Source organism: Paenibacillus sp. lzh-N1 (assembly GCF_002872435.1).
Classification (GTDB): Bacteria; Bacillota; Bacilli; order Paenibacillales; family Paenibacillaceae; genus Paenibacillus; species Paenibacillus polymyxa_C.
Genome location: NZ_CP025696.1, coordinates 1,243,700 through 1,301,370 on the forward strand (window position 1 = coordinate 1,243,700; position 57,671 = coordinate 1,301,370).

Sequence of the window (57,671 nt, forward strand, 5' to 3'; positions counted from 1 at the left end):
GTACCGCAGCGGGCATCTATAGTCCCTTGGCACAAGCGGAGGCGGGTAAGGTCAGCATCATGCTGGACGGATATCCATTGCCGTTCCCTGTACAGCCTGCCATGATGAACGGCACGACGATGGTTCCCTTTCGCGCTATTTCTGAGGCTCTGGGCATTACAGTGAAATGGGATCAAGCCAGCCAAAGCATCACCGCTACCAAAGCGCAAGGCAATGCAACCAAGCAGGTGGTTCTCAAAATGGGGAGCCGCAATGCCACAGTAGATGGACAAACGGTTCAACTAACAGCAGCACCGCAAACCGTACGCGGCAGCACGATGATTCCGCTGGGCTTTTTCGGGCAACAGTTTGGAGCCACAGTGAACTGGAACCAGGGAACACGGACGGTCTCTATCACATCGCCACGTGAAGCTATGTACACTGTAGGCTTCTATGCACTGTCTTCCTTTGACCAAAAATCCAAAATACCGAATTTTAATGCCGTTGCCTTCGGCTGGAGCCGAATTGATACGAACGGACAGTTCACAACGACCGGCAAAGAATATAAATGGCCTCAAGCTGCTGGAGCTGTAACTCCCGAGTCTATTCTACAGGAGGCAGATAGCCAGGGGACCTCCCCTTACCTGATGGTTTATTCTGTCGACGGTAATCATGAGCTAACCAAGATTTTGGAAAACGCGCAGCTTCAAGAACAGACCATTTCCCAAATCGTCAGCACTGCCACCGATAAGCAGTTCAAGGGCATTACGTTAGATCTTGAAGGATTAGGCTGGAGCGGCGATAAGGCCAAAGCTCGCTCCGATTACAACGCCTTTATTAAAAAGTTATCAGCCAAAGCGCATCAAGCCGGGCTCAAGCTTACCGTCGTTCTGCATCCGCTGAATAGCTCTTACACTGGCTATGATTACAAGACGCTGGGCAATCTGGCGGACGATCTGATCATCATGGCCTATGATTACGGACAAAAATCTACGTCTGAGCCACTGGATAAAGTGGATGAAGCCATAAAGCTGGCGTTGAAGGAAACCTCGCGGGACAAGCTCATTTTGGGAATTTCAATGGGTAGCGAAAAAGACAGTACCGTTAACGCCAAGATCGGTTTAGCTAAACGTTATGACCTCAAGGGAATCGCCATCTGGCGTCTGGGTATTATTGGAGAAACGGCCTGGGCGAAGATGAACGAATCGATCGAGTTTAAATAGTGTCCATTTTGTAAAAGGAATCCGTCCTTATTCCGCCCGCTAATGATTTTCATGTGTTTTCTATGAAATCATCGGTGGGCTTTTCTCATGTCTATCTTAGCAAAAATGCTTGCCTGACTTGGAAATTGTCGCCACAGGCTCGCATCCCTGTTCTCCGTAGAAGATCCCCCAGTCTCTCATAAAATCCAGCAACGGTCTTAACGTATCTCCCAACGGGGTAAGCGAGTATTCCACACGTGGTGGGTTCTCGTTATAAATTTCACGGTGCACAATGCCATCACGCTCCAATTCGCGTAGCTGCAAGGTTAGCATCCGCTGTGTAATATTAGGCAAGGTCCGTCGAATTTCATTATAGCGCCGCGGTCCTGTGGTCAAATGATATAAAATGACTCCCTTCCACTTGCCTCCAATCACCCCGACAGTTTTCGCTACCGGACATCCAAAATTAACGCTAACTGTATGTTCCATCTCCTGTGCCATGTATTCCCCTTCTTTCTACAGGATGTAGGCTAATAGCCTCAGACCTATAACAAGGAACAAATATGTGCGTACTTGTTCCCTGCAAAAACTTTCTATATGATAACTATATATTCGATATTAGCTCTCATTATAGTAGCAGAAAAACCATAGAGTACCAACTAAACCCATATCAAAAGGAGTACATTTTATGTCCAATACATCAGCTAAAAAGCAGGAAATTCTGGATGCCTTTTTATTCAGACATGCCACGAAGGAATTCGCCCCCGATCGCATCATACCTGAGGAAGATTTTCAATTTATTCTCGAAACCGGACGACTTTCCCCAAGCTCCGTAGGATTTGAACCGTGGCAGTTTGTGGTCGTGCAAAATCAGGCATTGAGAGAAAAGCTGGCGGCGGTTTCCAGTGGTGGTCAAAAGCAAATTCCTGCGGCCAGCCACGTCGTCCTGATCTTGGCACGTAAGGATGTTCGTTATGATTCTCCTTACGTGGAGTACATGTATAAAGAGGTTAAGGGGATGTCTGACGAAGACTTTGCCTCCCTATCAGGCCGCTATAAGATTTTCCAAGGTGAAAACCAACGCCTGCTGGAAAACGAACGCACGTTATTTGACTGGGCCTCCAAGCAAACCTATATTGCCTTAGGCAATATGATGACAGCGGCAGCTCAGATCGGCATCGATTCCTGCCCGATTGAAGGCTTTAACTATGATCAGGTACATGCCATTTTGGAGGAAGAAGGATTGCTTGAGAACGGGCTGCTGGATATTTCAGTCATAGCCGCCTTCGGTTATCGTGCTCATGAACCCAAGCGGGAAAAATCCAGACAACCCCTGGAGAAGGTCACACGCTGGGTCCTGTAAATATTCGTCCAATACTGTTAGTCAATCTTTAAGTTTGACACAATTTGAAGAGGCGGGCTGCGATCACTCATCTTAACGATGGCCCATCGCAGCCCGCCTCTTTATTTAAATTTTTTTCTTCTACAACTGTTTGCTTATAGCCGTAGTCAAGTTATCCTATATAATAAGATGTATCTGCCTACAAAGGAGTACAGTACACGTGGAAAGATCAGAGATATTGACAAGGATTGTTATTGTCGATGATGAAGAGTTAGCTTTGGATTATATGAAGCGTCTGCTTGGCGAGTTACAAGGCATACATATTGCAGGAGCTTTTACGAATCCATTCGTGGCTAAGGACTATATTCTACTTGATGATATAGATATAGCTTTTTTGGATGTAAGACTTCCAGGGATCAGCGGAATTGAATTAGCACATCAAATTTTGGAGCACAAACCCCATATTCAGATCGTTTTTGTTACAGCTTACGATAAGTACGCTATTCAGGCCTTCGAGCTTAACGCACTGGATTATCTGCTCAAGCCGGTCACGACAGAACGTCTTATCAAAACCATGAATCGCATTCTGAAGCGTGACGATCAAGCTACCTCCATGCCTGAGAATCAGCCTTCTGTTCTCCAGTTACAGGTTTTTCAATATGTCGTCTTCACATTACCGGATCAGCAACCCACTGTTATTCAGTGGAGGACTAAAAAGACCCAGGAGTTGTTTTTGTACTTGCTCCAGAATCATGACCAATGGGTTCGCAAATCAGCCTTGATTGAATTACTATGGCCAGAATATGAAGAAGATAAGGCCTACTCTCTTTTATATACAGCCGCTTATTACATTAGAAAAACGATAGCGCCGTATCATTCCTTTTTAGAGATTTCCAATACTAATGGCGGTTATATTTTGCACACGCAAAACGTTCTGTTAGATACAGAAAGATGGGAGTCTCTCCTGGCATCCGCTCCACAGATGAACAAGGAATCAATCCCATATTATGTAAAAATGATGGAACTTTACAAAGGGGACTATTTACAGGAATATGATTTTTGGTGGGTTGAAAGTGAACGCCAAAGGCTGCATAAAATGTGGTTATCCATATCATTAAAAATGGCAGAATGGTATAGAGGGAACTCCCAGCCTGAAGAGGCGATCTCTATTTATGAGGGCATCTGTAGTCGTCACCCCCAAGAAGAGGAAGCCTACTGGGGATTAATGAAGACCTATGCTGAGATGAATAAAAATAGCTTAGTGATCAAATGGTATGATTTATTATCATCCGTCTTATGGGAAGAGCTTCATGAGAAGCCCAATGAACAAATTACAAATTGGTTTAAAGAGTGGCAAATGGCTCATGCCTAATTTCACGACTGGGAATCATTCTCCGTACCCGTAGAGTCCCCATTAGAAGTGTCACTTACTTCGCCTCGTTCTGTATAGAGGACCTACGGGACAGAGATATTATATTTCTTGTCTTTGTACCTGGGGAACATGGAAGCTTACCGTTGTACCCTGGTTGGGAAGACTGCTAATAGATAATCCTTTACCGTATACTTGCTTCAAACGTCGATCTGTATTCCGTAATCCAATCCCGCTATCCTGTTCTTGATGAGGACTCAGCAGACGGTCCAGTTCCTCTTGACTCATGCCCACACCATCATCAATGATCGCTATTTCTGTTCCATCCTCCCGCTGCTGAATACGAATACACAATGTTCCTCCATCTATCCGATTCATGATACCATGCCTGATTGCATTTTCTGCAAGTGGCTGAATCGATAACGGTGGCAATAGCAAGTTTATCTGTTCGTCTACTTCCCATACAATATCTAGTCTATTGCCAAAGCGTTCCTTCTCTATATAAAGATAAGATTTCAGGAGAGCAAGCTCATATTCCAGTGATACGACTCTATCCAGATTTTGAGGGTTAAAGCTTGATCTTAAATATTTGCCGAATTCCTCAATAAGATTCACCATTCTGGTGTGATCCACATGACTTAAAGATGCAATGGTATTCAAGGTGTTAAACAAAAAATGAGGTTTGATTTGTGCCTGTAACCACGCAGCCTCCATCCAAAGCCTCTCCCTTGCGGACTTTTTAACATCAGTCAAGGCACGGACCCTTGATTTCAATTCCATGGAATCCACAGGCTTCATAATATAATCGTTGGCCCCTGCAAGAAATCCCGTATATAAGTCCTCCTGCTGACTACGTGCAGTCAACAGCAACACAGGCAGCTCGGAAATGCTAAAGTATTCCCTCACACGCCGAGTTAACTCATAACCCGACATTTGGGGCATCATGACATCGGCTATTATTAAATCCCATTCCCGATGATCCAGCCTATGCAAGGCATCCTGGGCACTGGTTACAGTGACAAGGTCGTAAGGCTCCGACTCCGAGGCGAGAATGCCCTCTAACACCCTTAAATTGACCGGATCATCATCTACTGCGAGTATGGCAGATCGTGCAGAGCCTGCTGCAACTTGCATCACAGCTTCGTTCTGTAGAGCTATAAAATTAGTATCTGCTTCTTCATCCATACATACCTGCTCGTTATCTCGTGATTCGTCTGGGGTAGGTGAGGGATCGAGCGGTAGTGTGAAAGAAAAGGTTGAGCCTTGACCAAGTTCAGAACTTACACTCAAAGATCCTCCATGAAGCTCCACCAATTGCTTGCTGATACTCAACCCAAGTCCAAGCCCATCCCCAATAACCGTCAAATGAGAATTTCCTTGTTCATATGGACGAAATATTCGCTTTTGCGTCTCCTCATCTATCCCAACGCCAGTGTCACGCACCTGAATACTGGCCATTTCGCCTTGGATGTGTGCGTGAACGGAAATAGTCCCCTCAGCAGTATGTTTAACAGCATTGTGAAGGAGATTGAACAGGATTTGGATTACTCGGTTTTCATCCGCTAATACATTCGGAAAATCAGCAGGGATGTTAACTACCATGTTTAAAGGTTTCCCATCTGTCATGAATTGAAGCATATCCAATACACCCGAGGCTACAGCCTTGGGCTTCAGGCTTCTTTTTTCCAGAATAATATCCTTTTCACGTAGACGTGTAACATCCAGCAAATCATTCAATAATAAGGACATACGGCGGCCGACCGTAACAAGCAATTGCATGTTTCTCCTGTTGGGTTCATCCAGGGCGCCGCCCCGGTTCTCCAGCACAGTCTGTGCTATATTGATCATCCCATGCAGTGGATTTCGCAGCTCATGAGAGGTGTTGGCTAAAAATTCATTTTTCACCTGATCAGCGCGCTGCAATCTGTCCGACAGCCTTCTCAGTTCAGCATTCGTATTAAAAAATCGTTTGAACCAATAGGATGCAAATGCCACAAAAGCCAGCACAATATCCCAAGGGTAATAGGGGAGGTCATTCGTCTTGAAAATGCCCCACAGCATGCTGGATGCGATGCTAATGGATGCTAGCAACAGAAAAATAGCCTCTTTTTGCCCTCTGAATGTTCTAAGAAAAGCAAGGGAGGGAACTGTAGCACATAGAGTAATAGCCGGTAATGCGATAAGAACCATAAGAAATGCATACAGGCTGGATGCAGGTGCAAGTAACACCAAAATCGCAAAACAACAGTGGCCTATAAAAACAATCTGAATGATTCGGGATCGAACCAACAGAGACTGCGCCAGCTTCAGTACACACATGCCTATTCCAATGTAGGAAAGGGTGGTTATCTTTAACGAAAGACCCAGATTAATGGGGAACCAGTCCAATAAAAGCTTGTCATCGTCTGTCAGGATGGATAATACCGTGCAGATTACAATTCCCGCAAAATACAGAAGCGCCTTCTTTTGTGGATTCATAAAAAATATAACGACTATATATAACCCGTGAAGCAGCAAAATAATACATACCATAATTTGCATTGCGATCGTGAAGTTGGTTCGGCTATTCACAGCATCCGCGCTTCCAAAAATGATAGGCTTCATAATTCCTCCACTAGCAGAGAAATCAAAATTGGATACTTGGATGACAATCTCAATGGCCTGCCTGTTCGCATCAAACATGGCAGAGAATGGAACAGTTGATCCTATATGCTGTTCGACCTTGCTAGAGACCTGACCACTATGACTAATTAAACGACCGTTCACAAATATGTTGGATGCCGTACTGATCTTTCCAATCCGAAGTCCGTATAGAGTGTCCTCCGACCTGTCACTCAAAATAAGCAGCCGATAGGTTCCAACGCCATATGCCTTATGATCTACAGGAGATACCGACTCACTCCATAGTCCTGGTACCTGAATGGTCTGGCGCTGCTTCTGCATAAGTAAGGATTTCAGTTCGGCAGGAGAGGATAAAGTCCCAGGATAAAACTCCCACTCCCCATTTAATGGCAGGGTCTTTATCTCCTGCAGATTCAAGCCCCTCAGATCCAGAATTCCCGCCTTGGCCCGGGGATAATCCTGATTGTGGTAATAATCAAACCACAACAAACGCAAGCCGATAATCACGATCAGGAATGACAGCGTAATTAAAAAAAAGTTCCGCTTATTCATCTACTGGTGATCCGGCACCATATATCAACGTACCGTTGCCGGGCTCTCATCTGAACCAGCAGCATTGGATGGTGACCAATCCTCATAGTTTCACAACCTTATCTACACAAATTTCATTTATCGTTCCTTAGCTCAGATTGTCCGTGCTACTCAAGCAACATACGAACCCCAGTAAGCACAATTCCAATCAGAAAACCTGTAAGCGCACCGTTAATCCGAATCCATTGTAAATCCTGCCCCAGCTTGTCCTCCATTAAAGCGATCAGTGAGGCATCATCCATTCGATTTACATTTTCTCGAACCAGATTACCAATTTGGCTATGGTTTGCTTCCACTACTCCGGTAACACCTGCTACGATCCACGAATTGATCTTGTCCAGCAGCTCCGTATTTCTCCATAAATCAGACAGCATTTGATCCAGCAAAGGTACAATGTACGCCGTTACATAACTGGCATCTTCCATGTAATCCAGCAGATTACGACGAAGCTCTTCGAGCTTATCGGATATAGCTGCATCACCTTCCCAAGAATCAATAAAGGTGTTTTTCCAGTGATTCAGCCCCTCCCTGACCGTATCTTTGGCTGCCAGATGAATCAACTGTGTGTTGAACCCATCCAGGACGGCCTGACGACGCGGATGTCCTTCGTCTCGAAGCTCCGCTACGCGGTCCAGCAAAAAGTGACGAATCATCTCGCCCATACGCTCCTCATTCAAATAGCCAAGGAAAGCGTTCAGGGCAAACTGCATAAGCCCGCTGACCTGCAAGCCGCTAACAGCCTGCATCCCCAAGGTGCCTAGCGTAACCCCGGTGTCTGACCGCAGTAGCCAGGACTCCGTCTGCTCCAGCGCATAATCCAACGCCCGTTGGTCATACTTTCGCTCGCCAGCTTGCCGGGCGAGCACCTCTAGCAATGGTCCTATATCGAATTCAGTCGCCTGTCGCTTAACCCCGGTTGCGATGGCCGGGGCCAGCTCTGCCAGCGGAATCGAACGGACAAGTTGCTTGGCAAGAACATCTATAAAAGTAACCGCTTCGGGCGTACGTATTCCTTTTTCCACACTTTTCAGCACCAGCTCTGCCAATCTAATCTCGGCAATTTTAGATGCAATACTTTCTTTATGAAGCAAATTATTCTCGACCGTGTTAACCAAGGCATCGGTCAGCTTTCCCCGATTTTTAGGGAGAAGCGCTGTGTGTGGAATCGGAATGCCCAGCGGATGACGGAATAACGCGGTTACGGCAAACCAGTCTGCCAACCCTCCTACAAGTCCGGCTTCAAAAGATCCGGCCAAAAGACGGGCCCAGCCAAATTGTTGAAAAGGTAACGTAGCAGCAAAGCCCGCTCCCATCATAACAAGTGACCAAGCTGCTGCGGTTTTTGTGTTTTTTGTTTTTCCCATCATGTAGTCCTCCAAACTAACTGTAAAATTTGTTTCATTACATCTGTAGTACCATCATATCATTGCCTGTGCAGATACCAAAGGTAACCATACTCTATTGTCAACAAATTGCATGATATTTAAAATTTGCACATTAGCTTAAATTGAGTTCGCATAACCACACTTATCCATACATTTTCGTGAACAAAATCACAACAATTAAGTTACAACTATTTTCTAACAAAATGAGCCCTTTGAATCATTTTGTCGAATTATGGTCCCATTTTTCTTGCAACCTAAAGGATAAATGCCTCAAAAAGTGGAATTGCAAGATTACGATATATTCATTGAGGAAATTAATTATTTCCAACCTCATTCTTTATTCCATCAATTTAAGGAATAAATTCCAGAATGACCTTATCCTTTTCAAATAGGTGTCTTCTGGTTAATTTTGTTATATGATGTATAACCCCAAATCGATACATGAATATACTTTAATGTGATAAAATAACCTTTGTAAATGGGAACTCCGGTTCTAAAAGGATATTCATGAAACAAACTACAATTGTCTTACTAAAATTGTTCTTTTGTAAAGGAATTGGATATGACAACAAACCAAAAAAATGCCCAGTATGTCTGGAGCGATGATCCAGTTGCAATTATATGTACACCCTCTGCTTTTGCTAAAAAATCCCTCTTTTATATACAGGAAATAGGCTATTTCAAAACAGATGCTTATGTAATGGAACGGCAAAAGCTCACCTCTTTTTTGCTCCTTTTTACTCTGTCCGGGAGAGGGGAATTACAATACCGGGGCAAGGATTATATATTGAAACCTCATGATATGCTTTTTATTAATTGCGAAGAATATGTACAGTACAAAACTTCCTGTCAGAAGACATGGGAGTTTATTAGTGTGAATCTATATGGCAATCTTATTGACCATTTCTACGAACAATTCGATAAACACAATAAGCCGGTAATTTCACTAAAGGATTCAAATACAGTACTGGACAAGCTGCGTACCTTATTACATGTACAGCCAGAACGAAGCTTATCCTCTGAACTGCTCTCATCCAGGATAATCGTTGACTTGTTAACGATTATTTTACAGCACCCCTACGCCAATCCCAATGCGAATTCAGATGGAACGGCAGAGGTGCGCAAGGTAAAGCAATATCTGGATCAATCCTATTGCGAACGGATCACGCTGGATTCGCTAGCAGAAATGTTTGGTCTAAACAAGTTCAACCTGGCTAAAAACTTTAAAAAACAGATTGGCTTTTCCCCTATTGAGTATCTTATTAATGTTCGTATCACGGCTGCTCAAAGCTGGCTTAAAACTAGTGATGTAGCTATTGTGGATATCGCACAATATGTGGGCATTCCCAACACAAGTCATTTTATCAATCTGTTCAAAGAGCACATTGGAGAAACGCCTCATTCCTATCGCAAAAAATGGGGAAACCGTATAAAATAGGTCTTATGTATAATCTGCAAGCTTTCTTTGTCGATAAATAGCGAAAATCTGAGATTTAAACTTGCCTAATAGAGTACCTAACTGATAGAATAAAAATACAAGCTATTCAGGATAAATGGCAAACTTGTCGAAAGGCAAGGACGCAAAGCTACAGGGCCTTCTGTATGATGGCAGCCAGCTACCGGTTGAAGTGGCTTTTTGTCGTGCTTTTTTTCCCGAAAACTTTATACGAAATGGCAAACCTGTCGAAAGGCAGGGACGCAAAGCTATAGGGCCTTCTATTGATGATGGCAGCCTGGCCACCGAAAGGAAGTTTTTTATGGGGAAAATGATATTTTCTACACTTCTCCTATTTTTCATGCTGTCCGCAATACTCTTAAATTCGACAATTTACGCTGCTGATAGTGTTGCATGGTTGGATCAAAACAATGTAAATCATGGGACGGTCAGTGTGCGCTACCCTGTTAAACCTAACGTTAAAACCAAGATTTTGGTTACCAAAGATGCACAAAAATACTCTTATAATCTAACACCCGGGAAATCCGAAGAAGTATTTCCTCTCCAAATGGGTAATGGGAACTATAACATCAGTATTTTGGAACAGCTTAGTGGTAATCAATATAAAGTGATAGGACAAGATACGATCGAGTTAAAGCTAAACGATAGCAAGACGGTGTATCTTAATTCCGTTCAAAATATTAACTGGAGTAGTACTAATCAAGCGATTCAAAAAGCCCGTGAGTTAACCCAAGGTGCAACAACCGATCGCGAGAAGCTGCAAAAAATCTATGACTACGTAATTAGTCATATCAAGTATGACTCCAATCAGGCCTTTGCCTTAACGACTGACTATCTGCCACAAATTGATCATACGTTAAGCTCTCAAAAAGATATTTGTTATGGTTATGCTTCACTGATGGCTGCTATGTTACGAAGTGTAGATGTACCAACCAAGCTGGTTATGGGCAAATCTTCCTACGTGGACGCTTATCATGCCTGGAATGAGGTCTACATCGATAATCAGTGGGTGGTCGTAGACACTACAGTAGATGCAGCACTGTATATGGGTAAACAGAAATTCGAAATGGTCAAAGATCCCTCCAAATACATTAAAACAAAGCAATATTAATATCAATGTTTTAAATTCATATTTATTAAAAAATGAAAAATAGAACTATATTTCTTGAAGAGCCTTGATCACATGATCAAGGCTCTTTTTCTATCCTTGTTGAGAAATTGTTGAGATGTGGCATGTATTCTAGTCCAGGAAGACAATGAGATTTCCAACCATTATCTAATTTCGAGACAAAAGGAGGAGGTTCATCCCCGAACATGAATTTTCATAAATTCTGAACAAGTAATTAATGCGGCTAACATAGCATCATATGAATGAATGATGAATATATAAATACAGTTCTCTCGACCTCGAAGGAATAACCATTAGCCGTTAAATAAGAGTATTTTAAGAATAGGAGATTTGTTTACCGTATGAGAAAAAAATGGAATACAGCAACGGTTGCGCTATTGCTCTTTTTGCAGTGTTTGTTCAGCACAACACAAGCTTATGCACAAAATCCCGACTCTACTCTGCCAGTGACCCCAGGAACCGATCCGGTTCAGAGTGTGACTAACGATGTTTATCCAATGCCCTCAGAGCCAATTAACATCCCACCTGCTGTCCCGGCTCCAGTCCCTGAACCAACTGCTGGCTCAACTTCTGAAGTTAGGGCAACTCAAGAAAGTATTTTAACCAAGCTAACCCTTACAGATTCTACTGGAAGTGTTATTGATGCAGTGTATAATCCCGATAGCCGTATTGATATTGGTTCCGCCATCCATTTAGGCTATGAATGGGAACTGCCGAACCATACGTATAAAGCTGGAGACACCTTTACCTTTCAATTACCTGAGCAATTCCAAATTTACACAGATATTACGTCTCCTTTGACGAATACAGATGGAGAAGTAGGTCATTTTACCGTAGACCGTCAAGGTAAAGTGGTTATGACATTTAATGATTACGTAGAAAGCCACTCTAATGTCAGCGGTAAGCTAGAGATCAAAACTGAATTTAGCACACAAATAGAAAAAGGCAGTACACAAGTTATTATTGCGATCCCGATCAAAGGCGGCGAGCAAACGGCTATCGTAAATATTAAGCCTGCAGCTGGCCCTACAATGGAGAAACAAGGAAAGTTTGATGGAAAAGACCAAATTCATTGGACAGTTAACGTAAATAAACACTTGGATCCTATCAAACACGCTGTAGTAACCGACCCAACTCCCCAAGGACTAGAACTAGTCAAGGACTCCATCCGGGTAAACCATTTACAAATTAATGTGAACGGAACCACCGTGCTGGGGGACACTGTTAGCTCAGATAAGTATACAGTAGAGGCTGATCCGGTTGTGCCGGGCTTCAGAATCCGTTTTAACGAGGAGAGTATTAACAGCGCCTACCGAATTCAATACTCCACAAACATAACAAGCGAGGATACTCGTTTCTCCAACACAGCCACTTTTTCAGGGGACGATGTGAGAGATACGTCCGCAACAGCTACAGTCACTGTTCAACGCGGGGATTTTTTAAGCAAAAAAGTGGAGAAATACGACCCAGTCACACAAACGATCTCATGGGCAATCAAATATAATTTTGCCAACAAAAAAATTCCCGCAGCTCAAGCCGCGTTAAGTGACCGTTTTAATAACAGCCAACAACTCATCATAAATTCACTTAAAGTGTATAAAGGGGATACACAGGATGAGCTCCCTGCATCCCAATACAGCGTCACTCCAGTTACTGACGATCATGGTACCAATGGTTTCAATCTGCTTTTCAATACGGATATTGAAGCCTCATATACCATCCGTTATCAAACAAAGGCTATAGATCGTGTAGTTAAAAATAGTAAAATAACGAACAGTGTAACTTCTGATGGGGTAACAAAAGAAACAACCACCGAACTGAAAAGTATAATTATCACCAAAGGCTATAAGGAACCGAACTATAACACCAAAACAATTCCTTGGGTCATTTCTATTAATGCGGATAAGTATACAATGGATCAAATCGTTATCGACGATGCCTTTCCGAATGGCGGTCTGGCCTTATTGCCGAACACATTGAAGATCCAAAGCGCGGACGGAAAAACAACACTAACATCACCGACAGACTACGAACTGATCCCTCTTACGCTGGATTACAAAAAAGGGTTCACTATACGTTTTCATAAAAAGATTCAAGACACGTACACCATTAACTACACAACTACCTTTAACAATGAATGGAAAATCGACAAAACCAAGCCGGACTTTTGGAATAAAGCCTCTATCACTTGGTTATACAACGGAACAACACAAACTGCTGAGGCCGAAGCTCGATTATGGCCGGACAATATGACCCAGCAAAATGGGGCGAAGTCAGGTAGTTACAATGCCAGCTCCAAGCAAATTACATGGGACATTAAGGCCAACTATAACCGCAAAACTCTGAATCATGCTGAAATTAGGGATACCTTGTTACAAGGGCAAAAACTGGTCCCAAATTCAGTTAAAGTGTACGATATGACCCTGCTCGGGTGGTGGAATGGCGTACAAAAAGGGGGCGAAGTGCCTTCGAGCCAATATACCCTGGTTTTACCTTCCGCCGCTAACAACAACGAGCTGAGCATCCAGTTTAACCAGTCCATCAACTCTCCTTACTGGGTTACTTTCCAAACAACATTGGAAGGAGAGCTTATTGATAAAGAGATTAACAATAACGCTCTGCTTATGGATGGAAAAAATGTAGATTCGGAATGGACTGCCAAAGTGACTGTGCCCCACGGTGGAGAATACGTGACAAAGTCCGGTGCTCAGAATGGAAATAAAATCGACTGGAACATCCATATCAATGAAGGGCAATCCCATGTCTCCAACGCGAAGATCGTGGATACGCCCAGCAATAATCAAATTCTGATTGAAGATTCCTTTCATCTATACTCCACCAAAGTGTCTGCCAACGGAGAAGCTGTTAGGGACACTGAGTTAGTCAAGGATCAGGATTATAAGCTAAAAATAACAACGACTGCTCAAGGTCAGCAATCCTTTGAGCTTGCCTTTGCGAAGGCTATATCATCAGGTTATATTTTGCAATATCAATCCTTTCTTCAAGCTGAAGACAAGGCAAAAGTGAGCAATAAGGTTAATTTCGAGGGCGACCGTTTGACCACCGAAATCAGGGAAACAAGTAAGGAAATTACCGTGCGCACATCCTCTGGTTCAGGATCAGGAGGAGGAGTTACGGGAAGTCTGGAGATTACCAAAGTTGATGAGGACGATCACAATAAGGTTCTATCCGGGGCACGTTTTGCACTCTATGACAAGAATCAGAAAAGAGCACCTCTTGTCCAAACTACCAATTTGGACGGGAAAATCGTATTTTCTTCATTGAGTTATGATGACTACATCCTGGAGGAGCTTACTGCTCCTGAAGGCTACAAAATAACAGCGCCAAAAACAGAAATCAAAATAGATACAACTATCAAACAAAGTTCAGGCATTAAACAAATCGTAATCACCAACAAAAAAGACACTCCTGTTGATCCGGGTCCGGGTACACCTACTGATCCAGGTACGCCTACAAACCCAGGTACGCCTACCGATCCGGGTACACCTACGAGTCCGGGCTCAGGCAAAAAACATGATAAGGACCCTGAAATAACTGAACCTCCGGCGACGCCTGTTACGCCCGTAACAACCGAAGAGCCGAAAATTATTGAGGATGAGGATGTTCCGTTGGGCGTTCCGGTTATTGAACAGCCACCTGTAGAACCAGAGGCGCAACCATCCGCTGAACCAGGGGTGCAACCTGAGACACCGGAAGCCGATCCTCACCAGGAGCCTTCTCCGCCCGTGAAGATTGAAGAAGACCCAGTACCTAAGGGTGTAATCCGCCTACCCGCAGAAAAACCAGAGAATCCAAGTGATCCGGGTCATACACCCAAGGTGGATACATTGCCAAAGACAGGAGAAAACAGTCCTGCTCCCTTCTATGTAAGTGGCATGTTCTTAATTCTTCTGGGGGCCTATCTGGGTTATAGACGAACGCATAAAAAATAAATAACATTTTATAATCAAAAATCCCCTTCTCAACTCATCATTTCAGCGAGAAGGGGAATTATTTTACATGTCCGATCTATGGATTACTGTATTAGGAGGCTTTTCAATTGCGTAAGCTGGCATACGTGAGCATCATATTAGGAATCATCATCATGTTATTTCCTACCGCTAATGAATGGTTGGAAGATCAAAAGCAAAAAGAGCTATTACAGGAAGCTGAATCATTATCAAATACAGATACATCGACACTGACTCCCGAAATGATGAAAGGCTATACAGATTTGTCCAATTGGCTGACAAATACTGCAGCAGCGGATGGGCCACAATTGTCACAAGCCACTCCCCCATCGTCGGCTTCAGAGCAAGCCCCAATCGCTACAATCCAGATTGATCGTATCGGGCTGGAACTTCCTCTACTCGAAGGTGCAACCCAACAGCATATGAGATATGCAGCCGTACATATGTCGGAAACTGCGACACTCGGCCAGGTGGGGAATGCTGCCATAGCCGCTCATCGCTCACGAACAACTGGACGTTTATTTAACCGGCTTAATGAGGTGAAAATCGGAGATCAGATTCTAATTCACACTCGGGGTGAAAAATACGTATACAAGGTCTACAACATTTCAGTCGTCACTCCTTCAAATGTCTCCGTTTTAAAAAGCATCAAGAAACAAAAGCTTCTCACACTAATTACCTGTGATCCTCTTGTAAATCCGACACATCGACTCATCGTTCATGCCAGACAACTAACCTAATGCCGCTAATAGAAGCGGAATAACCTATAAACTATATTGGTGGTGACCCTATTGAGTATATCTTTAACAGCCTTACTTCTAATCGGTCTAACTTTGGCGCTGTGGATATATACGTTAATTTTTTTGCATTCTGTGATGATGGAAAGAAATTTGCTGCGGAAACTTGCCTATCAGGACCCTGTAACGGGTCTGTTCAATCGGAATGCACTTGAGCTATTTTGGAAACGAAGCAACGGCAAGGAAGCCTTTGCTATTATGTATCTTGATCTGGATGGATTCAAAGCCATTAATGACACATATGGACATCAAATCGGTGATAAGCTGCTCAGACGGGTAAGCGATCATTTACTCCAGGTAACAAACTCCCATCAGAAAGCTTTTCGAATCGGTGGTGACGAATTTCTACTCATTATGAAGGATTATGATGCCGATCAGGTCACAGTTCTGGCAGAACTGCTGCTGCAAAAAATCAGCGTTCCTTATAACATCCAGGGAATCAATCTTCAAGTTACAGGTAGCATCGGGATTACTATGCATCCTTCTCCGAAGAAGCCCCTGCCTTCTTTACTGAAAGAGGCCGATATCGCCATGTACCAAGCGAAAGGAATGGGGAGAAACCGCTATGCTGTATACCAGAGGATCAAACAGAGGCCAAACGTCAGATCATATGGTACTGCACGAGTGATAAAGTTTGCAGCTGGTTTTCGAAAAAAAACAAAGATCCAAAGTATACAACAAATGGCAGCTCTCTAACACTAACAAAAATACCCGTAACAACAAATCAGGCGGGTAAGGTCCTGTTTATCCAGGATTATACCCGCCGATAAAACATTCCTACTCCACCTTACCCTTGGCAATCAGCTTGAAATCATCAAAGTGGAATCCTGGTGCAACAACACAGGTTACCAGCACAGGCTCATCCCCCAGCGGACGTGCCGTTTGCCATACAGTTCCTGGTACGAGTGCTTGTGGATGTTGTCCTGCCTCCACATCTGCGCCAACGATAATTACCGTTTCTTCGCCAGGTTCTTCTCCGCTTCCACCCAATTTTAACTCTATAGGGCTTCCACTATGGTACAACCACAGCTCGTCAGAATGGACCACATGCCACTCGGAGAACTCACCCGGATGCAGCAAGAAATACGTAGACGAAGCTGCAAAGCGCGGACCGGAATACACATCCGGCAGTACAGGCTTCGGAATTTGAAAATTGGCCTTCCACATCTCTTTGTACCAGCCGCCTTCTGGATGGGGCTCCATGCCCAATGCCGTGACTAGCGGTGAAATAGCTTTCGTCATTGTCTATCCTTCCTTTACCCTAAATTCCTTCTTCCCTACTGTAAAACATAGCGCTGCTTTTGTCACGTTTCTCCCTCTGCATGTCGAGGTTTCATAGTTTATGTCAAACTAAATAACATTAAATTGTGGATATATATTCGTTTTCATCATATAAATAACAAATAACTAGTATAAAAACAGCCAAAAACACCTTTCACGTAAAGTTTATTGACATAAAATCTTGTTTTTTATTGTAAGCTTATAGTATCATGAGAGAAATTTCGAAATTCTAATAGAACTGCATCTTGTCATTCCGTCTACTAAGCGATGTATTCAAGTCAAAAAAGGGGTGAGCTCTCTGATCCATTTTCGCAATGTCAACAAGCATTACGGTCACTTTCATGTACTTAAAGACATCAATCTTCAGATTAAGGAGGGCGAGGTCGTTGTCATCATCGGTCCCTCCGGCTCAGGTAAAAGCACCCTGCTTCGCTGCATCAATCGTCTGGAAACGATATCTGATGGGGAGCTAATCGTTAACGATGTCCCCGTGCATGACAAAAAAATTGATATTAACGCCTTCCGCCGCAATATCGGGATGGTGTTCCAGCATTTCAATCTGTATCCCCACAAAAAGGTGATTGAGAACATTGTACTGGCACCGATGAAGGTACTGGGCATCCCGAAAGAAGAAGCTATTCAAACTGCCCTCACCTATCTGAAGCGTGTCGGAATTGAAGAAAAGGCACAGAGCTACCCCGCCCAATTGTCCGGTGGACAGCAACAGCGGGTTGCAATTGCCCGTGGACTCGCAATGAATCCGAAAATTATGCTGTTTGACGAGCCGACTTCAGCTCTGGACCCCGAAACGATCGGAGAGGTGCTGGATGTCATGCGCTCGCTTGCCCATCAAGGCATCACGATGGTCATCGTCACTCATGAAATGGGCTTTGCCCGTGAAGTGGCTGACCGCGTGATTTTTATGGACAAAGGACAGATCTTGGAAGACAGCCAGCCTGCTGAGTTTTTTCAGAATCCGGGTGAAGAACGGGCTCGTTTGTTCCTGAGCCGTCTGATTCATCATTAAACGGACTATTATTAATGGAATAAAAATTGAAAGGGGATCATTTTGATGAGAAAAAGATTTCAGTGGAGTACTTTGGTGCTGGTTGCATTATCCTGTCTGCTCGTCTTGGCAGGTTGTGGAGGCAAACAAGAAGCAGCAACGTCGGGGAATGAGTCAGCAGCTCCCAACGGGCTGGAAGCCATCAAACAGCGTGGCAAACTGGTCGTTGGGGTGAAGTACGACACCAAGTTATTCGGACTAAAAGATCCGGCTAGCGGGAAAGTCGAGGGCTTTGATATCGACATCGCCAAGGCTGTAGCCAAGCATATTTTTGGTGATGAAACCAAGCTCGAACTCAAGGAAGTCACGTCCAAAACACGAATCACCTTACTGCAAAATGGGGACATCGACGCTATTATCGCCACGATGACCATTTCGGATGAGCGCAAAAAACAGGTCGATTTCAGCGATGTCTACTTTAATGCAGGGCAATCCCTACTCGTGAAAAAAGGAAGCCCGATCACCGGTCTGGAGTCCCTGACACCCGATACCAAGGTACTCGCTGTTAAAGGCTCTACTTCCGCAAAAAATATCCGCGAAAAAGCGCCCAAAGCAACGATTTTAGAGTTCGAAAACTATCAAGATGCCTTCAACGCCCTTAAGGCAGGTAAAGGGCAAGCGCTGACGACCGATAACTCTATTCTGCTTGGCATGCAACAGCAAGATCCGAATTATACCCTAGTAGGTGGGAACTTCACAGAGGAACCTTACGGTATTGCAGTGAAAAAGGGGCAGACCGAACTGCTGCAAGCCATTAATGATACGATCAAGGAACTGAAAAGCAATGGTGAATACGATAAGCTGCATGAGCAATGGCTTGGGGTTAAACCCGAATAATGATCTTGTGAAGGAGCCGCGATTGCGTGCTCCTTCCTTTCTTAGCTCTGGATAAGGAGGTATACCCGTAGATGCTAACTTTTGATATCAACGTACTTTTCGATCATGGCGACCGTTTCAGAGAAGGCTTGCTTCATACCGTTCAAGCTAGTGTTATTGCCTTGATCGGAAGCTTCATTCTGGGGGCAATCATTGCCATCTTCCGAATTGCGCCTTTTAAATGGCTAAACTGGATCGGTACTGTCTATGTAGAGGTCATCCGCAATATTCCATTGCTGATTGTTGTACTGTTTTTTTATCTCGGTCTTCCCACTCTGGGCATCCCCTTGGACGGCTTTGTATCTGGAACGCTTGGATTGACTGTGTACACCGCCTCTTTTATTGCAGAAGCTATACGTGCCGGCATTCAATCTGTACCCAAGGGACAATTTGAGGCGGCAAGGTCCTCCGGGTTGAATTACAACCAGACGATGATCAGCATTATTTTACCGCAAGCCATTAAAATTGTACTGCCTGCAATCGGCAATCAATTCATCAATCTGGTTAAAAACTCTTCCGTACTGGCCATTGTGGCTGGACTGGATCTCATGTATTACTCGGATCTCATTAACTCAGATACCTTTCTGCCCATCACAGTCTATGCGATCACGGCGCTGCTGTATCTTGTATTGACGGTTCCGCTCAGCTTTCTTGTGCTATATATGGAGCGACGCTTGTCCAAAACATCCTAAGGAGGGAAGCCCGTATGGATTTCGGTGGATTGTTTGCATGGCCTAATGTGCGTTTTATACTGGAGGGCTTCCTGCTCACGCTGGAGGTCGCTATTTACTCTATCATATTCAGCTTCGCTCTCGGTATTGTGTTCGGCATTCTGCGCTATACCCGTATACCTGTCCTTTCACAGGTTGCAGCCTTTATCATTGATCTGATTCGCAACCTGCCCTTATTGCTCATTATTTTCTTCATCGGCATGGTTTTACCATCCATCGGATTATCGATTTCCCTCAAGTGGGCAGCCATTACAGGGCTATCAATCTTCGAGGGGGCCATGATTGCCGAGATTGTGCGCAGCGGTCTCAATTCGGTCCATAAAGGACAGCTGGAAGCCGCACGTTCCTCCGGTCTAAGCTATTCTCAAACCTTATGGCATATCATTCTACCCCAAGCGCTTCGTCGCATGGTACCTCCTATTGTCAGCCAGTTCATTTCCCTATTCAAGGATACCTCACTGGCTGTCATTATCAGTTTGCCGGAGCTGACGCATAACATTCAGATCGTCGGTGGACAAAATCAATCTTTTGTCATTCCAGCTCTGCTGTTCGCCGCTTTCCTGTACTTTGCCGTTAATTACAGTATGTCACTGATTGCTCGCAGGCTAGAAGTTCGTACACATAAAAGCACGTAGTACTCATCAGGGTTGCCACTAGTTGGAACACTCTGTTAGTACAGCTTGTATCTGTTCAATCAATCGCTTCACTGCTTCTCCCTGGTAACGGTCAGACCGATAAATCAACTCTAGCTGACCTTGGGGCACGCCACGCAAAATAGGTACCGTGCAAAAATGTGAACGATCCAGTTCGGCCGCAAGGGACTTCGTCTGTAGGGTTACGGCAAGTCCCTCCTGCACCCAGCGCAGAATTGAAGGTATAGAATTTGTTTCCAGGACGGTTGCAAAGGGATAACCGCGATCACGGAAGCACTTCTCAATCAGCTTCCTGCCGGGATGGCACTCTGGCTGCATCGCCCAGGGTACATGCCTCAATTCGTCCAGCATAAGGGAAGAACGATTGGAAAATGCATGATTTACGGGGACAATAAGACAGTAGTTCTCTGTGCGAAGAGGAAGCTGGACAAGCCTTTCATCTGTACCCGAATGTAGGGTGATGCCAACGTCCACACGGTTATCCAGCAGCTGTTCTGTTACATCAAAGGATGGACAGATGTGCAAGCTGATTTTAGGAAATGACCGATGAAAGTGGGCAAACATCTCTTGCAACGACTCCTCTAGCTCCGGTAATGCGATACCAATCCGTAAACTGCCGCGTTGCTCGGTACGCAGCTCCTCAATAGAAGCCTTCGCTTGCTGTAAATCTTTGAGCGCATGCGCACTGTGTTGCAGCAGCAGTTTCCCGGCATCTGTCATTTTAATTTTCTTGCCTGCACGGTCAAAGAGCGTCATGCCCAGTTCCTCTTCCAGCGCCTTAATTTGCAAGCTAAGCGTGGGTTGAGAGATACCGATCTTTTCCGAAGCCTTCGTAAAATGCAGTTCCTCGCATACGGCTATGAAGTATTGAAGCTGGCGTATTTCCGTCTTCCTTCTCTCCCTTCGAGAATCCCCAGAAATGTTTGCATGAACAGGTCAAAAGAAGCGCGAGATCGGATCAATCCGGTTCGCGCTTCTTCAGGTTATTGCGCTTTTTTAGATTATTGGGCTACTTCTGCTTTTTCCGCAGTTAACGTAATATTCGCAAACGCGTCTGCATCGTACTCCTTGCCGCGGGTAATATCGTAATTGGCTACCCGATTATTTACTGCCTCCAATGAGTAACGGAATAACGTCGGTACAATCGGCGCCTCCTCGCTCATATACGCCTGCCACTGATTGTATATATCTTTACGATAATTGTCGTCAAAGGCTTTTACAGACACCCCTTCCTGCAACAGCTTATCATTCTCTTCACTGGTAAAGCGCGAGTAGTTAAAGCTGGCTCCGCGTCCATACAGCCCACTAGGGTTTACATCTGTACCTGTACTCCATGCGCCGCCAAAAATATCAATGCCCGGGTCATCCTTCTGCACACGGTCATAGAAGGAATTGAACTCCAGCAGACGACCGTCCACCAGTTCGACATGAAGCCCGACATCCTTCCAATTTTGCAAATAAAACTTAGCCAGCGATTCGGCCGTCGCATCCCCGCTCATTGCTGCATAATGGAGCACCAGTTCCTTGCCCTTAGGGTCTTCACGGTATCCATCTCCATTGGTATCCACATATCCTGCCTCGTCCAGCAGCTTTTTCGCCTTGTCTGGATCATACGCAATGCCCTTCGCATTCACATCATGGTATCCCTTGAAGGCGGGCGGGATCAGGGATGTCGCAGGAGTCCGAAGCCCATGATAGAGCTGCTTGCCAACCTGCTCATTATTCAGCGCGTAGCCAAGGGCCTGACGCAATGACTTGTTCGCCAGCTTGGCGTTCGGGTCCATGATATTTAGACTCTTGGCCTGATCGAATTTGCCCAGCTTAAAGCCTACATAGCTATAAGACAATTCCTCCTGACCGAGAAACTGTACATTTTTCGGATTACTGGCCTCATTGTAACGGGTGGTCGGATAGCTGGCCCAGTCGATTTCTCCGCTTTTCAACGCCTCAGTAATGACATTCGGATTCACAACCTTCAGATGAAGGCCATCCAACTTGGGCGCACCACGGAAATAATCTTCATTTTTGACGAATTCCACAGATTCACCTGTGACCATAGATTTAATTTTGAATGGCCCATAGCCAATCGGATTTTTACGGACAGGGTCAGATCCAGCCATATCCTTTACGGGAATGTTCCGGAATACCTTCTTCTCCAGTGGTGTGGACCAAAGTCCCGACTTTACCGAAGGATTAGGTTCCTTAAAATGAATGGTAACCTCTTTCTCATTCAGCACCTTGACGCCAGAAATGGTCTTGGCCTTGCCGGCGTGATAATCTTCCATACCTACAATGTTGGTCATAAAACTATCATAACGTGGACCTTCATAGTCTTTGTGGCCGATCACTTCATAGGAAAAAGCATAGTCCTCTGCCGTTACGGGATTACCATCTGTCCAGTTCAGCTTGGGATCAATTTTGACAGTCACCGCCTTATTGTCTGCGGAAAAGGAAATCGTCGCCGCTCCTTTATCGTCAATATTCAGATTGGAATCAATCGAAAACAGGGAAGGGTAGAAAAACTGGAAGACTTCAAAATCCGGATTTCCATCATAAAATACAGGATTCAGAATACCTTCAAAAGGGGTATCGGACACGAGTGCATAATTGATGATGCCGCCCTTAATCGGGGGGTTATCGTTCTTGACCGCCTTTGCCAGCGCAGTCGCATTCACCTGCTTGCTGTCGGCCCCTGATCCACCTGTACCGTCAGACGATTTTGCTCCATTCGAAGCGGAAGGCGAGCCGCTGCATGCAGCCAAAGAAAGCACCAAAATGGCAGATAGAACAGGCAGAATTCCTTTTTTCCAGCGTTTAACCATTGTAAACCCCTCCTTGTTGTTGTCCTTATCCTTGAGTTTCGGTTTAACCCAATCGTTGTTTGGCATCAGTGGCACGTTTGAGCGCCTGACCGATAAAGTTGATTGCCAGCATTAGCACCAATATAAGCAGTGAGGCAGGCAACCACATCCACCAGTTGTTCTGCAATACATCCGGGTCATTCGCATAACTCACCAGTGTCCCCAAGCTCGGAGTAGATTCCGGCAAGCCAAAGCCGAGATAGGAAAGCCCGGTCTCGATCCCGATATTTCCCGCAAGACTGAGCGTCAGATTAACAATCACAACAGAGCTGAGATTGGGCAGCACACCCAACCAGATGATCTTCCAATTGGGTGTGCCAAGGGTTTTGGAAGCCTGCACGTAGTCCAGTTCCCGCTCAGACAGCACCTTGGCCCGGATCAGGCGCGCTTTTCCAATCCATAAAAAGGCAGTCATAATAAAAATAAAGGAACCTATGCCGCTTTTGGGCACAATGCTGACAAATACGATAACCAGCATCAAGAATGGAAGCACCAGGATAAAATCAATGATTCGCATGATGATGTTATCAACCAGTCCTCCATAAAACCCAGCCAGTAAGCCCAGCGTCAAGCCGATGGCGGCGGATAACAAAGTAATCGTAAAGCCAATGGTAAAGGAATTGCGGGCCCCAATGACCAGCTGGCCGAATATATCCCTGCCCGCTCGGTCCGTACCCAGCCAATGCACTGAACCGGGAGCTTCGCGGATCGCACCCAAATCGACCGTCGTGACTACATCCTGATTGACAAACAGGACAGAGGCATATATAAAAATCAAGAACAGAGCCACAAATCCAACGGAAATCAAGGCCATTTTGTCACGTACGAGTTCACGACGCAGTACAGACCAGCTAGACGGTGATTTACGAATGATTTCCGGCGAGAAGACTTCCTCCACCTGCATAGACACCATAATCCCTCCTTTTCTCTAGATTTGTTCTCTATTCAATTCGAATGCGGGGATCGACCTTGCTTAGGATGACATCAGATAAAAGGGTCCCTAATAGTGCCAAGAAGCCGGAGATCATGACCAGCGCGTTCACAACTGAAAAGTCCCGTTGGGTGATGGACTGAAGAAATAGCTGTCCCAACCCCGGATAACCAAAAATAGATTCTAGGAAAACGTTGCCCGCAATCACACCCGTCAGGTCGTAGCCCAAGAAAGCAGCAATGGGTAATAAAGAGTTTTTGAAAATATGACGGGAATAGATCTTTCCTTCGGGTACCCCCTTGGAACGCGCCGTTTTCACAAAATCCTTCAGACGTGTGTCAATGACCTCATTGCGCAAATACTGAATCGTAGCCGTTGTACTGAGTAATGCGCCTGTAACCGCCGGTAGAATGAGGTGATATGACTTATTCACGTAATATGACCATGTCCCCGGCTCTACACCTACATCCACACTGCCGCTGGTTGGAAACCAGCCAAGCCTGAACCCAAACACGTACAACAACAGCAATGCGAGTATAAATAGAGGTGTCGCAAAGCTGAGATAGGTATACCCGACCACGGTTTTATCCAGCAGACTATGCTGATAACGACCGCTGAGTACTCCCAGCGGAATGGCGATCAGATACGTTAGAACCAGAATCAGAACACCCAGAAAGAACGTGTTCCCCAAACGACTGCCAATCAAATCGGTAACGCTAATTTTATGTACATAAGATTTGCCCAGATCACCATGAGCAAGCTGGACGAGCCAGTTCCCATACTGCACCCACACCGGGTCATTCAATCCCAGTCTTTGCCGCTGTTCTTCCAGTGCAGCCGGATTTAGATTGGGAGTTGAAGTGATGAGCCCTGTCAGGGCATCCCCTGGCATAGCCTTAGCTAGGAAAAATATAAGCACACTCAGTGCAAAAAGTTGAGGGATCATAACCAGCAGCCGGCGCATTGTAAATTTCCACATATTCTGTCCCCCCTTATGGTAGCGCGACTTGATGGGATGAACTTACTGACTTTAGTGCAAACGGCTTTCCACTCGCGTCTAGATGTTTGGGCAGCTCTGACTTGTAAGAGGATAAAAGCTTTTGCCTTTTTTGAGCATTTTCCAGCCGTTTCGCAGGATCGATACTGGGAATGGTGGCAATAAGCCGCTGGGTATACAAATGCTGTGGACGCTCATAAATATCTTGCTCGCTCCCCTGTTCCACTAAGCGACCTCGGTACATGATGCCGATTTGGTCGCACATATGGCGGATAATCCCCAGGTCATGACTAATGAACAAATACGTCAATTTGAACTCCCGCTGCACATCCTTCATAAAATTAAGCACCTGTGCCTGCACAGAAACGTCAAGCGCTGATACGGGCTCATCTGCAATAATCAGTTTTGGGTTTAATGTCAGCGCACGCGCAATCCCGATCCTTTGCCGCTGTCCCCCGGAAAATTCATGCGGATATTTGTAGGCCGCATCAGCGTTCAAGCCAACCTTTTCCAGCAGCATCTGTACTTTCCGCCGTTCTTCCTCATTACTCAGCCTTTCAAAGTTTCGCAGTGGTTCAGCAATGACATCCAATACGCGCTTGCGCGGGTTAAGCGAAGAATAGGGGTCCTGAAAAATCATCTGAATGTCTCTACGCAGCGGATGGCGGTTATTACGACTCAGAGCCGTAAGATCCTTGCCATTAAAAAGAATCTGTCCGCTCGTCAGCTTATTCAGGCCGATAATCGTTCTTCCTGTCGTCGTCTTTCCACAGCCGGATTCTCCTACTAGCCCGTATGTTTGGCCTGCCTCTATGCTGATCGACACGCCATCCACTGCTTTTACCTGATCAACGACACGCTGGAAAAAACCGCCGCGCACCGGATAATGAACCTTCAAATCATTTATCTCTAGTAGTGCCATGAGCAGCCTCTCCCTTTGTCTCATCTTCAAAATGAAAATGCTGGTAACATGTACAGCGGACCCAATGGCCGGGAGAAATTTCACTTAATCGGGGATGGTCTTCATGCATTCTCTGCTGAATCCAAGGAATACGCGAAGCAAAGCGACAGCTATTGCGAGGAATATCTTGCAAGGAGGGAACAATACCACCGATGACATGCAGCGGTTCTCCCTTGGTATGCGATCCCGGCATGGAGGCTAGCAAGGAACGCGTATACGGATGCTGCGGATGCCGAAATAATTCAAAAACATCTGCGCTTTCCACGATTTCTCCGGCATACATGACCACCACACGGTCGGCTACTTCGGCCACAACGCCAAGATCGTGCGTAATCAGAATAATTCCGCTTCCAGTCTCCTGTTGAAGCTGTTTGAGCAAGTCAAGAATTTGCGATTGAATGGTTACATCGAGCGCAGTAGTCGGCTCATCTGCAATAATAAGAGAGGGTCGGCAAGCTATGGCAATCGCGATCATCACACGCTGGCGCATCCCTCCTGAAAGTTCATGCGGATACTGTTCATACACACGTACGGGGTTGGGTATATCCACGCTTTCCAGTAGCTCCAGTACACGTTCCCTTTTTTGCTTCGTAGATAGGGACGTATGATAATCGAGATTTTCCTCGATCTGCTTACCAATGCACATTAACGGGTTAAGTGCTGTCAGCGGGTCCTGAAAGATCATGCCAATGCCCGCTCCGCGGATTTTATTCATTTGCCCTGAGGAGAGACGGATCAGATCCGTGCCTTTAAAAAGAACCTTTCCTTCGACACGTGTTCGCTCCATGTCATGCAGTTGTGGGATCGAAAGCGCCAACGCGCTTTTGCCACAACCGGATTCTCCGACTACAGCCAGCACTTCATTGGGATTGACCGTCAGATCCAGATGGTCGACTGCGGGGTGATATTGATCCTTGATGCGAAAAGATACGGATAATCCCTTAATCTCCAACACGGGTTTGATATTCAATGCGCGCTTCCTCCATTCTCCATGGTCTTGTCCCGCTTATTCTCACCATGTTTGATGTTTAAAACCTCTCATGAACATTACATACCGTTTTTGTCGGAATAATTTGAATACATCCTATCACCAGTATATGGATATATCAATTAAGATTATGCTATCAACATCATTTAAAAAATCAATGATCCAGCAGTAGCGCGACTTTCCTGGCACAAAATGTAATCAAATAACCAACCACAGGTTAATTTTCATCACAAAAAAGCCGTTTGATCCCCTACAGAGGATCAAACGGCTAACTAGCACCCAACCACTCACACTGAATTCTTTACGTTTATTACGAAGCCGCTCCATAAGAGCCCGACTTGAACGTTTTTGGATCGTACCATTTGTAGCCTGCTGCTGGAGCAGACCAAGGCTCGGGTTGCGGTTCTGTGGAAGCCGCAGGCTCCTCAAACGGCAGAAGCTTCGTCGGTTGATCCAGCGTTAAACCTGCCACATCGGATAATTTGGTGTAGTCCTGCTTCCACGCAAGCCATTGGACCGTTTGCACCAGGAAGGTGGCATCGTCCACTTCCTTGAAACCATCATATGTCTTTTTCGACTGTCCGTTTTCTTCACGCGCATATTTCGGTGTAGCATCTTCTACAGGGGAAGAATCACCGATAAATGCTGCCTTGCCTTGACCTACCTTGGAGATCGCAGCATAAGGCCCTTCCGCACGGCCTCCACCGTTATAGACACCTTGGTCTACAGCATTGCCCCATTTTTTCGTACCTGTAGGGATATAGGCAATTCCTTTGGCTTTGGTAGGATCAATAATAGCCAGCGTAGATCCCGCATGTATGGCAATCGAGCGTACACCCTTGGTAATGCCGAAGGATTGATCTGCGGCTACAATGTCCGTAGCATTCACGTCGCCAAGTGCATTGTAACGGAAACGAACACCAAAGTTGGTCGCCAGCCAATCGGAGCTAGTTAACCCCTGCATCGCCGGTGATGCTGCTTCTTCTGTAGTCATCCCTTTGGCCGGATTAGTATAGGCTCCACGACGGTAGCCATTCATAACCTCAGAGGAATCCCAACGGTTTTTGTTACGGTCCGCATTATAGTGGTCGGAGATGAAGAAAACACTTCCCCCGTTATTCACATATTGCAGCAGGGCAGCCTGCTCGGATGCCTTAAAGGCAACATTCGCTTCACCGATGATGAACACATCATATTGGCGCAGCTTATCATAGGTTATGGCCTGTTCTCCATAAGTAAAAGGAATGGGACGGTTCAGTTGGTCCACTGTAAAACCTACATTACGCAGTCCATTGGCAAAGTCGGAGAAGGCGCCTTCAATGACCCAATCTGCTGCCCCAGCCGTCTGTGCGTGCGTATTATCGAACAGCACCTTTTTGCCTTTGCCATCCGGCAGTGTAGTACCGGGTTGACCCGGATTTCCAGGTTCAGGTTCGCCAGGTTCACCTGGTTCCCCCGGCTCGCTTCCGTTCACCAGTTCAACAGTGCTTGGACTTTTCACTCCACCAAAATTATTGTAGGCGCCAAGTGTACCCGTCACACGGATTTTGCTGCCAATCAGCTCAGGATGGCCTGTTAGCCCAAATTGCCCTCTGTACGCTGATGTCAGCTGTACATCCAATAGATTAGACGTGCTTCGTTCATTGGCCTGGTCGGCAATCAGTACGTTAAAATCATTCGCAAACGGAGAAGAAAAATTAGCCGTTTTCGATCCGGTAGCATGTCCGACGATGTAACCTTCCACCGTCACTGTGCCTCCACTGCCTTGGCGCTGGAGTGCCTCGGCTACTGTCAGTGCTCCCTCCGCTTTGACCTGACCGAATGGAACGAAGATCCCGATCAGCAGCGATACGATCGCTGCCAGATGCAGCACCCCTTTCAAGCGTGAACCTGTGAACCGCAAGCCTTTTACCATACGTCAATATCCCTCCTATAATTTCATAAATGTAATTGTCCTCTATCAGATTAGCTATCAATCTTCTAATTCCTTCCTGATTTCATCCATAATTATGTAAATTTTATTCTTATTTATCGGAAACTCGCTTGTTTATGTAAAAATTGAACCCTGCGATTGACACCGAGCACAGCATACATTACGCTAAGAAAGATATGTAGAACGGTATACGCGAATGAAGATGACGGGAGAGTCTGTCCAGGGGCTTACACGCTGGCGGCACCGAAGGAGCAAGACGCCAACACCCGGCTGGCGGATAATCTCTCAGGTCCATGTATCGTCATCTGACGCAACTCTGGAGAGAGCGCAAGCCACCCAAGGGGTAAGGCGGTAAGGACACCGTACGAAACTCTCAGGTAACGAGGACAGAGATAAGGGAAACTTCCTTATCCTGTCCTTTTTTGCGCTCACATTGTACGTCAGCATTAGGAACCGTCATAGCCGCGCAAAAACGCGGAAATACCATATACTATGGTACTAGAACATATAGGGGGCCACACCATGCGTTTCAAAGATGTATTTTCCATTATCGGTCCGGCCATGACCGGACCTTCCAGTTCACACACTGCAGGCGCGGTGCGGCTTGCACGCGTTGCCCGTCACTGGCTCGGGACGCAGCCTGACCGTGCCCGCATGACACTGTACGGCTCCTTCGCCGACACATACAAAGGACACGGTACAGACCTGGCGCTCATCGCAGGACTGCTCAATTACGATACAGACGACCACCGAATTCCAGATGCCGAGCAATGGGCGGAGCAGGCCGGGATGATGGTGGAATTTGCCGTCAGCGGACTACCCGCCCCCCATCCGAACACCGTCCGTTTTGAGCTGTGGAAGGGTGAGGATCAGCGTACACTGCTGGGTTCCTCCATCGGCGGTGGCAGCATCCATGTCCAGCAGCTCAACGAATTCCGAGTCAACCTGACCGGAGAGCTGTCTACGTTGGTGCTTCTTCACTCGGATAAGCCCGGTACATTAGGTGCGGTGACTTCAGCGCTCGGCGCTGCTGACATTAACATTGCCTATATGCACGTGGATCGCAAAGGTCGGGATGGAGAAGCACTTACAGCTATCGAAACGGACAGTCCTCCTACAGCTGAATTAATCGCAAAACTACAATCCTTACCACATATGTACGAAATTAAAATGATTAATTTGAAAAAAGGAGCTGAATCTGATGCGATTTAGCCATCTGCATGAAATCAGCGCTATATGCGCTGAGGAATCCACCACGATTGGCCGCCTGATGATTCAAGAGCAGGTACAAGAGACGAATACAACGGAAGAAGAAATTTTCCGCCAAATGTCTGATTATTATGAAGTCATGAAAGAGGCTGTTCATCGTGGTCAGACGCAAGACACCGTATCCCGCAGTGGATTAACGGGCGGCGACGGCAAGCGCTTAGCCGAATATCTGCGGACAGGGGAAACCTGCTCCGGCGATGCCTCCGCGCTCGCCATGGCTTATGCGCTCTCCGTGTCGGAGGTTAATGCGTCCATGGGGCGCATTGTCGCCACGCCCACTGCAGGTTCATGCGGAGTCATCCCCGGTGTGTTCATTAGTGCGCAGGAGCGGTTCGGCTGGGATGATGAGCATATGGTGCACGGCTTGTTCGCAGCCGGAGCCATTGGCTACGTCATCGCCAACAATTCCTTCATTTCCGGCGCGGAGGGAGGCTGTCAGGCTGAGATTGGTTCAGCCATCGGGATGGCCGCTGGCGCTATGGTCGAGCTACGCGGTGGCACACCTGAGCAGGCCGTTCACGCCGTAGGCCTAGCGCTCAAGAACACGCTCGGTCTGATATGCGACCCCGTCGCCGGACTCGTCGAGATTCCGTGTATCGTGCGCAACGGGCTGGGAGCCGTGACCGCACTTGCCGCAGCGGATATGGCTTTGGCGGGTGTGCGCAGCGCCATTCCGTCTGACGAAGTCATTGACGTGATGCTTGAAGTCGGCAGCGCAATGCCGTCAAAGCACCGCGAGACCGCCAAAGGCGGCTTGGCCCAGACCCCCACTGGCAAGCGTTTGACCGAATCACTTACTCGCAACACATCGGTCAAAAAGCATAAGCCATAATTGGGGTAACCTCCTCTGTATTAAGAAGCGAGTACGTCCCTTAAAAATAAAAGAGCAAGCATGCCGTCCCTAGACGTATGCTTGCTCTTTTTCTTTTCAGACGGTTATAGATTACTGAACGGCTACCTGTACCTTCGTCATTTTACCAGCATATTTTACTGTAATTACAGCTTTGCCCTTACCCTGTGCTTTAATGTTACCGTCTTTGACGGTCGCAACGATAATTCTGGATGAGGACCAGACAGCCGGCTTGGAAACATCCTTCTCCGACTCATCCTTATACGTGGCTGTAGCCGTAACCTTAGCCAGCTGCCCTGCCTTCAAAGTCAAGGCGACTTCGTCCGTTTGCAGATATTTAAGCGTATCAACATCAACAGGCACGCTGATCACCTTACCGCCGAACTTCGCCTGAATGTTAGCTTTACCGTAGCTGACCGCGGTAACCTGACCCTTTTTGACGGTGGCTACCTTATAATTGGACGTTTTCCATTCAGCTTGAGTTGTAACATCCTTTTCTTTACCATCACTGGATTTAACCACAATCGCAATCGTTTTTTGATCCCCGGATTTCAGTGATAACGCAATGGCATCCGCTTCAATCTTTTGCGCTACGTCTACTTCTACCGTAAATGTAATGGTTTGCTTGCCATATGAAGCAGTGATCGTTGCCTTACCGCTAGCATTCGCTTTGATCAAACCTTCGCTAACTTCAACTACTTTTACATTGCTAGTAGTCCAAGTGGCGTCCTTGGTTACGTCTGTTTTTGTACCGCCACTCTTAACGCCTGTTACTTTCAGCTGCTTCGTTTCCTGAGCACCGAGTGCAATTACGCGCGAGTCTGTTTCCAAACGGTCTACAAGGCCCACTTGTACGTTTATCGTCAGTTTTTTGCCGTTATAGGTTGCTGTAATAACCGCTTTACCGGCCGCTTTACCCGTAATCGTTCCCTTGGACACAGAAGCAATATCTTCCGCACTTGAAGTCCATTCTGCATCCTTTGTAACATCTTCCTTACGCCCGTCCGCATAAGTAGCCGTCAGAGTCGCAGTATAGTCCTCATTAATATCTATCGTTGCCGTTTTAGAGGACAAAGATAGATCACCAGGTACGTTTACGGATACGGTAGCTGTGGCTGTTTTGCCGCCATAAGAAGCTGTGATCGTTGCCTCACCTGTTTTATAACCTGTGACTTCTCCCCCGCTGACAAAAGCGATATCTTCATTACTGGACTTCCACTCTGCTTTACTTGTGATATCTTCTTCCGTCCCTGTTACATAGGTTGCGGTCAGCTTGAGCTTTTTGGATTCCTTAGCATTCAAGCTGAGCTTGTCCTCGCTTAAATCCAGAAATCTAGAGGTTTCAACATCTGTCTTGATCGAAACCGTCTTATCTCCGTACTTAGCGGTCACTGTAGCCGACCCCGCTCCAATGGCCATAATCGTTCCTTTATTCACTGTTGCAATTTTTTCATCGCTTGATGTCCAAGCAGCTTTATCTGTGATATCTGTTACCGTACCATCCGGGTACACAGCAGATACCTGTATTTTTTTTGATTCATCCAAACGGAGAAAAATGTTGGTTTCGCTGGCTTTCAGCTTATTCGTCTGATCCACATCCACCGCAATCGTAGCGGACATCGTGCCATATTTACCTGTGATTGTCGCCTTCCCTGTGCTATAGCCGGTAATAGTGCCTTTCAGAACATCTGCCACGGCTGTATTGCTGGAGCTCCACTCGGCAGACTCTGTAACATCCTGAGTCGATCCATCCGGGAACGTGGCTGTCAATTTAACCTTCTCCGTATCTTTTAACAAAAGAGAAACCTCTGATGTACTGGCATCCAGCCGTTTAACCTGCTCTACCTGTACAGCAATCGTTACGGTCTGTTGTCCATATACAGCCTTAATATTAGCTGAACCTGCTCCCTGAGCAGTAACTAATCCGTTGACTACAGTCGCTACCTTCTGATTATCCGAAGTCCAGGTCGCATCACCTGAAACCTGAGCTGTTGTATTATCACTGTAAGTCGCTGTCAGATCAATCTGTCCTGTGCCGCTTGAACGCAGGCTCAGGCTTTGTACACTGGATGTCAGCGCCTTAACCTTTTTCGTTACATGTACCTGAACCGATTGTACCTTCTCCTTATAGGTCGCAATCACGGTCGCTTCCCCTTCAGCTTTGGCTGAAACCGTACCGTTATACACCGTAGCGATAGCTGTATTATCACTTTTCCAATCTGTGCTTACGGTTACATTGGAGGTTGTCCCATCGCTATAAACAGCCGTTGCCGTCAACGCAGCTGTATCCCCCTGTTGCAAAGTTACCTCGTTAGACGAAAGGACAATCTTGGAAAGCACCGCTTCTGCTGCAGATGCAAACCCTGCATATGATGTAAAACTTGAAATCAGGATGACCAACGCCAGTAAACCGGACCATCTATTCTTCAAAATCTAATTCCCTCCTATTTTCAAAGCTAAAAATTAAGGATTTCGCAAAATCCCTACACCTACGTTTTATGTCGTCATATGGAAAAGAATAGTTTAGACTTTAGAGAAAATTTGGTCCTTATTAACTAGAATCGGTACTTTTACAGACAGCTGTAAGCTGCTGCACGAATTCTTAAATGGTGGTACTCTTCCATATTGGGATCAAGCTGATGCATATAAACGACGGAGAACTGTTCGCTCGGATCTATAGAAACCCAGGTGCCTGCCATTCCCGTCCAGCCAAATTCTCCAATCGAGCTGTTTGCATGCCCAGCCGCTTTGTCCATTAACGTGCGTACACCCAGTCCATAGCCATAACCTGTATGGTATGAATTGGTGAAATCCGATAGTTGAGCTGTATTCAGATGATTTGTACGCATTAAATCAATGGTTTTTCTCCCTAATAAGTTCACACCGTTTACCGTGCCGCCATTTGACATCATTTGTGAAAATGTGAGGTAATCTTTGACTGTCGAATATAAACCTGCGCCTCCACCTTCATATATAGCATCTGGCTGATGATATTCATCCAGGAAACCCTCAATTTTTTCAAGTTTTCCGGAGTCTGTCCGTTGGTACATGGAAGCCATCCGCGATTCAATATCTCCACGATAACGGTAACCTGTATTGTTCATTCCAAGCGGATCAAAGATTTCATCCTTCAAAAATTGCCCTAATGATTTACCTGAAATGACTTCAATAAGACCAGCAACAAGATCATGGCCATATCCGTATAACCATCGTGTTCCTGGTTCAAATGCAAGCGGAACTTCAGAAAGCGCTTTAATTTCTGTGCGCAGGTCATATTTCCCCTGCTTCTCCTTTAATGCTGTAATGACCTTATGCATAGCTTTTCCTGTTTCTGAAAACTCAGAAGCATACGGAATTCCTGCACTCATATTGAATATATGCTTAATCAAAATAGGGTTATCCGCCTTATCAATGTAGGTGTGTCCGTTAGGAGCAGTTTTGAATACATACGAATTACGATACTCAGGTAAATATTCATACAAAGGCTCATTCAATAAAAATTGTCCGCGTTCGTATAGCATAAGTGCAGCCGCACATACAACGACCTTTGTCATAGAAAACAAGCGATACACGGTATCTTCAGTAATCGGTTTCCGAGTTTCCACATCAGCATATCCATGATACCCTTCATACAACACTTGACCATTTTGTGCAATGGCACAACCACACCCTGCCGGCCCATTCGCTAAGAATCGTTGCAATAGCTGATCTACCTTGTCAAAACGAGACATTTTCATCCCTCCTATTTTCCTTCAAAAGAAACAAGCTTCCCCTCACGCTCTAATTCCTGTTCCAACAAGCTCAACCTGATTCCTTGTAAGCGCTTATTCCCTTGCATCTATTTTAACGGTAAACTTGGTAATTACAAAGATGATTTGTCATAATCAGATAGCTTTATACCAACAACTCTGCCACCGTCTCTTTCCAGCGATTGATCACCGATTCCGGCTCCTTGAGGCGAATTGTGACACCTGTCAAGATATCCGCATATTGAGCCGAATCTTCTCTGGCTGCAAAAACATGGGCCGCAAATCGCTCACGTACATGCTTGGCTCCGGGTAAAGCAGGCAGATGTTTCAGCGACAACCGCACATAATGCGCCTTTCCCCCGGTGAACACCGCAAGCGTTGCCTTCCCAGTACGGATCATGTTGCCTGTCGTGGTCGTACCCGGCCATAGGGCCAGACGCAAATTTCCCTCGTCCAGCGCTACAACCTCGCCCACACTAATCATCGCTATGTGCGGCCACTGATCTTCTGTAACCGTCAACAGCATCATTGCTTCTTGTTGCTTGTGCTCCAACTCCTTGCCGTTCAGCAGCGTGAACAGCTCCTTACCGATCCTTGGCGTCTGCATGAAGTATAATCCCCTTTACATTTGGCCTATAACTTCAAAATACCATAATTTACGGCTACTTACGAACGACCCTATATCCGCTCTGGAATAGGAGGAACATGAGCAGCATCCGGAATATCTTGGGGGTTTACCTTGAACGCCGATTTATACTTTGCTGGATCCGTAATGCTATCCGGTTCTGAGGTTCGCCATGTGAACAGGCATACAGGGCACAACAAAACCTCCCAGGCACCTTTAACCGGCGAATGGGAAACGACTTCTGAACGATTGGACTCACAACGGGGACAAATATGCATCTGTCAGCACTCCTTTAATCTTTCTTTGTTTTTAAAAATATTTAGCGAAGCATTTGGCTCAACTTTTTCTCCCATTCCGCTACACCCAGCGGGGAATCGAGCGGCTGCGAGTAATGGCCTCTAATATCCGGTGCTACAGGTGTCGTCGCATCCAGTATCATTTTGTGCGTCATACCTGCCGGATCAGAGCCGGGGTCAAGCGGTAAAATAGACAAGCCAGGAACAATGACAGCATCATGCTTTGGATGAAGCTTGGTGGATAAAGCCCACATGACTTGCGGCAGATTGAACGGATCGACCTTCTCATCCACCACAATCACCAGCTTACAATACCCCAATCCATGCGGAGTCGTTAACGCACGTATTCCCACAGCCTTCGCAAAGCCGCCATACCGGGTTTTCGTGGAAATAATAGCGACCAGCCCATGCGTATACATGGCATTAACAGCTACGATTTCATTAGGAAAAGCATCCTTAAGCTGCTGAAACAACGGTACACTTGTATTCACACCGATCATATAATCCGTTTCCGTCCAAGGCATCCCGATGTACAGATGCTCAAAGATAGGCTGTTTGCGGTGATATACACGATTAATCTGAATGACTGGCATCGCGCGACCGCCAGAATAGTGACCTGTGAATTCACCGAATGGACCTTCATACTCACGTTCACCTGCTAACACTTCGCCTTCCAAAATGACCTCGGCTCCCCAAGGCAGATCCAGGTCTGCATCCTTCGCTTTGACCACACGATAAGGCTCACCCTGAATGGCGCCCGCCATCTCATATTCGGATTGATCGTACAGCAGCGGCGTAGAAGCAGCCGTTGTAATCACAGGCTCACATCCGAGGGCAATAGCCACCTTCAGATTTTCGCCACGCTCCTCAGCCTGACGGATATGGATCGCAATATCATGCTGTGGTACAGGCTGGATGCCCAAACGGTTCTTGCCTTTCACCTGCATCCGGTATAAGCCGACATTTTGCTTACCGTAGGTGTCCGGGTCATCCAGATCGCGTGAAATTAGAATTGCTTTATCCAAATAAAACCCTCCGTCCCCCTGATTCAAACGAAACAATGGCAAAATATCAAACAAATTAATATTCTCCGTAATCTCGACTTCATGAAAAGGAGCGGCTTCTTCCCGCTTCACGGGCACCGGAAATTGTTCATAGCGTCTGGCAAATTCAAAAAACTGCTCCTTGAGCGGCGTATTTTTGGGCATTCCCATCATGAGGGCATGATTGGGCCAGGAGCCCATCACATTCATTGCAATACGAGCATCCGTATATCCATAGATGTTGTTGAAAAAGAGAGCAGGCGTCTTATCTCCAAGATTGTTTAATGCTCTGTTAGCTGCTGCGAGGTCCGGCTCCGGCTTTACCTCATCGCTGATCGTGAGTAATTGTCCCTCCTTTTCCAAGGTGTGTAGAAAATCGCGAAAGTCTTTATAAGCCATCATTCATTCTCCTTCGTCTTTCGATTTCTCAATTCTGGTGCAGCCTGGAGTCATTCTGCTTCATCCCATCCCAGCGTTTGGCTGCGGTTGTGACAATACCGAACTGATCCAATGCGCGAAAAACAATATGATCCACTAATTCCTCAATACTTGCAGGATGATTATAAAAGGCAGGCATCGGCGGCAGGATCATCACGCCCATACGTGACAGCTCCAGCATATTTTCCAGATGGATACTGCTTAATGGTGTTTCTCTGGTCATGAGCAGCAGCTTCTTTCGCTCCTTCAGTATCACATCCGCTGATCGGGTAAGCAGGTTGTCCGCCATACCGATACGAATAGAGGCAAGAGTCTTCATACTGCAAGGAGCGACGACCATACCATCTACCCGGAAGGAGCCGCTAGAAATACGTGCGGCCTGATCCTTATACGAGTAGACTGCATCCGCCATTGCCTCCACTTCCTTCACCGTGTAGCCTGTCTCATAGGGAATGTTGGCAATAGCCCACGGGGATAGCACCAGATGGCTTTGGACTCCAGCCTCCCGTAATTGTTGCAATATACGGATACCAAAGATTGACCCTGTCGCTCCCGATATTCCTACAATGATTTTCTTCATATGTCCCCTCCTTCCACCCCATCGTTTTATGTTCACCCATGCATTACTGTCAAAAATTATACGCCCGTTCCCTGCACACGAAAAATATATATAATATATGTAATGCATACTTTAAAAGTATTCAAATCGGAGCGTTGTTTAGAAATGAGGAGGAATCCCCAATGGACTTGAAGCATCTGCATTACTTTTGCGTCATCGTGGAGGAAGGGCAAATCACCAAGGCCGCCAGAACGCTCAACATGGCCCAACCTCCACTGAGTCAACAACTCAAAAATATGGAGGACGAGCTTGGTGTAAAGCTGATTTACCGTGAAGGAAAGAAGTGGGAAGTTACCGAGGCCGGATATACACTGTATACACGCGCCAAACGATTATTGGCTGAAATGGAGGACACCTGTAGAGAAATTGGGGAGTTTGAAAACAGAGTAACCGGCACACTTGCCATAGGCACGTCATCCGCCTGTATGTCTCTGATTACTGAACAACTCAGTCACTTTCATCAGGTTTATCCAGAGGTATACGTTAAAATAGGACACGGAGACACACATCATCTGGAAGAGCTGCTGCATCAAAATAAAGTCGATCTGGCCCTGCTGCTGCTTCCGGTAGACGACAAATCGTACCATACGATTGAACTGGAGGGCGTTTCTTTTGTTGCGGTTCTTCCGTGTGAATGGGCAGATCGCCATCCCAGTGGGGAAATTACATTACAGGAAGCTGCCAGCTATGACCTCTTGTTGGGACGCCGAACAGAAGGACACGGACTATACGAAACCGTCATCCGCAAATTTCAGGAACACCATCTTATTCCGCGCGTCGTATTGGACTGTCCAGAAATATCGACCATTCTCTCGCTCGTTTCCACAGGCATGGGAATTACCATTATTCCAGACGCTGGCTTGGGACAAGAATACGGGGACAGATTTCGCACACTCTCCATTAAGGAGCCATTCCCCTTCACACAGCCTGCCGTCGTATGGCGCAAGGATCGTTATTTATCCAATGCAGCTCGCAAATTTGTTGAACTGCTACAAGCTGGAGACACGAAAAAGACTGTTCCCGAGTAGATGCTCTACCGCTCTACTCCTGAAACAGTCTGATGCTGTATGAACTTCCTTCATTTGGTCGTTGATACCAACTTATTTGGCTCCTTGATGCCGATACTCGGTCGGAGTCATTCCACATTTGCGCCGAAATACCTGTGTAAAATGTCTCATATCTTGATAGCCAATCCGCTCGGAAATATCAGCCAGCCGCAGATGAGGATCATTTAGTAGCCGCTTGGCCTCTTCCATACGCAAGGAAATGACGTAATCCTTATAACCTTGTCCCGTCTTTTGCTTGAATAACTGGCTGAAATACACCGGATTTAAAAATACGATTGAGGCCACTTTTTCCAGTGACAGCTCCTCTGTAAAGTGAGCCCGAATATACTGCAATGCTACATCAACCGTATGCATGCCCTTGCGGAGACATTCTCCTGTATCTGCTGCTGCGGCTGCAATCTCCTCTGGCGTTCGTCTTAGTCGCGCTACCTCTTCAGGTATGGATGAGAAATTGTGATGAACACCTGAACGTGTAATTTGCAGAGGCACTCTGACATAACGCTTTAAATGGGATTCAAGCAACATCTCTAACCGTGCAGCCTCTGCTTCATCCCTTAGCCTTGCAATCCCCAGCAGACTATGGCGGTCTAGACTGACGACAAAACCGCTACCTCCAGCCTCAATGAGCTCGGACAGTACATTTTCAATCATAAAATGCTCCAAATGTGTCTGCTTGTGATCAGGTTCCATGCGAACCATAAAAAGATGGAATTCTGGATAATTTTCGACGAAAGGCTGTATATCCAGCTTCCCCGTATCCAATCCGAGTGCATAACGTTGGAAAACAGCTTCACGTAAATAAACCATATTGGATTTAAGAAGCCTGCCCTCGTTTGCCTGTTGCGAGGCCACGAGCGCTTCGGCTGCTAACATTTCAATGCATTCCAGTAGCTTCTTTTTGCCGATTGGCTTTAACAGGTAGTCTTTGGCACCCAGCTTTACTGCTCTTTGCGCATATTGGAAGTCGGAATGGGCCGAAATGACAACCCACTGCAGATGAGGATGCTTTCGCTTGGAAATACGCATGAACTCCAGACCATCCATACCGGGCATCAGGATATCAGTCAATACAATATCCACAGGATGCTCCGCCAGAATGCCTGCTGCTTCCTCGGTGGAAGCAGCGAGATGAATGCCGCAGGTTGGTAGAGCTTGGCCAATAGTGCGCCGAATCCCCTGTCGAATCATATTTTCATCGTCAGCTATCAGAATATTCATGTTTCTCCTCCTTCTGTGGCAGAGGCACACTTACAGTGACTGTCGTTCCGGCCCCTGGTGTGCTGGAGATCCGTAGGCCGTACTCTTCTCCGAACATGTGCCGTAGCCGTAAATTTAGGTTTTGCAGGCCGATGCCTCCCGCCTGCCCGCTGCCCGCCTGTTTGCCGGGTTCTGCCAAAGCGACCTGGACCACCTCCCATCGTTCATATTCCATCCCTACACCATTGTCTATGATATGCAGACTCAATACACCGCCATACTCCTCCGCTCTGACGAGCAGTTTGCCACCTGTATCTGCATGAAGAGGCTCCAGCCCGTGTTTCACCGCATTTTCAATTAACGGCTGTAAGGTCATTTTGGGCAAACGGATATCCAGCCATTGTTCCTCAATGTTGACGTCAACAGATACCCTGCCCTCCAGCCGAGCTTGGATAATGGTGAGGTAGTGGCCGACTTGCTCTACCTCTTCTCGAAGACTTACATCGGCTCCCTCTTCCCAGTGACTGCTGTAACGGAACATATGGGATAAGGAGAGAACCACCTCACCGAGCTGATCCTGTCCCTTTTCATCCAGCATCCAATAGATCATATCCAGCGTATTGTACAGAAAATGTGGATTAACCTGCGTCTGTAGAGCGTGCAGCTCCGCATTTTTTTCGCTGACCGATGATATACGCACTAACTCAATCAGTTCTGCAATCTGTCTTACCATATGGTTGAAAGAAGTAGCCAACTGGTTGATTTCTTCATAGGATTCGATGTTTACCGTGTGACGAAAATTGCCTGTCTCTACCCGTTTCATTTCCCCAATAACTCGTTTGAGCGGATGGGAGATGCTCCTAGAGACGATGGACGCAATTAGCGCTGACACCATAATGAGTATAGGTGCCACGATAAATAAGTATCTTTGATTTTGCGCCAGTTCTACGTTCAGATCCTCACTGGGTGTCACACTAATCACCGACCAATCGGCAAACGGAAGTTTGGAAGCGATTACAACTTTCTCATTATTCCGATCTACAATTACATCCTCCTCCGGGACCTGTTCCTGTAGATTTCGCAAATCTGGTGGCGGATCAGAAGAAGTAGCCGATACAATTCGATTTTCATGGCCCAACAGATATACCTGACTATTAGTGCTCAGCCGCAAATTGTGGAGAGCGGACAATACTGAACGTGGTTCAGCCTCAAACAGAACAATACCAATCGGCTTGTGTTCATCCAGATCATAGAGCTGCCGTCCGAATGCAAACACAGGTCTGGTTTCCACTTGGTCGATGACAGAGTGAGGATAGACACCCAGCCATGCAATTTTGCCCGCCGATCTTCGAATTTCCCTGTACCATTCCGTATGCTCGTAATGAGTATCAATGACATTCATATAATTGCCATAATTGTATACCTTGCCTGTGTCTGTGATGACATGAATGCCTATTAGATCCTCCCGCGAATAGTAGATGGCTCCAAGGATATTTGTAATCGTACGTTCGTTGATGTAATTGACAGCAGGTAAATCACTATGATCTGTCGTCAGCAGACGAACCAAATCCATATTGTTGCTGATCGACTTGGAAAGACTGTTATAGCTGTCGAGCAGCAACTCGAACAGTCCTGCCGTCTGAGATACATTTTTACGCGCAAGCTCGCTGATCTTATCATGGAACTGCACTGTAGTACGGTTGTAAAATAATAGACTGACCGCCAGCACAATGCTGGACATGCTCAATAGGAACAGAACAAACAAGCGGTATTGAATGGATTGAAAACGGCGCATCATACCTCCGTGCGCTCCTTTCGCATCGGCCGCCTATCCTTTAACCGCTCCTGCAACCATGCCCTTGGTGATTTTTTCGGACAGGGCAAAATAAATAATAATGACCGGTAAGGCTCCCATAACTAGAAAAGCACCAATATTGCCGTAGTTCACAGAATACTGGCTGACAAACGTATAAACGCCGAAAGGGAGAGTTTTTAGCTTTTCGGACGAGATAAAGGTGGCAGCCATAATGTATTCATTCCAGATATTAATGAAAGTTAAAATACACACTGTCATGATAGGCGGAATCGAGATGGGTAAGATTACACTGCGGAAGATACGATAAATGCTCGCTCCGTCAATGTAGGCGGATTCTTCAATTTCGTGGGGAATGGACCGCATAAAGCCGGATAGGATGAAGACCGCAATCGGTGTCTGAAAAGCAATGTAGGGTAAAATCAGCGAGAAATACGTATTCAGAATATGGACGTTTTTAAACATCACCATCAACGGTAGCAGTGTAGCTTGCATGGGGATCATCATCCCGACCAAAAACAACGTCAGTACAACAGCCCCGAAACGCCAGCGGAAACGTGTAATTGCATAAGCAGTCATCGAGCTTAATACAATGACGAACATCATCGTAACCCCAGTCACCAGCACACTGTTTCCTAAATAACGCAAGTAGCTCCCCGATTCATAGGCTTCCTGATAGTTGTGCCACTGGGGCACTTGAGGGAGTGCAAAGAAGCTTGAACTTAATATCTCTTCATTCGTCTTCAACGAATAGGTCAACAACCAAAAGAGTGGATACAGCTGCGTGACCACTAAGACAGCCAACAGGGAGAAGACTCCCGTTTTTTTCAAGGCGTTCAACAGTCCCATCTCCTTTAGCTTACCTTATTTTCGATCCGTTTGAAAACAAAATTTATCACAATTGTAAATGACAAGCAGATTACTACGAGAAACGAAGCCAATGCACTGCCATACCCGTATTTCATAGATAAAAAGGACATATTGTACATATACGTGGATACTGTATCCGTCGCATGGGCCGGTCCTCCACCCGTCATCACCCAGATCAAATCAAATGATTGCAAGGACCCGATAAAGGCTAATACAATAGATATTTTGAAAATAGGCACAATGAGTGGCAACGTAATGTAACGGTCTGCTTTGAATCCTTCTGCCCCATCAATTTTAGCTGCTTCATACAGCTCATTGGGTATATTTTGTACACCGGTAAACTGGATAAGCAAATGGTAGCCAAAATATTGCCACAACGATACAAAATATAGAGCATACATCGCTATCTGCGGTTCCGTCAGCCAAGAGCGTGTCCAGCTTTCCAGCCCGACCGCCATCAAAATACCGTTCAGCATCCCACCCATCGAGGCCGGATTATAGATCGTTTTCCACAACTGCCCGATAATGACCACCGATAGAATGACCGGCAGAAAATACATCGTTACCAATGTATTTGCCTTACGCACATAACGATTGAGTAAAATCGCCAGCAGCAGACAGAATGGAATTTCCAGCATGGAAAATACAGCGAACATCATCGTCCGCTTCACGGACGGCCAGAACACTGGATCGGCTGTAAAAATTCGTTTGAAATTAGCTAGCCCCACAAACTTCGCCTCTGCAATTCCGTTCCAATCTAGCAACCCGCAATACACAGATACCAGAATCGGAACAAATACCATACAGGTATACAGCAACAGGCAGGGCAGCACGAAAACGGCAATTGTGCGTGCCGGCACCTTCAGTACATTCATGCTCTAATCTCCTTTGTGTTGATTCGGAGTATCTTCTGGGGATGCTTAACCATATGTGATTGCGAATCAGGGAAGAGTACCTTCGCTCCCTCCCCTAGAGTCCGCTACTTCAGGATTTTTGCAAAATCCTCACTTATTTATTGGCTTCAAAAGTGTTCTGGTGTTCCTTCGCAACTTGCGCAGAGTCTTCTTGTTGCACAAACAGGTTTTGAATGCTACTTAGATGCGCCTGCGCAATAGCCGGATTCATCGTATTATCAAAAGCGAGGTCTCCTCCTTTTACATTTTTGAACAGCTCATTGAGACTAATGGCTAATTCGGAATAACCAGCTTCCTTCAGATCGCCTTTCATTTTCTGACCACTGCCAATTGCATTTTTCAGATCAAACTGAATCTTGGGCATCTCTGTAATAAAATAGTGCAGAAAGTCCTTCGTCTCCTGTAAATGTTCACTATTCGCAGATACCGCAAACGCGCTACCTGGCGCGATGACATACTCATTTACATTCCCTTTGCCATTCACCGTAGGGAACTGAAACGCTCCGACCTTACCCGCTACCGGGGAAGCATCAATAGAACCTGTTTCCCAAGTGCCCATGATATACATCGCAGCTTTTCCTGTTTTAAAAATATTACCGCCTGCATTATAGTCAATAGATGTGGCTCCATCCGGGAAAGCCCCAGCCTGCACCAATTCCTGGAACGCATCCACAGCTTCCACAAAAGCCGGGTCGTTAAACGTCTTTTTGCCATCCAGCACATCATTGAGGAAGTTTGGTCCTTCATTCGTACGCAACAGAATATTCATAAAAAGGAGGGAACCGGTCCATGAATCCTTTTCCCCAATAGCAATTGGAGTAATTCCCTTCGCTTTTAGTGTCTTGACCGTCGTAATCAGCTCATCAAAGGTAGTCGGCAACTTTTGAATTCCCGCCTGCTCGAACAGCTCTTTGTTGTAAAAGACCACTTCTATATTGTTACCATCCGGAAAAGCATAAAGCTTATCATCGAAGCTATAGTAATTAAGAAGGCCATCCTGAAACGTATCTTTTAACCCCTCTTTATCAGCTACATCATTTAATGGTGCCAATAGCCCGGCATCTACGAATGGCTTCATCTGTGCAGCCGGATTTACAATCGTAATATCCGGTACTTCCTTCGCTGCTGCTTGTGTTTTTAGCTTGAGCTTTTGCTGATCTGTATTTAACGAATCCAATTCAATTTTGACATGAGGATGATCCTGCTCGTATTGACTTACAATCTGCTTAATCATTTTGTACGAAGGGGTGCTCGGATCAGGATTGATGTTTTGAAAAGTAATCGTCACATCCTTCGTTACATTGCCTCCACCCTTTTCCCCTGAATTTCCCGGACCTGCGCTCTGTCCGTTATTACAAGCTGCCAGCGTCAATGCCAAGGCGCCCGCCGCCACAACAGCAAACGCTTTCATCTTTATTCTGCTCATGTTCCTTTTCCTCCTCTGGTTGAAGCATTGCGCAATTTATCCTCCTAGTCGGTGGACACTCAATGCCCGCTTGTTCTTTTCATTATGTTCCATAGAAAAGACGTGAACAATGCGTGAACTTAAGGAGAAGGGTTTGTTTTTTTAAGCCCTCATTTGCGTGCTTCAAAATTCATTCATATCATAACTTGCAATTTATCTAGAAGACAGGCATAATATGAATAAGATCGTAGTTTGATAATGATTATCATTATTAAAAGATAATACACATAGACTTTAAAGGAGGCAGGACCGCAGTGAAAGAAGCTTTTAGTAAAACCTCCCTGCATATCGATGATTATTTGGATCTTCTCAATCTTGCCGTACAAGTCGGAGATACAAAGTGGCAAAAGGAAATTACCCGTAAACTTCAAGCCTTAAGTGCCCTCCAGGCAGAACAGGTTGAAATAGATTAACATCGCACAGTGCTGGATGTCAGTTGAAACAGCACGTCAGGCAGCACTATACAAGGAACAACCAGAATATTGTAGTGCTTTTAACTAAGGGCATGCCATGAGCCTTTCATATGAATGATAAATGAATCGGATATACAAAAAGAACACAGCCATTAAGGCTGTGCTCTTTTTTTGTGCTTGGCAACGTCCTACTCTCCCAGGACCCTGCGGTCCAAGTACCATCGGCGCTGGAGGGCTTAACGGTCGTGTTCGGGATGGGTACGTGTGGAACCCCTCCGCTATCGCCACCAAACATGAATTTGCCTCGCAAATTCTAACTTCAAGGTTACACCCTGAAAACTGGATCCGAAACTTATTGCGTCTTATCTTTAGGATAAGCCCTCGACCGATTAGTATTGGTCAGCTCCATGCATTACTGCACTTCCACCCCCAACCTATCTACCTCGTCGTCTTCAAGGGGTCTTACTAATTGGGAAATCTCATCTTGAGGGGGGCTTCACGCTTAGATGCTTTCAGCGCTTATCCCTTCCGTACATAGCTACCCAGCGGTGCTCCTGGCGGAACAACTGGTACACCAGCGGTACGTCCATCCCGGTCCTCTCGTACTAAGGACAGCTCCTCTCAAATTTCCTACGCCCACGACAGATAGGGACCGAACTGTCTCACGACGTTCTGAACCCAGCTCGCGTACCGCTTTAATGGGCGAACAGCCCAACCCTTGGGACCTACTTCAGCCCCAGGATGCGATGAGCCGACATCGAGGTGCCAAACCTCCCCGTCGATGTGGACTCTTGGGGGAGATAAGCCTGTTATCCCCAGGGTAGCTTTTATCCGTTGAGCGATGGCCCTTCCATGCGGTACCACCGGATCACTAAGCCCGACTTTCGTCCCTGCTCGACTTGTAGGTCTCGCAGTCAAGCTCCCTTCTGCCTTTGCACTCTTCGAATGATTTCCAACCATTCTGAGGGAACCTTGGGGCGCCTCCGTTACTCTTTAGGAGGCGACCGCCCCAGTCAAACTGCCCACCTGACACTGTCCTCGTACCGGATCACGGTACCAAGTTAGAACCTAGATACGATCAGGGTGGTATCCCAAGGATGCCTCCTCTCAAGCTGGCGCTCAAGATTCAACGGCTCCCACCTATCCTGTACAGATCGTACCCAAATTCAATATCAAGCTGCAGTAAAGCTCCATGGGGTCTTTCCGTCTTGTCGCGGGTAACCTGCATCTTCACAGGTATTAAAATTTCACCGGATCTCTCGTTGAGACAGCGCCCAAGTCGTTACGCCATTCGTGCGGGTCAGAATTTACCTGACAAGGAATTTCGCTACCTTAGGACCGTTATAGTTACGGCCGCCGTTTACTGGGGCTTCGGTTCATAGCTTCGCCCGAAGGCTTACCACTCCCCTTAACCTTCCAGCACCGGGCAGGCGTCAGCCCGTATACTTCGCCTTGCGGCTTCGCACAGACCTGTGTTTTTGCTAAACAGTCGCTTGGGCCTTTTCACTGCGGCCCCCTCGGGCTATTCACCCTACCGAGGCACCCCTTCTCCCGAAGTTACGGGGTCATTTTGCCGAGTTCCTTAACGAGAGTTCTTCCGCGCGCCTTAGAATTCTCTTCTCGCCTACCTGTGTCGGTTTGCGGTACGGGCACCTTCTCCTGGCTAGAGGCTTTTCTTGGCAGTCTGAGATCATGACCTTCGCTACTCCAATTTTCGCTCCCCATCACAGCCCAGCCTTACGATGTGCGGATTTGCCTACACATCAGCCTCACTGCTTAGACGGACATCCATCAGTCCGCGTCACTACCCTACTGCGTCACCCCATCGCTCATAACGGATTACGGTGGTACAGGAATTTCCACCTGTTGTCCTTCGACTACGCCTATCGGCCTCGCCTTAGGTCCCGACTTACCCTGAGCGGACGAACCTTCCTCAGGAACCCTTAGGCTTTCGGCGGATCTGATTCTCACAGATCTTTTCGTTACTCATACCGGCATTCTCACTTGAATGCAGTCCAGCGCTCCTTCCGGTACACCTTCAACCCGCATTCAACGCTCCCCTACCCCTGATGCAAAGCATCAAGCCATAGCTTCGGTGGTGTGTTTAGCCCCGTTACATTTTCGGCGCAGAGTCACTCGACCAGTGAGCTATTACGCACTCTTTCAATGGTGGCTGCTTCTAAGCCAACATCCTGGTTGTCTGTGCAACTCCACATCCTTTCCCACTTAACACACACTTGGGGACCTTAGCTGATGGTCTGGGCTGTTTCCCTTTCGACAATGGATCTTAGCACTCACTGTCTGACTCCCGGAACTAAATCTATGGCATTCGGAGTTTGACTGAGCTTGGTAACCCTTGCGGGCCCCGCACCCAATCAGTGCTCTACCTCCACGATTCTTTTTTCCGAGGCTAGCCCTAAAGCTATTTCGGGGAGAACCAGCTATCTCCGGGTTCGATTGGAATTTCTCCGCTACCCCCACCTCATCCCCGCATTTTTCAACATGCGTGGGTTCGGGCCTCCAGTGCGTGTTACCGCACCTTCACCCTGGACAGGGGTAGATCACCCGGTTTCGGGTCTACGTCCACGTACTCAAGTCGCCCTATTCAGACTCGCTTTCGCTGCGGCTTCAGCTCTTCACCTTAACCTTGCACGGGAACGTAACTCGCCGGTTCATTCTACAAAAGGCACGCCATCACCCATAGATCGGGCTCTGACTTCTTGTAAGCACACGGTTTCAGGATCTATTTCACTCCCCTTCCGGGGTGCTTTTCACCTTTCCCTCACGGTACTGCTTCACTATCGGTCGCCAGGGAGTATTTAGCCTTGGCAGATGGTCCTGCCGGATTCATACGGGGTTTCACGTGCCCCGCACTACTCGGGATCCGTCTCGGAGGGAACAGGTTTTGAACTACAGGGCTTTTACCTTCTCTGGCGGGCCTTTCCAGACCTCTTCATCTAACCGGTTCCTTTGTAACTCCATGTGAGACGTCCCACAACCCCAAGGAGCAAGCTCCTTGGTTTGGGCTAATCCGCGTTCGCTCGCCGCTACTGACGGAATCACTATTGTTTTCTCTTCCTCAGGGTACTTAGATGTTTCAGTTCCCCTGGTCTGCCTCTCACTCACCTATGAATTCAGTGAGTAGTGACTGTCGATGAAGACAGCCGGGTTTCCCCATTCGGACATCCCCGGATCAAAGCTTGCTTACAGCTCCCCGAGGCCTTATCGTTGTTCGCCACGTCCTTCGTCGGCTCCTGGCGCCTAGGCATCCTCCGTGTGCTCTTTGTAGCTTAACCTAGTATCTACAATGTAAATACGATTTGCTACCTTTATTTCACTTGTTTACACAAGATCAGCTTAAAGGAATATTCTAAAACGCAATTTCGTTTCGGTATCCAGTTTTCAAGGTGCAATTCGAGAGTTTGAACTCTCAAAACTGAGCAACGAGTGAGTAACAGGCCTAAACCTGAGTTTGAAGCTTACGCTTCATATTTGAATGTTTCCATTGCAGGAAACGATTCTCCATAGAAAGGAGGTGATCCAGCCGCACCTTCCGATACGGCTACCTTGTTACGACTTCACCCCAATCATCTACCCCACCTTCGGCGGCTGGCCCCTTGCGGTTACCTCACCGACTTCGGGTGTTGTAAACTCTCGTGGTGTGACGGGCGGTGTGTACAAGACCCGGGAACGTATTCACCGCGGCATGCTGATCCGCGATTACTAGCAATTCCGACTTCATGTAGGCGAGTTGCAGCCTACAATCCGAACTGAGACCGGCTTTTCTAGGATTGGCTCCACCTCGCGGCTTCGCTTCCCGTTGTACCGGCCATTGTAGTACGTGTGTAGCCCAGGTCATAAGGGGCATGATGATTTGACGTCATCCCCACCTTCCTCCGGTTTGTCACCGGCAGTCTGCTTAGAGTGCCCAGCTTGACCTGCTGGCAACTAAGCATAAGGGTTGCGCTCGTTGCGGGACTTAACCCAACATCTCACGACACGAGCTGACGACAACCATGCACCACCTGTCTCCTCTGTCCCGAAGGAAAGGCCTATCTCTAGACCGGTCAGAGGGATGTCAAGACCTGGTAAGGTTCTTCGCGTTGCTTCGAATTAAACCACATACTCCACTGCTTGTGCGGGTCCCCGTCAATTCCTTTGAGTTTCAGTCTTGCGACCGTACTCCCCAGGCGGAATGCTTAATGTGTTAACTTCGGCACCAAGGGTATCGAAACCCCTAACACCTAGCATTCATCGTTTACGGCGTGGACTACCAGGGTATCTAATCCTGTTTGCTCCCCACGCTTTCGCGCCTCAGCGTCAGTTACAGCCCAGAGAGTCGCCTTCGCCACTGGTGTTCCTCCACATCTCTACGCATTTCACCGCTACACGTGGAATTCCACTCTCCTCTTCTGCACTCAAGCTCCCCAGTTTCCAGTGCGACCCGAAGTTGAGCCTCGGGATTAAACACCAGACTTAAAGAGCCGCCTGCGCGCGCTTTACGCCCAATAATTCCGGACAACGCTTGCCCCCTACGTATTACCGCGGCTGCTGGCACGTAGTTAGCCGGGGCTTTCTTCTCAGGTACCGTCACTCTTGTAGCAGTTACTCTACAAGACGTTCTTCCCTGGCAACAGAGCTTTACGATCCGAAAACCTTCATCACTCACGCGGCGTTGCTCCGTCAGGCTTTCGCCCATTGCGGAAGATTCCCTACTGCTGCCTCCCGTAGGAGTCTGGGCCGTGTCTCAGTCCCAGTGTGGCCGATCACCCTCTCAGGTCGGCTACGCATCGTCGCCTTGGTAGGCCTTTACCCCACCAACTAGCTAATGCGCCGCAGGCCCATCCACAAGTGACAGATTGCTCCGCCTTTCCTCCTTCTCCCATGCAGGAAAAGGATGTATCGGGTATTAGCTACCGTTTCCGGTAGTTATCCCTGTCTTGTGGGCAGGTTGCCTACGTGTTACTCACCCGTCCGCCGCTAGGTTATGTAGAAGCAAGCTTCTACATAACCCCGCTCGACTTGCATGTATTAGGCACGCCGCCAGCGTTCGTCCTGAGCCAGGATCAAACTCTCCATTAAAGACCAACCGAAGTTGGTTTATCGAAAGAGCGATTAGCTCATGTTGAAACTGACGAGATAAAATATCTCTTGTTTGATTTTGCGTACAAAATCATTTTACTCACTCGTTGTTCAGTTTTCAAAGATCAAATTCTTTTCACCGCGTTTTTCAGCAGCTATAAGATCATATCATGTTCGTTTCAAAAATGCAAGGGTTATTTTTCTCTTCTTTTCTTTTCGAAGATTGTTTCGCCCTAGTTATTTTCTTTCGAAACGGCTGTTTTGTTGTCAGCTCAAATAATATATCATTTTTAACTACAGAATACAACTTGTAATATTTTACAAATATCCAATCTCTAAATTTTATTTACTAATAGTCAACTATTTCAACATGTACTACTTTTTAAAAAAACTATATCGTTGATTTGCCGCTAAACGCGTCGTCGATTTTTTGATATTTATAATACTCGTTCCTTTTATTCGCTTATTGTCAGAAACTTACAATTAGACGGAGTCTTTTAGCCCCCCGCCTAACGATGCTCATCATTTTATAACCTACAAATCTCATGGGCACATTGGCCATACGAAGGACAACAGCACATGGCACGCAACACCTTTAGGTCATGAATAACGATTTTTCCGTCTCTCGTATCCAAGGTTCCCTGCTCTTTTAGCGAGCTCAGCATCCGATTCACACTTTCGCGCGTTGCTCCAATCATCTCGCCCAGTTCGGAGTGACTTAGCTTCATGTTCAGTAAAATGCCATCCTTCACAGCTACACCACATGTATTACTTGCACGGATCAGTGTAGACGCTAGTGCCCCCGTTTTACCATACAACAGTAAGTCCCGAAACCGTGATTGCATAATTCGTTGCTTCATTGCCATCCACTGTATGAACTGAAGCGCCATTTCCCCGTTCTTAGACAGGAGAGACTCCAGGTCCTTAACAAGCACGACACCTAACTCACACACATCGGCTGTTTCTGCAGTACAACTATACTCTTCCCCATCTATCCCACTAAACTCCCCGATCAAATCGCCTTGGTGCTGAATAGTCAGAATCAATTCTTTACCGTCTTCTGTCGATTTACGGAGTTTAACATGACCCGAATGTATATAATAAAGCTGCTCCGCATCATCACCCTCTCGAAAAAGCATAACGCCTGCCTTTACCTTCTTCCACGACATAATATCTTTTAACAGCTCAAAATGCTCTTCCGTCAGAAAAAGCTGAATCCCCGTGCGCTGCGTTTCGTCCCTAAACCGTTCCATACAAGTGGCTTGCATATTAGCGTCCTCCTCGTGTTTACCTGATATCTTTATCATAATGTTTTGATTCCTGGGTTGTTATCGGGAGAACACCTGATTTTGCACCTCCCTACTCCCTGATTTGCAGTGATAAATATCACTTCCAGGATTATCTAACGCCCCATTTATCGCCCCGCCTCTTATTGATTACCCAGTCTAATGAAAAGTCAGTGTTTCCTGCGCCTATAGATCAGGGGGTTCCCTGAATTACTTTTGTACCTGTCGGAATTACAATAAGTTAGAGCTACAGTTGGTTAAGATAAAGGATGTGTCTTCTATGCTACAAATAACGGATGAAATGCGAAATGAACTGAACCAGTTGCGAGATCATGTTTATGGGGATCTCACTGCACTTGCATTTATGTCCAGGTCAGGGGGTAAGTTGCATTGGTATTATGCCTCCGGCAGCCGAAACAATCGCTATCGCCTTATCTCTTTTAAAGTCGGTCATGGGATTGCCGGGATGGCTGTTCGTCTGGGGCGTACCGTAACCGTTAGCGCTTTAATATCAGGCAGTATACGTTTACGTCAAGAATGTGCGCTTATGCTGGCCGAACAGTTACATTCTGCAGTAGCCATTCCCTTTTCCAGTACAGGAGACTTGCCAAACGGTGTGCTACTTGTTGGTAACCGTGATGTGAGGACATTCACCGATTCTGATGTAGCCAAGGCCACTCAAGTCGCTCATCGCCTTGGCCAGCTATGTGCTCTCCCTCTCACTCCATAGATTGATATTTGAAGAAAAATAAAATTATAAATATAAGTGAACATGAACAGCTCATCTAACTATCTCTGTTGATTGAAATCCCTAAAATTTGCTATGATTATGACAAAACGCACGGTTTTTTACCGTTCGAGGGGATGACTAATTGATTCGTATACTAGTAGTGGATGATCATGTTGTCGTACGTTCTGGCCTCATGGCCCTATTGGACGGCAAAAACGGTATTAAGGTAGTAGGAGATGCAGCAGACGGGGATGAAGCAATCCGCAAAGCGGTGGAGCTACAACCTAATGTCGTGCTCATGGATTTTAGTATGCCACCTGGCAAAGATGGCCTCACGGCAACCACCGAATTAAAAAAACAGTTGCCAGATACAGAAGTGCTTATTCTAACAATGCATGATGATGAGGAATATCTGTTCCGAGCCATTCAAGCCGGAGCATCTGGATATATTTTAAAAAGTGCACCTCATGAGGAATTACTCGCTGCCATCCAGTCTGTGGCCGAAGGCAGTGCCTATCTATACCCCAATGCAACCAAACGCCTGATGAGTGAATATCTGGACAAAATCAAACAAGAGGGCATAGCCGGACCGTATGAATCCCTGTCTGAGCGGGAAAAAGAGATCCTATCATGGGTAGCCAAAGGATATGCCAACAAGGAAATTGCCGAACACCTGGTAATTAGCGTCAAAACCGTAGAGTCCCACAAAAGCAACCTTATGGAGAAGCTTAACTTGAAAACACGGCCTGAGTTGGTCAAATTTGCACTGAAAAAGGGGTTGCTCCATTATGAATGAACCTTCTAACCCTTTACTGCAGCCCGCCTTTGGGGAGTCAACCGATAAACTACTGAATGATTTGGAAATTCATATACCAGATTCTCCTTTTCTCCATGTACTGCGTAGTTCTCTCCACCAGCTATCCAATCTTAAATTTGCTCTAGATACATCTTCCATCGTTGCTCTGACCGATCATCGAGGAATTATTCAGTACGTAAACGATAAGTTCTGTGAGATTTCGCAATATAGTCGTGAAGAATTGATCGGGCAGGATCATCGTCTCATTAATTCGGGCTATCATACTCGAGCCTTCATGAAGAACCTGTGGACTACGATCCGTTCAGGTGAGGTATGGCAGGGAGAAATACGAAATCGTGCTAAAGATAACAGCTACTACTGGGTGAATACCACGATAGTTCCATTTATGGACGAGGAAGGTAAACCCTATCAGTACTTAGCGATCCGTAATGAAGTAACTAAATTAAAAAAAGTAGAGGCAGAGCTTCAGACCATGATGACGCAAGTCATGCAAATACAGGAGGAAGAGCGTAAACGCTTTTCAAGAGAGCTTCATGATGGGATTGGTCAAAGCCTGTTTTCACTTATTATTCAACTAGATAGCCAACTAGCTGAACAGCCCAGTGCTACTCTGGAAAATCTGCGTACACAGGTAACTGATATCATTAAAGATGTTCGTGGCTTAGCGTGGGAACTTCGTCCCTCAGTTCTGGATGATTTGGGTGTCGTACCGGCCCTAAGAACTTATATTGAAAATTTCTGTTCGCATTACGGAATCAAAGTGCATTTTCAATGTACTTTACGTAAACGCCTTGATATCCGAAAAGAAATAGCAATCTATAGAATTGTACAGGAAGCACTGACGAATGTGGCTAAATACGCAGATGTAGCAGAAGCATACGTTGATGTAGAGGATCAAGACGAAATAATAAAAGTAACTATTCGGGATGAGGGTATGGGCTTCTCTGGAGAATCCAAAGGAGAGGGAGTTGGATTGTTCAGCATGGAAGAACGAGCTAGAGGAGTAGGCGGCTTCATGAGCATGACTTCTGCTTCAAATCAGGGAACCTCCATCCAACTAACCATTCCAGTGTAAAATCTGTGCACTAGATCAGTTATCGGTGTATCCCCCTGCAGGAACAGGAGAGATACACCGATGGCAAGCACTAACAATAGCCATCACTTTGTGGAATCTATGGAATATAAATGCACAAAAAAAGAGAGAGCTCTGTCCCCAGACAGGCTCTCTTTATTTATAAGGTGTCACCACTGAGGCAACAAGAATCCGCTATAGCAAAAAGCGGGTGATGGGAATCGAACCCACGCTACCAGCTTGGAAGGCTGGAGTTCTACCATTGAACTACACCCGCAAATCAGTATCGGGATGACACGATTTGAACATGCGACCCCCTGGTCCCAAACCAGGTGCTCTACCAAGCTGAGCTACATCCCGACATTATACATTTTTTAAGAAATGGCGCGCCCTGAGAGATTCGAACTCCCGGCCTTTTGATTCGTAGTCAAACGCTCTATCCAGCTGAGCTAAGGGCGCATATTAAATTCCATAATGAGCAGTCAAGGCGCCACCCAGATTTGAACTGGGGATGAAGCTTTTGCAGAGCTTTGCCTTACCACTTGGCTATGGCGCCGTATGGATAATGAAGCGGACGACGGGAATCGAACCCGCGACCCTCGCCTTGGCAAGGCGATGCTCTACCGCTGAGCCACGTCCGCAAAATATGGTGCGGTCGAGAGGACTCGAACCTCCACGGGGGGTTAGCCCACACGGACCTGAACCGTGCGCGTCTGCCAATTCCGCCACGACCGCAAAATAATTTATAAATGGTGAGCCATGAAGGACTCGAACCTTCGACACCCTGATTAAAAGTCAGGTGCTCTACCAACTGAGCTAATGGCTCTTAATGGCTGGGGATATAGGATTTGAACCTATGCATGACGGAGTCAAAGTCCGTTGCCTTACCGCTTGGCTAATCCCCATTAAATTAAGAATCAAAGGGCGGCCGATGGGGCTTGAACCCACGAATGCCGGAGTCACAGTCCGGTGCGTTAACCACTTCGCCACGACCGCCATATGATTATAAAACTGGTGGAGGATGATGGATTCGAACCACCGAACCCGTAAGGGAGCAGATTTACAGTCTGATGCGTTTGGCCACTTCGCTAATCCTCCAAAATGGTGCCGGCGAGAGGACTTGAACCCCCAACCTACTGATTACAAGTCAGTTGCTCTACCAATTGAGCTACACCGGCACATTACCAATTCCCACTTGAAAGGTGGCTCGGGACGGAATCGAACCGCCGACACGAGGATTTTCAGTCCTCTGCTCTACCGACTGAGCTACCGAGCCATATTTAATTTCATAACTATACCATATAGTTCGTACTATATGCATTTAAATGGCGGAACTGACGGGATTCGAACCCGCGATCTCCTGCGTGACAGGCAGGCATGTTAGGCCTCTACACCACAGTTCCAGAGGCATTTCCAACAGGAAATTAATTGCGGGGGCAGGATTTGAACCTACGACCTTCGGGTTATGAGCCCGACGAGCTACCGAACTGCTCCACCCCGCGATATAAAATATGGTGGAGGCTGAGGGGATCGAACCCCCGACCCTCTGCTTGTAAGGCAGATGCTCTCCCAGCTGAGCTAAGCCTCCATATTATGACCCGTAGGGGATTCGAACCCCTGTTACCTCCGTGAAAGGGAGGTGTCTTAACCCCTTGACCAACGGGCCTTACAAAATGAATTCTGATTTAATAAATTTATGGCGGAGAGAGAGGGATTCGAACCCTCGCACCACTTTCGCAGTCTAACCCCTTAGCAGAGGGTCCCCTTATAGCCACTTGGGTATCTCTCCGAGTAGCGGCAGAGGGGATCGAACCCCCGACCTCACGGGTATGAACCGTACGCTCTAGCCAGCTGAGCTACGCCGCCACCTTATATATATAATTCAGAAGTATTAAAAATATGGCTCCCCGAACAGGACTCGAACCTGTGACAACTCGATTAACAGTCGAGTGCTCTACCAACTGAGCTATCAGGGAATATTGGTGGAGCCAAGGGGGATCGAACCCCTGACCTCCTGCGTGCAAGGCAGGCGCTCTCCCAGCTGAGCTATAGCCCCATACTTTTAGTCAATCTAGAAATGGTGGGCCTTAGTGGACTCGAACCACCGACCTCACCCTTATCAGGGGTGCGCTCTAACCAGCTGAGCTAAAGGCCCTAATTTATAATTTTATCATCCTTTAAAGGACTTTGCTTGGCGGCGTCCTACTCTCCCAGGACCCTGCGGTCCAAGTACCATCGGCGCTGGAGGGCTTAACGGTCGTGTTCGGGATGGGTACGTGTGGAACCCCTCCGCTATCGCCACCAAACATGAATTTGCCTCGCAAATTCTAACTTCAAGGTTACACCTTGAAAACTGGATCCGAAACTTCATTGCGCCTTATCTTTAGGATAAGCCCTCGACCGATTAGTATTGGTCAGCTCCATGCATTACTGCACTTCCACCCCCAACCTATCTACCTCGTCGTCTTCAAGGGGTCTTACATACTGGGAAATCTCATCTTGAGGGGGGCTTCACGCTTAGATGCTTTCAGCGCTTATCCCTTCCGTACATAGCTACCCAGCGGTGCTCCTGGCGGAACAACTGGTACACCAGCGGTACGTCCATCCCGGTCCTCTCGTACTAAGGACAGCTCCTCTCAAATTTCCTACGCCCACGACAGATAGGGACCGAACTGTCTCACGACGTTCTGAACCCAGCTCGCGTACCGCTTTAATGGGCGAACAGCCCAACCCTTGGGACCTACTTCAGCCCCAGGATGCGATGAGCCGACATCGAGGTGCCAAACCTCCCCGTCGATGTGGACTCTTGGGGGAGATAAGCCTGTTATCCCCAGGGTAGCTTTTATCCGTTGAGCGATGGCCCTTCCATGCGGTACCACCGGATCACTAAGCCCGACTTTCGTCCCTGCTCGACTTGTAGGTCTCGCAGTCAAGC

At 46.6% G+C, this 57,671-nt stretch carries 42 protein-coding genes, 21 tRNA genes, 5 rRNA genes, 1 pseudogene and 3 riboswitches (2 of these 72 running past the window's edge); of the genes and pseudogenes, 19 read left to right on the top strand and 50 right to left on the bottom strand.

The features are described 5' to 3' along the window. On the top strand, positions 1–1,202 hold the 3' portion of the coding sequence (locus tag C0638_RS05650; RefSeq protein ID WP_058711608.1) for a stalk domain-containing protein. Its footprint begins 46 nt before the window's first position; only the last 1,202 of its 1,248 coding nucleotides appear in the window; the start codon falls outside the window, past its left edge; it ends in the stop codon at positions 1,200–1,202. Between the two features lie 96 nt (positions 1,203–1,298). On the opposite strand, the gene C0638_RS05655 is transcribed toward C0638_RS05650, so the two are convergent. Continuing rightward, positions 1,299–1,682: a winged helix-turn-helix transcriptional regulator gene (locus C0638_RS05655; RefSeq protein WP_025679610.1), complete on the bottom strand. Its 384-nt coding sequence runs from the start codon at positions 1,680–1,682 to the stop codon at positions 1,299–1,301. A gap of 187 nt (positions 1,683–1,869) precedes the next feature. Here C0638_RS05655 and C0638_RS05660 point away from each other — a divergent pair, with 187 nt between their 5' ends. Both C0638_RS05660 and C0638_RS05665 read left to right on the top strand, forming a co-directional pair. Beyond that, positions 1,870–2,544, top strand: a complete 675-nt coding sequence (locus C0638_RS05660; RefSeq protein ID WP_058711607.1) for an NAD(P)H-dependent oxidoreductase — start codon at positions 1,870–1,872, stop codon at positions 2,542–2,544. Between the two features lie 199 nt (positions 2,545–2,743). Further along, complete coding sequence (locus C0638_RS05665; protein ID WP_058711606.1) at positions 2,744–3,895, top strand: response regulator; 1,152 nt, start codon at positions 2,744–2,746, stop codon at positions 3,893–3,895. 99 nt (positions 3,896–3,994) lie between these two features. On the opposite strand, the gene C0638_RS05670 is transcribed toward C0638_RS05665, so the two are convergent. Together C0638_RS05670 and C0638_RS05675 are read right to left on the bottom strand one after the other, a co-directional pair. Continuing rightward, positions 3,995–7,066, bottom strand: coding sequence for a hybrid sensor histidine kinase/response regulator (locus C0638_RS05670; RefSeq protein WP_058711605.1), 3,072 nt, complete (start codon positions 7,064–7,066; stop codon positions 3,995–3,997). Between the two features lie 146 nt (positions 7,067–7,212). Beyond that, positions 7,213–8,469 (bottom strand): DUF445 domain-containing protein, encoded by a 1,257-nt coding sequence (locus C0638_RS05675; protein ID WP_058711604.1) that lies wholly within the window; start codon positions 8,467–8,469, stop codon positions 7,213–7,215. 583 nt (positions 8,470–9,052) lie between these two features. Between C0638_RS05675 and C0638_RS05680 the strand changes: the two genes are divergently transcribed. The 5 genes from C0638_RS05680 to C0638_RS05700 all read left to right on the top strand — a co-directional run bounded on the left by C0638_RS05680 (position 9,053) and on the right by C0638_RS05700 (position 16,539). Further along, positions 9,053–9,928 carry a helix-turn-helix transcriptional regulator gene (locus tag C0638_RS05680; protein WP_040102309.1) on the top strand — a complete coding sequence of 292 codons (876 nt, stop codon included), beginning with the start codon at positions 9,053–9,055 and terminating at the stop codon, positions 9,926–9,928. Positions 9,929–10,035: 107 nt separating this feature from the next. Then, a riboswitch (cyclic di-GMP riboswitch) is annotated at positions 10,036–10,114 on the top strand. 39 nt (positions 10,115–10,153) lie between these two features. Further along, positions 10,154–10,235: riboswitch (cyclic di-GMP riboswitch) on the top strand. 12 nt (positions 10,236–10,247) lie between these two features. Next, complete coding sequence (locus C0638_RS05685; protein WP_082689655.1) at positions 10,248–11,057, top strand: transglutaminase-like domain-containing protein; 810 nt, start codon at positions 10,248–10,250, stop codon at positions 11,055–11,057. A gap of 359 nt (positions 11,058–11,416) precedes the next feature. Then, positions 11,417–15,028, top strand: coding sequence for an LPXTG cell wall anchor domain-containing protein (locus C0638_RS05690; RefSeq protein ID WP_058711603.1), 3,612 nt, complete (start codon positions 11,417–11,419; stop codon positions 15,026–15,028). A gap of 107 nt (positions 15,029–15,135) precedes the next feature. Further along, on the top strand, positions 15,136–15,786 hold the full coding sequence (locus C0638_RS05695; protein WP_233902285.1) for a class D sortase: 651 nt from the start codon (positions 15,136–15,138) through the stop codon (positions 15,784–15,786). A 42-nt stretch (positions 15,787–15,828) separates the two neighbouring features. After that, positions 15,829–16,539, top strand: a complete 711-nt coding sequence (locus C0638_RS05700; protein ID WP_233902321.1) for a GGDEF domain-containing protein — start codon at positions 15,829–15,831, stop codon at positions 16,537–16,539. A gap of 81 nt (positions 16,540–16,620) precedes the next feature. On the opposite strand, the gene C0638_RS05705 is transcribed toward C0638_RS05700, so the two are convergent. Then, positions 16,621–17,085, bottom strand: a complete 465-nt coding sequence (locus C0638_RS05705) for a cupin domain-containing protein (protein WP_013369054.1) — start codon at positions 17,083–17,085, stop codon at positions 16,621–16,623. 328 nt (positions 17,086–17,413) lie between these two features. On the opposite strand from C0638_RS05705, the gene C0638_RS05710 reads away from it, so the two are divergent. The 4 genes from C0638_RS05710 (at position 17,414) to C0638_RS05725 (ending at position 20,432) form a co-directional block, all read left to right on the top strand. After that, complete coding sequence (locus tag C0638_RS05710) at positions 17,414–18,151, top strand: amino acid ABC transporter ATP-binding protein (protein ID WP_017427181.1); 738 nt, start codon at positions 17,414–17,416, stop codon at positions 18,149–18,151. Positions 18,152–18,196: 45 nt separating this feature from the next. Next, positions 18,197–19,027, top strand: a complete 831-nt coding sequence (locus tag C0638_RS05715; protein WP_025679588.1) for a transporter substrate-binding domain-containing protein — start codon at positions 18,197–18,199, stop codon at positions 19,025–19,027. Between the two features lie 71 nt (positions 19,028–19,098). Beyond that, positions 19,099–19,758 (top strand): amino acid ABC transporter permease, encoded by a 660-nt coding sequence (locus tag C0638_RS05720; RefSeq protein WP_040102312.1) that lies wholly within the window; start codon positions 19,099–19,101, stop codon positions 19,756–19,758. A gap of 14 nt (positions 19,759–19,772) precedes the next feature. Then, positions 19,773–20,432: an amino acid ABC transporter permease gene (locus C0638_RS05725; protein ID WP_058711602.1), complete on the top strand. Its 660-nt coding sequence runs from the start codon at positions 19,773–19,775 to the stop codon at positions 20,430–20,432. 18 nt (positions 20,433–20,450) lie between these two features. On the opposite strand, the gene C0638_RS05730 is transcribed toward C0638_RS05725, so the two are convergent. From C0638_RS05730 to C0638_RS05760, 8 genes and pseudogenes are all read right to left on the bottom strand, one after another. After that, positions 20,451–21,206, bottom strand: coding sequence for a LysR family transcriptional regulator substrate-binding protein (locus tag C0638_RS05730; RefSeq protein ID WP_233902286.1), 756 nt, complete (start codon positions 21,204–21,206; stop codon positions 20,451–20,453). A gap of 6 nt (positions 21,207–21,212) precedes the next feature. Next, positions 21,213–21,371: pseudogene (locus C0638_RS26020) on the bottom strand (LysR family transcriptional regulator); the annotation flags it as partial. Between the two features lie 80 nt (positions 21,372–21,451). Continuing rightward, entirely contained in the window at positions 21,452–23,272 is a 1,821-nt protein-coding gene (opp4A, locus tag C0638_RS05735; RefSeq protein WP_040102315.1) for an oligopeptide ABC transporter substrate-binding protein, read from the bottom strand. Positions 23,273–23,315: 43 nt separating this feature from the next. After that, on the bottom strand, positions 23,316–24,215 hold the full coding sequence (locus C0638_RS05740) for an ABC transporter permease (RefSeq protein ID WP_419185413.1): 900 nt from the start codon (positions 24,213–24,215) through the stop codon (positions 23,316–23,318). A 37-nt stretch (positions 24,216–24,252) separates the two neighbouring features. Beyond that, positions 24,253–25,221: an oligopeptide ABC transporter permease gene (opp4B, locus tag C0638_RS05745; protein WP_025679579.1), complete on the bottom strand. Its 969-nt coding sequence runs from the start codon at positions 25,219–25,221 to the stop codon at positions 24,253–24,255. 13 nt (positions 25,222–25,234) lie between these two features. Next, complete coding sequence (locus C0638_RS05750) at positions 25,235–26,161, bottom strand: ABC transporter ATP-binding protein (protein ID WP_025679577.1); 927 nt, start codon at positions 26,159–26,161, stop codon at positions 25,235–25,237. Beyond that, on the bottom strand, positions 26,139–27,170 hold the full coding sequence (locus C0638_RS05755) for an ABC transporter ATP-binding protein (protein WP_013369043.1): 1,032 nt from the start codon (positions 27,168–27,170) through the stop codon (positions 26,139–26,141). The genes C0638_RS05750 and C0638_RS05755 overlap by 23 nt, the downstream gene beginning before the upstream one ends. Positions 27,171–27,498: 328 nt before the next feature. Continuing rightward, a complete protein-coding gene (locus C0638_RS05760; protein ID WP_058711600.1) occupies positions 27,499–29,103 on the bottom strand; it encodes a DUF6359 domain-containing protein in 1,605 nt (534 codons plus the stop codon). Between the two features lie 214 nt (positions 29,104–29,317). Further along, a riboswitch (glycine riboswitch) is annotated at positions 29,318–29,432 on the top strand. A gap of 211 nt (positions 29,433–29,643) precedes the next feature. Between C0638_RS05760 and sdaAB the strand changes: the two genes are divergently transcribed. Next, positions 29,644–30,333: an L-serine ammonia-lyase, iron-sulfur-dependent subunit beta gene (gene sdaAB, locus C0638_RS05765; protein WP_058711599.1), complete on the top strand. Its 690-nt coding sequence runs from the start codon at positions 29,644–29,646 to the stop codon at positions 30,331–30,333. Then, entirely contained in the window at positions 30,323–31,222 is a 900-nt protein-coding gene (sdaAA, locus tag C0638_RS05770; protein ID WP_058711598.1) for an L-serine ammonia-lyase, iron-sulfur-dependent, subunit alpha, read from the top strand. Before sdaAB ends, sdaAA begins: the two co-directional genes overlap by 11 nt. A gap of 111 nt (positions 31,223–31,333) precedes the next feature. On the opposite strand, the gene C0638_RS05775 is transcribed toward sdaAA, so the two are convergent. The 6 genes from C0638_RS05775 to C0638_RS05800 all read right to left on the bottom strand — a co-directional run bounded on the left by C0638_RS05775 (position 31,334) and on the right by C0638_RS05800 (position 37,971). After that, positions 31,334–33,670, bottom strand: coding sequence for an Ig-like domain-containing protein (locus tag C0638_RS05775; RefSeq protein WP_058711597.1), 2,337 nt, complete (start codon positions 33,668–33,670; stop codon positions 31,334–31,336). Positions 33,671–33,810: 140 nt separating this feature from the next. Beyond that, the gene (locus C0638_RS05780; RefSeq protein WP_058711596.1) at positions 33,811–34,971 is read right to left on the bottom strand and encodes a serine hydrolase domain-containing protein; all 1,161 of its coding nucleotides are present in this window, start codon (positions 34,969–34,971) and stop codon (positions 33,811–33,813) included. Positions 34,972–35,134: 163 nt separating this feature from the next. Further along, complete coding sequence (locus C0638_RS05785; protein ID WP_058711595.1) at positions 35,135–35,596, bottom strand: hypothetical protein; 462 nt, start codon at positions 35,594–35,596, stop codon at positions 35,135–35,137. Between the two features lie 71 nt (positions 35,597–35,667). Continuing rightward, complete coding sequence (locus C0638_RS05790) at positions 35,668–35,892, bottom strand: non-oxidative hydroxyarylic acid decarboxylases subunit D (protein ID WP_016818874.1); 225 nt, start codon at positions 35,890–35,892, stop codon at positions 35,668–35,670. A 41-nt stretch (positions 35,893–35,933) separates the two neighbouring features. Continuing rightward, positions 35,934–37,352, bottom strand: a complete 1,419-nt coding sequence (locus tag C0638_RS05795) for a non-oxidative hydroxyarylic acid decarboxylases subunit C (RefSeq protein ID WP_058711594.1) — start codon at positions 37,350–37,352, stop codon at positions 35,934–35,936. A 28-nt stretch (positions 37,353–37,380) separates the two neighbouring features. Continuing rightward, positions 37,381–37,971, bottom strand: a complete 591-nt coding sequence (locus tag C0638_RS05800) for a flavin prenyltransferase UbiX (protein ID WP_013369033.1) — start codon at positions 37,969–37,971, stop codon at positions 37,381–37,383. Positions 37,972–38,132: 161 nt separating this feature from the next. On the opposite strand from C0638_RS05800, the gene C0638_RS05805 reads away from it, so the two are divergent. Next, positions 38,133–39,038 (top strand): LysR family transcriptional regulator, encoded by a 906-nt coding sequence (locus C0638_RS05805; protein WP_016818877.1) that lies wholly within the window; start codon positions 38,133–38,135, stop codon positions 39,036–39,038. Positions 39,039–39,110: 72 nt separating this feature from the next. On the opposite strand, the gene C0638_RS05810 is transcribed toward C0638_RS05805, so the two are convergent. The 5 genes from C0638_RS05810 to C0638_RS05830 all read right to left on the bottom strand — a co-directional run bounded on the left by C0638_RS05810 (position 39,111) and on the right by C0638_RS05830 (position 45,297). Continuing rightward, the gene (locus C0638_RS05810; RefSeq protein WP_058711593.1) at positions 39,111–40,295 is read right to left on the bottom strand and encodes a response regulator; all 1,185 of its coding nucleotides are present in this window, start codon (positions 40,293–40,295) and stop codon (positions 39,111–39,113) included. Continuing rightward, positions 40,276–42,072: a sensor histidine kinase gene (locus C0638_RS05815; RefSeq protein WP_013369030.1), complete on the bottom strand. Its 1,797-nt coding sequence runs from the start codon at positions 42,070–42,072 to the stop codon at positions 40,276–40,278. Before C0638_RS05815 ends, C0638_RS05810 begins: the two co-directional genes overlap by 20 nt. Positions 42,073–42,102: 30 nt before the next feature. Then, entirely contained in the window at positions 42,103–42,936 is an 834-nt protein-coding gene (locus C0638_RS05820) for a carbohydrate ABC transporter permease (RefSeq protein WP_014599411.1), read from the bottom strand. A 5-nt stretch (positions 42,937–42,941) separates the two neighbouring features. Then, positions 42,942–43,832, bottom strand: coding sequence for a carbohydrate ABC transporter permease (locus tag C0638_RS05825; protein WP_019685896.1), 891 nt, complete (start codon positions 43,830–43,832; stop codon positions 42,942–42,944). A 133-nt stretch (positions 43,833–43,965) separates the two neighbouring features. After that, positions 43,966–45,297, bottom strand: a complete 1,332-nt coding sequence (locus C0638_RS05830) for an extracellular solute-binding protein (protein ID WP_058711592.1) — start codon at positions 45,295–45,297, stop codon at positions 43,966–43,968. A 293-nt stretch (positions 45,298–45,590) separates the two neighbouring features. On the opposite strand from C0638_RS05830, the gene C0638_RS25300 reads away from it, so the two are divergent. Beyond that, positions 45,591–45,749 (top strand): hypothetical protein, encoded by a 159-nt coding sequence (locus C0638_RS25300; RefSeq protein ID WP_013369026.1) that lies wholly within the window; start codon positions 45,591–45,593, stop codon positions 45,747–45,749. 175 nt (positions 45,750–45,924) lie between these two features. Here C0638_RS25300 and rrf (C0638_RS05835) read toward each other — a convergent pair. From rrf (C0638_RS05835) to C0638_RS05850, 4 genes are all read right to left on the bottom strand, one after another. Continuing rightward, a 5S ribosomal RNA gene (rrf, locus tag C0638_RS05835) occupies positions 45,925–46,041 on the bottom strand. Between the two features lie 77 nt (positions 46,042–46,118). Next, a 23S ribosomal RNA gene (locus C0638_RS05840) occupies positions 46,119–49,045 on the bottom strand. 232 nt (positions 49,046–49,277) lie between these two features. After that, a 16S ribosomal RNA gene (locus tag C0638_RS05845) occupies positions 49,278–50,831 on the bottom strand. Together the 16S, 23S and 5S rRNA genes form the textbook arrangement of a ribosomal RNA operon. A gap of 527 nt (positions 50,832–51,358) precedes the next feature. Next, positions 51,359–52,099: a Crp/Fnr family transcriptional regulator gene (locus C0638_RS05850; protein ID WP_013369025.1), complete on the bottom strand. Its 741-nt coding sequence runs from the start codon at positions 52,097–52,099 to the stop codon at positions 51,359–51,361. 298 nt (positions 52,100–52,397) lie between these two features. Here C0638_RS05850 and C0638_RS05855 point away from each other — a divergent pair, with 298 nt between their 5' ends. The 3 genes from C0638_RS05855 to C0638_RS05865 all read left to right on the top strand — a co-directional run bounded on the left by C0638_RS05855 (position 52,398) and on the right by C0638_RS05865 (position 54,739). Beyond that, positions 52,398–52,847 carry a GAF domain-containing protein gene (locus C0638_RS05855; protein ID WP_058712348.1) on the top strand — a complete coding sequence of 150 codons (450 nt, stop codon included), beginning with the start codon at positions 52,398–52,400 and terminating at the stop codon, positions 52,845–52,847. Positions 52,848–52,989: 142 nt separating this feature from the next. Continuing rightward, the gene (locus C0638_RS05860) at positions 52,990–53,643 is read left to right on the top strand and encodes a response regulator (RefSeq protein ID WP_016818376.1); all 654 of its coding nucleotides are present in this window, start codon (positions 52,990–52,992) and stop codon (positions 53,641–53,643) included. Then, positions 53,636–54,739 carry a PAS domain-containing sensor histidine kinase gene (locus C0638_RS05865; protein ID WP_058712625.1) on the top strand — a complete coding sequence of 368 codons (1,104 nt, stop codon included), beginning with the start codon at positions 53,636–53,638 and terminating at the stop codon, positions 54,737–54,739. Before C0638_RS05860 ends, C0638_RS05865 begins: the two co-directional genes overlap by 8 nt. 203 nt (positions 54,740–54,942) lie before the next feature. On the opposite strand, the gene C0638_RS05870 is transcribed toward C0638_RS05865, so the two are convergent. The 23 genes from C0638_RS05870 to C0638_RS05980 form a co-directional block, all read right to left on the bottom strand. After that, positions 54,943–55,013: transfer RNA gene (locus C0638_RS05870), tRNA-Gly, on the bottom strand. Between the two features lie 9 nt (positions 55,014–55,022). Beyond that, positions 55,023–55,096, bottom strand: a tRNA-Pro gene (locus tag C0638_RS05875). A 22-nt stretch (positions 55,097–55,118) separates the two neighbouring features. Further along, a tRNA-Arg gene (locus tag C0638_RS05880) sits at positions 55,119–55,195 on the bottom strand. Between the two features lie 26 nt (positions 55,196–55,221). Continuing rightward, positions 55,222–55,292, bottom strand: a tRNA-Cys gene (locus tag C0638_RS05885). A gap of 13 nt (positions 55,293–55,305) precedes the next feature. Continuing rightward, positions 55,306–55,377: transfer RNA gene (locus tag C0638_RS05890), tRNA-Gly, on the bottom strand. Positions 55,378–55,383: 6 nt separating this feature from the next. Continuing rightward, positions 55,384–55,471, bottom strand: a tRNA-Leu gene (locus C0638_RS05895). 15 nt (positions 55,472–55,486) lie between these two features. Continuing rightward, positions 55,487–55,562 (bottom strand) — tRNA-Lys (locus C0638_RS05900). 4 nt (positions 55,563–55,566) lie between these two features. Beyond that, positions 55,567–55,641, bottom strand: a tRNA-Gln gene (locus C0638_RS05905). An 18-nt stretch (positions 55,642–55,659) separates the two neighbouring features. Then, a tRNA-His gene (locus tag C0638_RS05910) sits at positions 55,660–55,732 on the bottom strand. A 16-nt stretch (positions 55,733–55,748) separates the two neighbouring features. After that, a tRNA-Tyr gene (locus C0638_RS05915) sits at positions 55,749–55,834 on the bottom strand. Between the two features lie 4 nt (positions 55,835–55,838). Next, a tRNA-Thr gene (locus C0638_RS05920) sits at positions 55,839–55,914 on the bottom strand. Positions 55,915–55,939: 25 nt separating this feature from the next. After that, a tRNA-Phe gene (locus C0638_RS05925) sits at positions 55,940–56,012 on the bottom strand. A 50-nt stretch (positions 56,013–56,062) separates the two neighbouring features. After that, positions 56,063–56,139 (bottom strand) — tRNA-Asp (locus tag C0638_RS05930). A gap of 25 nt (positions 56,140–56,164) precedes the next feature. Further along, positions 56,165–56,238 (bottom strand) — tRNA-Met (locus C0638_RS05935). A gap of 10 nt (positions 56,239–56,248) precedes the next feature. Further along, positions 56,249–56,324: transfer RNA gene (locus tag C0638_RS05940), tRNA-Val, on the bottom strand. A gap of 6 nt (positions 56,325–56,330) precedes the next feature. Continuing rightward, positions 56,331–56,402, bottom strand: a tRNA-Glu gene (locus C0638_RS05945). 31 nt (positions 56,403–56,433) lie between these two features. Then, a tRNA-Ser gene (locus C0638_RS05950) sits at positions 56,434–56,525 on the bottom strand. Positions 56,526–56,528: 3 nt separating this feature from the next. Then, positions 56,529–56,602, bottom strand: a tRNA-Met gene (locus C0638_RS05955). 34 nt (positions 56,603–56,636) lie between these two features. Then, positions 56,637–56,712: transfer RNA gene (locus C0638_RS05960), tRNA-Asn, on the bottom strand. A 4-nt stretch (positions 56,713–56,716) separates the two neighbouring features. Further along, positions 56,717–56,792 (bottom strand) — tRNA-Ala (locus C0638_RS05965). A 22-nt stretch (positions 56,793–56,814) separates the two neighbouring features. Beyond that, positions 56,815–56,891 (bottom strand) — tRNA-Ile (locus tag C0638_RS05970). A gap of 34 nt (positions 56,892–56,925) precedes the next feature. Next, positions 56,926–57,042: ribosomal RNA gene (gene rrf / locus C0638_RS05975) — 5S ribosomal RNA — on the bottom strand. 78 nt (positions 57,043–57,120) lie between these two features. After that, positions 57,121–57,671 (bottom strand): 23S ribosomal RNA (locus tag C0638_RS05980) (it continues 2,377 nt past the right edge of the window).

Bases quoted from the DNA above. Each gene is read 5' to 3' on its own strand.
- C0638_RS05655 (WP_025679610.1), bottom strand. From the start codon at position 1,682: ATGGCACAGGAGATGGAACATACAGTTAGCGTTAATTTTGGATGTCCG.
- C0638_RS05660 (WP_058711607.1), top strand. From the start codon at position 1,870: ATGTCCAATACATCAGCTAAAAAGCAGGAAATTCTGGATGCCTTTTTA.
- C0638_RS05670 (WP_058711605.1), bottom strand. From the start codon at position 7,066: ATGAATAAGCGGAACTTTTTTTTAATTACGCTGTCATTCCTGATCGTG.
- C0638_RS05675 (WP_058711604.1), bottom strand. From the start codon at position 8,469: ATGGGAAAAACAAAAAACACAAAAACCGCAGCAGCTTGGTCACTTGTT.
- C0638_RS05680 (WP_040102309.1), top strand. From the start codon at position 9,053: ATGACAACAAACCAAAAAAATGCCCAGTATGTCTGGAGCGATGATCCA.
- C0638_RS05685 (WP_082689655.1), top strand. From the start codon at position 10,248: ATGGGGAAAATGATATTTTCTACACTTCTCCTATTTTTCATGCTGTCC.
- C0638_RS05690 (WP_058711603.1), top strand. From the start codon at position 11,417: ATGAGAAAAAAATGGAATACAGCAACGGTTGCGCTATTGCTCTTTTTG.
- C0638_RS05705 (WP_013369054.1), bottom strand. From the start codon at position 17,085: ATGACGAAAGCTATTTCACCGCTAGTCACGGCATTGGGCATGGAGCCC.
- C0638_RS05715 (WP_025679588.1), top strand. From the start codon at position 18,197: ATGAGAAAAAGATTTCAGTGGAGTACTTTGGTGCTGGTTGCATTATCC.
- C0638_RS05720 (WP_040102312.1), top strand. From the start codon at position 19,099: ATGCTAACTTTTGATATCAACGTACTTTTCGATCATGGCGACCGTTTC.
- C0638_RS05725 (WP_058711602.1), top strand. From the start codon at position 19,773: ATGGATTTCGGTGGATTGTTTGCATGGCCTAATGTGCGTTTTATACTG.
- C0638_RS05730 (WP_233902286.1), bottom strand. From the start codon at position 21,206: ATGACGCTCTTTGACCGTGCAGGCAAGAAAATTAAAATGACAGATGCC.
- opp4A (WP_040102315.1), bottom strand. From the start codon at position 23,272: ATGGTTAAACGCTGGAAAAAAGGAATTCTGCCTGTTCTATCTGCCATT.
- C0638_RS05740 (WP_419185413.1), bottom strand. From the start codon at position 24,215: ATGCAGGTGGAGGAAGTCTTCTCGCCGGAAATCATTCGTAAATCACCG.
- opp4B (WP_025679579.1), bottom strand. From the start codon at position 25,221: ATGTGGAAATTTACAATGCGCCGGCTGCTGGTTATGATCCCTCAACTT.
- C0638_RS05750 (WP_025679577.1), bottom strand. From the start codon at position 26,161: ATGGCACTACTAGAGATAAATGATTTGAAGGTTCATTATCCGGTGCGC.
- C0638_RS05760 (WP_058711600.1), bottom strand. From the start codon at position 29,103: ATGGTAAAAGGCTTGCGGTTCACAGGTTCACGCTTGAAAGGGGTGCTG.
- sdaAB (WP_058711599.1), top strand. From the start codon at position 29,644: ATGCGTTTCAAAGATGTATTTTCCATTATCGGTCCGGCCATGACCGGA.
- sdaAA (WP_058711598.1), top strand. From the start codon at position 30,323: ATGCGATTTAGCCATCTGCATGAAATCAGCGCTATATGCGCTGAGGAA.
- C0638_RS05780 (WP_058711596.1), bottom strand. From the start codon at position 34,971: ATGTCTCGTTTTGACAAGGTAGATCAGCTATTGCAACGATTCTTAGCG.
- C0638_RS05785 (WP_058711595.1), bottom strand. From the start codon at position 35,596: ATGCAGACGCCAAGGATCGGTAAGGAGCTGTTCACGCTGCTGAACGGC.
- C0638_RS05790 (WP_016818874.1), bottom strand. From the start codon at position 35,892: ATGCATATTTGTCCCCGTTGTGAGTCCAATCGTTCAGAAGTCGTTTCC.
- C0638_RS05795 (WP_058711594.1), bottom strand. From the start codon at position 37,352: ATGGCTTATAAAGACTTTCGCGATTTTCTACACACCTTGGAAAAGGAG.
- C0638_RS05800 (WP_013369033.1), bottom strand. From the start codon at position 37,971: ATGAAGAAAATCATTGTAGGAATATCGGGAGCGACAGGGTCAATCTTT.
- C0638_RS05805 (WP_016818877.1), top strand. From the start codon at position 38,133: ATGGACTTGAAGCATCTGCATTACTTTTGCGTCATCGTGGAGGAAGGG.
- C0638_RS05810 (WP_058711593.1), bottom strand. From the start codon at position 40,295: ATGAATATTCTGATAGCTGACGATGAAAATATGATTCGACAGGGGATT.
- C0638_RS05815 (WP_013369030.1), bottom strand. From the start codon at position 42,072: ATGATGCGCCGTTTTCAATCCATTCAATACCGCTTGTTTGTTCTGTTC.
- C0638_RS05820 (WP_014599411.1), bottom strand. From the start codon at position 42,936: ATGGGACTGTTGAACGCCTTGAAAAAAACGGGAGTCTTCTCCCTGTTG.
- C0638_RS05825 (WP_019685896.1), bottom strand. From the start codon at position 43,832: ATGAATGTACTGAAGGTGCCGGCACGCACAATTGCCGTTTTCGTGCTG.
- C0638_RS05830 (WP_058711592.1), bottom strand. From the start codon at position 45,297: ATGAGCAGAATAAAGATGAAAGCGTTTGCTGTTGTGGCGGCGGGCGCC.
- C0638_RS05850 (WP_013369025.1), bottom strand. From the start codon at position 52,099: ATGCAAGCCACTTGTATGGAACGGTTTAGGGACGAAACGCAGCGCACG.
- C0638_RS05855 (WP_058712348.1), top strand. From the start codon at position 52,398: ATGCTACAAATAACGGATGAAATGCGAAATGAACTGAACCAGTTGCGA.
- C0638_RS05865 (WP_058712625.1), top strand. From the start codon at position 53,636: ATGAATGAACCTTCTAACCCTTTACTGCAGCCCGCCTTTGGGGAGTCA.